Below are 46,601 nucleotides of genomic sequence, written 5' to 3' on the forward strand. Positions count from 1 at the left end.
GGCGAGGGCGGAAGCGCTGCGCGACGCGCTGAACGCGCGGCTGGGCACGAAGCCGAGCGGCACGATCCCGACCAAGCTGGTGTGGACCGCCGAGGGGCGCCGCGTCGAGCTCAGCCCGATGGGCAAGGCAACCGATCCGAGCGGCGTGAAGATCGAAGTGACGGCGGTGGCGCCGTGAATCGTCGCTTTGCCAGGGCGTTCGCGTTCGCCGCGCTCGCCGCTGCCGTGCCCACGCCGGCGCTCGCCCAGCACGGCGCGCTGTGGGTCGACGACTATGGCCGGATGATGACGATCGAGTTCGCAGGCGTCGACGATGCGCTGCCCGCGCCGGCGGATCGCGCACCCGCCGAAATGGCGGCGACGTTCAAGCGGCTCTGCGTCGAGACCGGTGCCGAGCTGGCGGCGATCGATTCCGCGGCAAGCGCCGCGGGGCTCGAGGCCGTGCCGGTCCAGGTGCCGGCCGCCAAGAAGGCGCCCGCGGCGACGCTGGGCGTCTGGCGCGCATCGGGCCTGGTCGTCTCGCAGACCGGGGGCGGCACCGTCCCCCAGCCGAAGCAGTGCAATGCCGCCTTCTACGTCGCCTCGCTGCCCGATCGGCCGGCGGTCGACGAAGCGATGACCGCGGCGTTCGGCCCGCCGGCCAATGCGGCCGAGGCAGTCAGGAAGGGCAAGCCCAACCGAAACTACAAGCCCGGCTGGACCGTGACCGGCGCCGACGGGTCCCCATGGACCATCGCGGCGTTCGTCGTGGCCGACAGCCGCTACACGCCCGGCAACCGGGTCCAGATCTCCATTCGCGCCGCCAAGAAGAAGGCCAACTGACTCATGAGCATCCTCGTCGACAAGAACACCAAGGTCATCACCCAGGGCATGACCGGTGAGACCGGCACCTTCCACACCCAGCAGGCGCTGGCCTACGGCACCCAGATGGTCGGCGGCGTCACGCCGGGCAAGGGCGGCACCGAGCACATCGGCCTGCCGGTGTTCGACACCGTCGCCGAGGCGGTGAGCAAGACCGGCGCCACCGCCAGCGTGATCTACGTGCCGCCGCCCTTCGCCGCGGACTCGATCCTCGAGGCGATCGACGCCGAAGTGCCGCTGATCGTGACGATCACCGAAGGCATTCCCGTGCTCGACATGGTCAAGGTCAAGCGCGCGCTCTCGGGCTCCAAGTCGCGCCTCATCGGCCCGAACTGCCCCGGCGTGCTGACGCCCAACGAGTGCAAGATCGGCATCATGCCGGGCTCGATCTTCTCGCAGGGGAGCGTCGGCGTCGTGTCGCGCTCGGGCACGCTCACCTATGAGGCCGTGTTCCAGACCACCAACGCCGGACTCGGGCAGACCACGGCGGTCGGCATCGGCGGCGATCCGGTCAACGGCACCAACTTCATCGACGTGCTCGAGCTGTTCCTCGCCGACGATGCGACCCAGTCGATCATCATGATCGGCGAGATCGGCGGCTCGGCCGAGGAAGAAGCCGCGCAGTTCCTCAAGGACGAGGCGAAGCGCGGCCGCAAGAAGCCGATGGTCGGCTTCATCGCCGGCCGCACTGCGCCTCCGGGCCGCCGCATGGGCCATGCCGGCGCGATCGTCTCGGGCGGCCAGGGCGGCGCCGAGGACAAGATCGCCGCGATGGAATCGGCGGGCATCCGCGTCAGCCCCTCGCCCAGCCTGCTCGGCGAGACGCTCGTCGAGGTGCTCAAGGGCTGATCGTTTCGCCGGGGGGATAAATTGTAACGTTCGCGCTCCTATATTGCCGAAGAATGTGAGCGCTAACATCGGATTGGAACTGACCATGGGCTATGAGGGCCTGGATTTCGACCAGCTCGCCGGCGGCGTGAGCCCCGCGTTCGTCGAGACGCTGTACCGCAAGTATCGCAGCGACCCGGGCTCGGTCGAAGCCGGCTGGCGCGGCTGGTTCGAGGGCCTCGAGGACACCGCCACCGGCCCGAGCTGGGCGCGTCCCAACTGGCCGCCGGCCGAGACCGACGCGCTGACCGCGGCGCTCGACCCGACCCAGATGGAGCCCGCGGCCAAGCCCGCCAAGGCAGCGGCCGCCCCCGCCGCCGCCGCCGCGCCGGCCCCGTCCACCGACGCCATCGCCAGGGCCGCGGGCGATTCGATCCGCGCGATGCTGCTGATCCGCACCTATCGCGTGCGCGGGCACCTCGCCGCCAACCTCGATCCGCTGGGCCTCGCCCGCCAGGAAGTCCCCGCCGACCTCTCGCCCGAATACCACGGCTTCACCGCCGCCGACCTCGACCGCCCGATCTACCTCGGCGGCACGCTGGGTCTGCAATATGCCACGGTGAACGAGATCGTCGCGATCCTGCGCGCCAACTACTGCGGCAACGTCGGCCTCGAGTACATGCACATCTCGGACGTCGAGGAGCGGCGCTTCCTCCAGGACCGGATGGAGGGCAAGGACAAGGCAATCGACTTCACGCCCAACGGCAAGAAGGCGATCCTCTCCAAGGTGATCGAAGCCGAGCAGTGGGAGAAATTCTGCGGCAAGAAATACGTCGGCACCAAGCGCTTCGGCCTCGACGGCGGCGAAGCGATGATCCCGGCGATGGAAGCGATCATCAAGTACGGCGGCGCGATGGGCGTCCGCGAGATCGTGTACGGAATGGCGCACCGCGGGCGGCTCAACATGCTCGCCAATGTGCTCGCCAAGCCGTTCCGCGTGATCTTCCACGAGTTCGCCGGCGGCTCGTCCAACCCCGATGACATCGGCGGTTCGGGCGACGTGAAATACCACCTCGGCACCTCGACCGACCGCGAGTTCGACGGAATCAGCGTCCACATGTCGCTGGTCGCCAATCCCTCGCACCTCGAGGCCGCCGATCCGGTGGTGCTCGGCAAGGTCCGCGCGCAGCAGACCTTCCGCGGCGACCTGGAGAAGCACGAGCAGGTGCTCCCCGTGCTGATCCACGGCGACGCGGCGTTCGCGGGCCAGGGCATCGTCTGGGAATGCCTCGGCTTCTCGGGCATCCGCGGCTACAACACCGGCGGCTGCATCCACTTCGTCATCAACAACCAGATCGGCTTCACGACGAGCCCGCAGTTCGCGCGCTCCTCGCCCTATCCGTCGGACGTCGCCAAGGGCGTCCAGGCGCCGATCCTCCACGTCAACGGCGACGATCCCGAAGCGGTGACCTTCGCCTGCAAGGTAGCGATCGAGTTCCGCCAGAAGTTCCGCCGCGACGTGGTGATCGACATGTGGTGCTATCGCCGCTTCGGCCATAACGAAGGCGACGAGCCCAGCTTCACCCAGCCGCTGATGTACGCCAAGATCCGCCAGCATCCGCCGGTGAGCGAAGTCTATGCAACCAAGCTGATCGGCCAGGGCGTGATCGACCAGGGCTTCGTCGACGGCCATGTCACCGAGTTCACCAACCTGCTCGAAGGCGAGTTCACCGCCGGCGCCACCTACCTCCCCAACAAGGCGGACTGGTTCGGCGGCCGCTGGTCGGGGCTCGGCGCGCCCGCCGACGCCGAGAGCGCGCGGCGCAACATGGAAACCGGGATCGAGCCCAAGCTGTTCGACGGGCTCGGCCGCACGCTGACCACGGTTCCCGAAGGCCTGACGATCCACAAGACGCTCGGCCGCGTGATCGACGCCAAGAAGGCGATGTTCGCGAGCGGCGAGAATTTCGACTGGGCGACCGGCGAAGCGCTGGCGTTCGGCTCCTTGCTCTCCGAAGGCTATGGCGTGCGCCTCTCGGGCCAGGATTCGGGCCGCGGCACCTTCAGCCAGCGCCATGCGGTGTGGGTCGACCAGACCGACGAGCACAAATATGTGCCGCTCTCGACCGTGCCGCACGGCCGCTTCGAAGTGCTCGACAGCCCGCTCTCCGAATATGGCGTGCTCGGCTTCGAATATGGCTATGCGCTCGCGGACCCCAAGACGCTGGTGATCTGGGAAGCGCAGTTCGGCGACTTCGCCAATGGCGCGCAGATCATGATCGACCAGTTCATCGCCGCGGGCGAGGCCAAGTGGCTGCGCGCCAACGGCCTCGTGCTGATGCTGCCGCACGGCTATGAGGGCCAGGGCCCCGAGCACAGCTCGGCGCGCCCCGAGCGCTTCCTCCAGCTCTGCGCGCAGGACAATATGCAGGTGGCGAACGTCACCACCCCGGCGAACCTGTTCCACCTGCTGCGCCGCCAGATGCACCGGAATTTCCGCAAGCCGCTGGTGATCATGACGCCCAAGTCGCTGCTGCGGCACAAGCTGGCGGTCTCGAAGACGGCGGACTTCCTCGGCACCAGCCACTTCAAGCGCATCCTCTCGGACACCAATGCGCCGGCGGACCAGGACGTGAAGCGGCTGGTGCTCTGCACCGGCAAGGTCGCCTACGACCTGATCGAAGCGCGCGACGCGGCCGGGGACGGGAACACCTCGATCGTCCGCATCGAGCAGCTCTATCCCTTCCCGGGCGAGCCGCTGGCCGAGCGGATCAAGCGGATGCCAAACCTTGAGACAATTGTGTGGGCTCAGGAAGAGCCCAAGAACAACGGCTATTGGTTCTTCGTCGAGCCGCTGATCGAGGAAGCGCTCAAGGCTGCGGGGTCGAAGCCGCAGCGTGCGCGCTACGCCGGCCGTGCCGCGGCCGCCTCGCCGGCGACCGGCCTGATGAAGCGCCACAACATGGAGCAGGCCGCGCTCGTCGCCGACGCGCTCGGCCACAGCGTCCGCGACGAAATCCGGCGTACCCGGAAGTAATCCGACCCGAACGGCAGGAAGAGAAAAATGGCAGAAGTCAAAGTCCCCGTGCTGGGCGAATCGATCACCGAGGCGACCGTCGGCGAATGGCTCAAGAAGCCCGGCGAGCCGGTGAAGGCCGACGAGCCCATCGCCAGCCTCGAGACCGACAAGGTGTCGGTCGAAGTGCCCAGCCCGATCGCGGGCGTGATGGGCCAGCAGCTCGTCGCAGTGGGCGACACCGTGCTCGTCGGCGCGGTGATCGCGACCGTCGAGGAAGGCGGCGCCGCGGCTGCCGCGCCCGCGCCCGCCGTTGCAGCGCCTGCTCCGGCCGCCGCGCCCGTGCCGGCCCCTGCGGCTGCGCCCGCGAGCGACGTCGACGCCGCCGCGCTCTCGCCGTCGGTGCGCCGCGCGATCCTCGAGCATCACGTCGATCCCTCGACCGTGCAGGGCACCGGCAAGGACGGCCGCCTGACCAAGGACGACGTCGTCGCCGCCGCGCAGGTCAAGGCCCCCGCCGCGCCCGCTCCGGCCGCGCCTGCCGCTGCGGTTCCAGCCGCGCCGCGCGTCGCCGGCGAGCGCAAGGAAGAGCGCGTCCGCATGACGCGCCTGCGCCAGACCGTCGCCAAGCGCCTCAAGGAGGCACAGAACACCGCGGCGATGCTCACGACGTTCAACGACGTCGACATGACCGAGGTCATGGCCGCGCGCGCCAAGTACAAGGATTTGTTCGAGAAGAAGCACGGCGTGCGGCTGGGCTTCATGGGCTTCTTCGTGAAGGCCGCCTGCCAGGCGCTGAAGGACATCCCGGCGGTCAACGCCTCGATCGACGGCGACGACATCGTCTACCACGACTATGCCGACATCTCGGTCGCGGTCTCGGCGCCGCAGGGGCTGGTGGTGCCGGTGATCCGCGATGCGCAGGACCTGTCGGTCGCGGCGATCGAGCGCACGATCGGCGACTTCGGCAAGCGCGCCAAGGACGGCACGCTCAAGATGGACGAGATGAAGGGCGGCACCTTCACCATCTCGAACGGCGGCGTGTTCGGCTCGCTGATGTCGACGCCGATCATCAACCCGCCGCAGTCGGCGGTGCTGGGCCTCCACCGCATCGAGGACCGCCCGGTGGTCCGCGACGGCCAGATCGTCGTCCGCCCGATGATGTACCTCGCGCTGAGCTACGACCATCGCCTGATCGACGGCCGCGAGGCGGTGACCTTCCTCGTCGCGCTCAAGAACGCGATCGAGGACCCGACCCGGCTGCTGATCGACCTTTGAGGCGCACCGCCGCAATTATGTCTTGGGCTACCCTTATCTCCTGCGATTCGGTGCAGGGGTCCGACCGGGGGGTCTGGGATGGCATTATGGCGGCGCTTCCCCATCTTTGGGGTGAGACGGCCGGGGGCGACTCCAACGGAGCCTACGCCCCCGGAACCGGCATCCCTGTCCAAAGTGGAACCTGCAATGGCTGAAGAATTCGACGTCATCGTGATCGGCTCGGGCCCCGGCGGCTATGTCGCGGCGATCCGGGCGGCGCAGCTGGGGCTCAAGACCGCCTGCGTCGAGAGCCGCGCGACGCTGGGCGGCACGTGCCTCAACGTCGGCTGCATCCCCTCCAAGGCGATGCTCCACGCCTCCGAATATTATGACGCGGCGGCGAGCGGCGCGATGGCCAAGCTCGGCGTCAAGGTAACGCCCGAGCTCGATCTCGACGCGATGCACGCCCAGCGCATCGATGCGGTGAAGGGCCTCACCGGCGGCATCGAGTTCCTGTTCAAGAAGAACAAGGTCACCTGGCTCAAGGGCCTCGGCAGCTTCGTCGATGCCAAGACCGTCAAGGTCGGCGACGAGACCTACACCGCGAAGAACATCGTCATCGCCACCGGCTCGTCGGTGACGCCGCTCCCCGGCGTGACGATCGACCAGCAGGTGGTGGTCGATTCGACCGGCGCGCTCGAGCTGCCCAAGGTGCCGGGCAAGATGGTCGTCATCGGCGGCGGCGTGATCGGGCTCGAACTCGGCAGCGTCTGGCGCCGCCTCGGCGCCGAAGTGACCGTCGTCGAGTTCCTCGACCAGATCCTGCCGGGCATGGACGGCGACGTCCGCAAGGAAGCCAACAAGATCCTCAAGAAGCAGGGGATGGCGTTCAGGCTCTCGACCAAGGTCACCGGCGTGACCGTGAACGGCGGCAAGGCGACGCTGACGCTCGAGCCCGCCGCGGGCGGCGCCGCCGAGACGATCGAGGCCGATACCGTGCTCGTCTCGATCGGCCGCCGGCCCAACACCGATGGGCTGAACCTCGCCGCGACCGGGCTCTCGACCAACCCGCGCGGCCAGATCGAGACCGACCATCGCTTCCAGACCGCCGTCCCCGGCATCTGGGCGATCGGCGACGTCATTCCCGGCCCGATGCTCGCGCACAAGGCCGAGGACGAAGGCATCGCCGTGGCCGAGAACATCGCCGGCCTTACCGGCATCGTGAACCACGACGTGATCCCCAGCGTGGTCTACACTTGGCCCGAGATCGCCGGCGTGGGCCTCACCGAGGAACAGGCGAAGGAACGCGGCGAGGTCAAGGTCGGCAAGTTCCCGATGCTCGGCAACAGCCGCGCCAAGACCAACCACGAGCCCGACGGCTTCGTGAAGGTGATCGCCGACGCCAAGTCGGACCGGGTGCTCGGCGTGTGGATCATTGCCAGCGTTGCGGGCACGATGATCGCCCAGGCCGCGCAGGCGATGGAGTTCGGCGCGACGAGCGAGGACATCGCCTATACCTGCCACGCGCATCCCACGCATTCGGAAGCGATCAAGGAAGCGGCGATGGCGGTGACGGGCAAGCCGATCCACGTCTGATCCTGCCCCGGAGGCACTTTCGAAAGCGCATCCCGGCTACCGCCGGGGTGCGCTTTCGTGCATCATGGGCGCTCGGCAAGGGGGATGGAATCATGCGGAATTGGTTGGCAGCAGCGGCACTCGCCCTGGCCGCGGCGATGGCGCCGGGCGCGGCGCACGCCCAGGTCGAGGACCGCGTGGTCAACGTCTCCGCGCAGGACAAGGCGATGAACGACGCGATCGCCCATGGCCGCGCGACGGTCGGCGAGTTCTTCGCGCACTACGGTTCGCCCGCGAAGGACGAGAGCGATTTCGTCGTCAAGTTCGACCTGCTGCCCGAGTCCGACAGGGCCGAGTTCATCTGGGCGAAGGTGCTCGAGCGCACCCCGCGCGGCGCGCGCGTCCAGCTGATCAACGAACCCGCCGACACGCGCTTCCAGCTGGGCCAGGAGCTCACGCTCGCCGACGGCCAGATCGTCGACTGGGGCTATTTCAAGGGCCCGGTGATGCAGGGCGGCTTCACCACGCGGGTGCTCCTCGACCATGTCGCGCCCGAGGAAGCCGCGGCGATCCGCAAGGCTTACGGCTGGTAGGCGGTCCACGGCCCGCTGTGGCGGGCGACGCGCGCGATCAGCAGCGTGAGCGCAGCCGAAGCGGCGGCGGCGAACCACAAGGCGTTCCAGCCGACCGAGAGCTGCGCCCCGGCGCCGAGCACCACGCCCGCGACGAAGCCCAGCCACAGCGCCAGGTAGCGCACCCAGCCCCAGCGATCGCCGTCGCCCATCAGCGCGGCGGCGAGCCTTTGGCCCATGCGCACCAGCGTGCCGGTCATGTAGGTGAGCCCGATCGAGACTTCGCCGTCGCGGTTGAACACGCCGTTCTCGCAGCCCATCGCCGCGGCGAGCAGCAGTGGCGCGCCCGGCCCCGGCGCGATCGCCGCGACCAGCGCCGCAAGCGCGAGCAGAACGGTCACCGCCGCCATCACCGCGGGCTTGTGCGCGTGCGGGCGGGCGCGGGCGATCACCGCGGAGAGGATCACCCCGCTCACGAAGCTCAGCACCAGCGCCGCGCCAGTCATCGCATCGCCGAGCCGGCCGCTTGCGAGCCCCACGCCGATCCGCGTCGAATTGCCGCTCATGAACGAGGCGAAGAAGCCGCCGAGCGCGGTATAGGCGAGTGCGTCGACGAACCCGGCGAGCGCGGCAAGGCAGACGGCGACGGCGACGAGCTGGGACGGATAGCGTTGCATCCTAGCGATCTAGCGGCTGACCCGTCCGGTTTGAAGGCGTCCGCGCGCTATTCGTCCAGGCGATCGGGATGCGCGCGGAAGCCCGTGTACGGCCCGCAGTCCTCCGGGCGCTTGCGGCATGCCTTGTCGTGCGCGGCGCGCTCGCGGGCCTCGCGTTCCTCGGCGTGGCGCATCCTGCGGCCGTAGTTGCGGTCGGCCTCTTCCTGGCTCGTCGTCGCGAGGTCGACCGCCTTGGCGCCCGCCTTCACCGGCAGCGTCGCGACGTCCCACGCCGCCCTGGCGACGCAGCCGCCGCTCAAGAGCGGCAGCGCGAGGAGGAGCAGGGACGGGGCACGACGCATGGCACAGCCTTCAACGCACGGGCGCCGAGTTGGTCTCCCGCGCCGCGACTCCGATTGCAGGATAGTCGGTGAAGAAGCCGTCGACGCCAAGTCCGATGAAATAGCGGATCTCGGCCTCGAGCTCACCATGCGCCTTGGGATCGGCGCCGGTGCGATAGCGCGGCATCAGGAAGAAATTCTCGGCGCGGAAGGTCCAGGGATGGAGCCTGAGCCCCGCGGCGTGCGCGTCGACGATCAGGTCGGTCGGATCGCCGGTCCACGGCGCGATCATCGTCAGCTCGGGGCCGATCCCATAGGCATAGGTCGCGACCTGCTTCAGCCCCTCGGGCGTCGCCATCGCCGCGTAGCTCGGCTGGGCGTGGTCCGCCGGGCCGCCGTCCTTGCTCATCAGCTGGATGAGGCGGATGTGCGTCATCGTCTTCAGCTTCTTGAGGTTGTCGACCTCGAACGACTGGATGAACACCGGCGCATCGGCGCGGTCCCAGCCCGCTGCCTTGAGCGTGTCGACGAGGCGCTGCTCGAGCGGCAGGCCGATCGAGGCGAAATAGCTGGGGTGCTTGGTCTCGGGATAGATGCCGATCGTGCGGCCGAGCGCCTTCGAGCGGCGCTTGGCGAGCGCGATCACTTCGTCGAGCGTCGGAATCTCGGCCTGGCCGTCATAGGCGGTGTTGCCCGGACGCAGCTGCGGCAGCCGCTCCTTGGCACGCAAGGTCTTGAGCTCGGCCAGCGTGAAGTCCTCGGTGAACCAGCCGGTCATCGTCTCGCCGTCGATCGTCTTGGTCGTGCGGCGGCTCGCGAACTCGGGGTGCGACGCGACGTCGGTGGTCTCGGTGATGTTGTTCTCGTGCCGCGCCACCAGCACGCCGTCCTTGGTGGGGACGAGGTCGGGCTCGATGAAGTCGGCGCCCTGCTCGATCGCCAGCTCGTAGGAGAGCAGGGTGTGCTCGGGGCGCAGCCCGCTCGCGCCGCGGTGCGCGATGACGATGACCTTCGGCTCGGCCTTAGGGTCGGCCCCAGGCTCAGAATGTCCGCTCATCGGCGCGCTCTGCACCGGGGCGGCGCCCAGCGCCAGCAGCAACAGACACGAAAGCAGCGATCTCGCCATCACGATCTCCTTTCGCTAGCAGCTAGACGCGAGATGTGACGGAGCCGAGGCATGACGGACAACGAGAGCGTCTTCGCCGCCGCGCGCGACTGGGCCGGCGCGCGGATGGCGCTGGCGACCGTCGTCTCGACCTGGGGCTCGGCGCCGCGGCCGCGCGGCAGCCATATGCTCGTCCATGCGGATGGGCGGTTCGAAGGCTCGGTGTCGGGCGGCTGCGTCGAAGGCGACGTGCTTGCCGTCGCGGCGGAGGTGATCGCCGGCGCGCCTGCGGTGCTCAGGGCCTATGGCGTCGCCGATGCCGCGGCCTGGGAGGTCGGGCTGCCGTGCGGCGGACAGATCGACGTGCTGATCCAGCCGGTGTCCGACGCCGGCTTCCCGCCTGCGCTGTTCGATGCGGTCGAAGCGGCGCGTCGCGAGGGTCAGGCGATTGAAATCGCGACAAATCTCGACACCGGCCGAAGCGGCGGAGCCGGAACGTTCGTCAATCGTTATGAGCCTCCACGCCGGCTGCTCATCGTCGGCGCCGTCCAGATCGCGCAGGCGCTTGCCGCGCTTGCGCACACCTTGGGGGTGAAGACCATCGTGATCGACCCGCGCGCCCGTTTCCTCACGCCCGAGCGCTTCCCGGGCGTGGCGCTCGACGACCGCTGGCCCGACGAGGCGGTGGCGGCGCTCCGCCCCGATCCGGTGACCGCGGTGGTGACGCTGAGCCACGATCCCAAGATCGACGACCCCGGCCTCATCGCCGCGCTCGCGTCACCCGCCGGCTATGTCGCCGCGCTCGGCTCACGCAGGAGCCATGCCGCGCGGCTCGAGCGGCTCGCGGCCGCGGGCGTCGCGCCCGCCGATCTCGCGCGGATCGAGGGCCCCGCCGGGCTCGACCTCGGCGCGATCGGCCCCTCCGAAATCGCGCTGTCGGTCGCCGCGTCGATGGTGAGGGCCTTCCATGCTCGCGCCTGAGGAGACGGCGCTGGTCCTGCTCGCCGCGGGCCGCTCGCGCCGGTTCGACGACGGCGACAAGCTCGCCGAGCGCTTCCTCGACAAGCCGCTGGCCTATCATGTCGTGACCGCGCTCGAGGATATGCCCTTCGCCGCGCGGATCGCGGTGGTGTCCGAGACGCAGCTCGACTTCGCAGCGCTCGGCTACGAGGTCGTCGAGAACCCCGACCCCACGCTGGGCCAGGCGCGTTCGCTCTGCTTCGGAGTCGAGGCGGCGGAGAAGGCGGGGGTGCGCGCGGTGCTTGTCGCGCTCGCCGACATGCCGCGCGTCACCGCGACGCACGTCTACCGGCTGTTCGACGCCTCGCACGGCGACGACACGATCGTCGCGTCGAGCGACGGCGTGCAGCCCAAGCCGCCCGCGCTGTTCGGCCGCGGCCACTTCGCCGAGCTCCAGTCGCTCGACGGCGACCAGGGCGGCCGTGCGTTGATCCGGCGCGGACGGCATGTCATCACCCGTCCGGCGGAGCTCGCCGACGTCGACACGCAGGAAGACCTCGCCGAGCTGCGGCGGCTCTACGGGTTGCCGACCGACGGCTGACGTGGCGAGGGGGGTGGTTTTGCCTCACGGGACAATCGAACACAGCGCCGTCGTCACCGGCGCTTCGACCGGGATCGGCTGGGCGGCGTGCAAGGTGCTGGCCGACAACGGCTGGCGGGTGTTCGGCAGCGTGCGCAAACAGGCCGATGCCGATCGGCTCGCGGTCGAGTTGGGCGAGCGCTTCACCCCGCTGGTGTTCGACGTGACCGACGAGGCGGCGGTCCGCGCCGGCGCCGCACAGGTCGCCGAGGCGTTGGCCGGGCGCAGGCTCGGGGCGCTGGTCAACAATGCGGGGATCGCCGTCGCAGGCCCGCTGATCCACCTGCCGGTCGACGACTTCCGGCTGCAGCTGGAAGTCAACCTCACCGGCGTGGTGATCGCGACGCAGGCCTTCGCGCCGCTGCTCGGCGCCGACCCGTCGCGCGCGGGGCCGCCGGGGCGGATCCTCAACATCAGCTCGGTCGGCGGCAAGACCGCCTTTCCGTTCATGGCGCCGTACAACGCCTCGAAGTTCGGGCTCGAGGGGCTGTCGGAGGCGCTGCGGCGCGAGCTGCTGCCGTTCGGGATCGACGTGATCGTGCTCGGTCCCGCGGGCGTGCGCACGCCGATCTGGGACAAGGCCGACGCGCTCGACATCGCGCCCTATGCCGGCACGATCTACGCCGAGCCGCTCGAGCGCGTCCGCACCTTCATGGCAGAGACCGGCCGCGCGGGCCTCACCGCCGAGCAGCTCGGCAAGACGATCCACCGCATCCTCACCGCGCGGAAGCCGCGGGTACGCTATGCCGCGGCGCGCAACATGCTCGAGGCACGGATCGTCCCGTGGATCCCCAAGCGGCTGTTCGACCGGATCATCGGCAAGCAATTGGGGCTGCTGCCCTGAGCTATTCGTGCCGCAGCGCGTCGATCGGGTTGAGCCCGGCCGCGCGGCGCGCCGGGAAATAGCCGAAGACCACGCCGATCGCCGCCGAGATCGCGAAGGCGATCATGTTGATCTGTGGGTCGAACATCCAGTCGACCTGCATCACCGGCGCGAGCCCCAGCACCACCAGCTGCGCGAGCAATAGCCCGATCAGCCCGCCCAGGCACGAGAGCACCACTGCCTCGACCAGGAACTGCATCAGCACTTCGGCCGCCACCGCGCCGATCGCCAGGCGGATACCGATCTCGCGCGTGCGCTCGGTCACCGAGACGAGCATGATGTTCATGATCCCGATCCCGCCGACCACCAGGCTGATCCCCGCCACCGCCGCGACGATGCCGGTGAGCAGCGTCGTCGTGCCGGTCAGCGTCGCGCTGATCTGCGCGGTGTCGAAGATGTTGAAATCGTCCTGCTTGCCGCCGGTGATGCTCCGCCGCTCGCGCAGCAGCGTCGAGATCGAATCCTGGATCTGCCCGCTGTCATAGGCGGGATCGACGCCGACCATCATCAGCTTGATGTTGCGGTCGCCGGTGAAGCGGCGCTGGACCTGCTTGATCGGCATCACCACCACATCGTCCTGGTCGCCGCCGAAGCCGGCCTGGCCGCGCGTCGAGAGCAGCCCGATGACGTCGCACGAGATGCCGTTGACGCGCAGCCGCTGGCCGACCGGATCGGCGTTTCGGAAGAGGTTGGTCTTCACCGTATTGCCGATGATGCACACGCCCTTGCCGGCCTGTTCCTCGGCGCGCGTCCACGTCCGCCCCGAGACGAGCGGCCAGGGCTGGACGACGAAGATGTCGTTGGTGGTGCCGTTTAGCGTCGTCGACCAGTTGGCGCCGTTGTAGATCGCGGTGACGCTGGTGCTGACCTGCGGCGCGACCGCCGTGACGCCGGCGATCTGCTCGCGCAGCGCGGCGACGTCCTCGGGCGTGAAGTCGGGCGGGCGCGGGCCGCCGCCGCCGCGGCCGAAGCCCTGGCCGGGGCGGATCTGCAACACGTTGGTGCCGAGCGCCGAGATCTGCTTCTGCACCGCCGCGGTGGTCGCCTTGCCCAGCGTCACCATCGCCACCACCGCCGCCACGCCGATGATGATGCCGAGCGTGGTGAGGAACGAGCGGAGCTTGTGCCGCGAGATCGATCGGATCGCGAGGATGAAGGTGGTGCCGAACATCAGGCCGGAACTCCCACGCCCTTGCCCTGGTCGACTCGCTCGACCATCCCGTCCTTGAAGTGGACGATGGTGTGCGCGAACGCCGCCATGTCGGGCTCGTGCGTGACCATCAGCACGGTGATGCCGCTGGTGCGGTTGAGTTCGGTGAGCAGCTGCATGATTTCGATCGAGCGCTCCGAATCGAGGTTGCCGGTCGGCTCGTCGGCCAGCAGCACCGCGGGACTGGTGACGATCGCGCGCGCGATCGCGACGCGCTGCTGCTGGCCGCCGGAGAGCTCGGCGGGCGTATGGTCCCACCAGTCCTTGAGCCCCACCTTGTCGAGCGCCGCCAGCGCCGCCGCGCGCCGCTCGGCGCGGGGATCGCCGCGGTAGAGGAGGGGCAGCTCGACATTCTCGAGCGCCGAGGTGCGCGCGAGCAGGTTGAAGCCCTGGAAGACGAAACCGAGGTATTTCCGCCGCAGCAGCGCGCGCTGGTCGCGGTCGAGCCGCTCGACATGGACGCCCTTGAACAGGAACTCGCCGCCGGTCGGCACGTCCAGGCAGCCGAGGATGTTCATCGTCGTCGACTTGCCCGAGCCCGAGGGTCCCATCACCGCGACGAAATCGCCTTGCCGGATGTCGAGGTCGATGCCCTTCAGCGCCTGGAACGCGGTCGGCCCCTCGCCATAGGTCTTGGTGACGCCCTTCAGCCGGATCAGCGGCAGGTCACTGGCTCCCGCCACGCTGGCCTCCCCCGCCCTGGCCGCCGGCACCGCCCGAGCGTCGCTGGCCGCCGCCGCTGCCGCCGCTGCGCTTCGAGCTGTCGCCCGCGAGCTGGCCGGTGATCACCTTCATCCCGGGCTGGAGCCCACCACCGGTGACTTCGGTCATCGTGCCGTTGGTGACGCCGGTGGTGATGTCGATCTTCTGCGGCTTGCCGTCGTCGCCGAGCACATAGACGGTCTGGCCGGTGCTCCGCCCGCCCGCCGCCTTCTCCGCGCCGCCGCCGCGCCGCCGCGACGGCACCAGCGCACCGGCGATGCCGCCCTGGCCGGTGCTCGCCGCCTGCGGCGTCGCCGGCGTGAAGCGTAGCGCGGCATTGGGCACGAGCAGCACATTGGGCCGCTGGGTGGTGGTGATCTCGGCGGTCGCGGTCATGCCGGGACGCAGCTTGAGGTCGGGATTCTGGACCGACAGCGTTGCGGCATAGGAGACCACCTGGGTGCTCGTCGTCGACGTGGAGGCGGAGGACGAGCTCGCCGTCGCCGACAGGTTCGAGCCCAGGTCGACGCGAGTGATCCGTGCCGGGAAGGTCTGGCCCGGGAAGGCGTCGACGGTGAAGGTCGCCTGCTGCCCTTCCTTGACTTCGCCGACGTCGGCCTCGTCGATCGCGACCTGCAGCTCCATCGCGCTGAGGTCCTCGGCGATCACGAACAGCGTCGGGGTGTTGAACGAGGCGGCGACGGTCTGGCCCGCGTCGATCTGGCGCGCGAGCACCACGCCGTTCACCGGCGAGCGGATCACCGCCTTGTAGCGCTGCGTCTGGTTCGAAGAGAGGTCGGCCTGGGCGGAGACGACATTCGCCTGCGCCGCGTGCACCGTCGCGACGTCGCGCGCGACGGCCGCCTGCGCCTGCTCCATCTCGGTCTTCGCCGGCACGCGCCCGCCCGAGAGCTTGCTGACTTCCTGGAGCCGCGAGAGCTGCGCGCGGTCCTGCTGGAGCGTCGCCTGCTGCTGCGCGACGTTCGCCCGCGCCGAGGCGAGCGCCGCCTCGCTCTGGCGGATGGCGTCGTCCAGCCGCGAGGTGTCGAGCACCGCGAGCGGCTGGCCCTTGGTCACGCGGTCGTTGACGTCGACCATCACGCTCTCGACCAGGCCCGAAAGCTCGGAGCCGACCTGCACCTGGTTGGTCGGCGCGAGCTTGCCCGTCGCCGAGACCGTGACGCTGAGGTTCCCGCGCTGGACGTCGGCGGTGGCATATTCGGTCTTGCTGCTCGTTCCGAAGAACGACCAGGCGATGAGCACGAGCACCACGACGCCTGCGGCGACCGCCACCCATTTGAGGTAGCGGCGCCACCACGCCTGCCTGGGCGTGCCGAGGAACTCGTTGAGGTCGGTGGTGTCATTGGCCATTCGCGGTCGCCTCGGGAGTGGAGTTCAGGTCCCAGCCGCCGCCGAGCGCGAGGTAGAGCGCGATCAGCGCGGTCGCCTCGTCGGACTTGGCCTGGGAGAGCCCGTTCCTCGCCGAGAGCAATGCGCTTTCGGCCTGGTTGAGCGTAGTAAAGTCGGTGAGCCCCGAGCGATATTGCATCCGCGCGAGGATCGCCTGGTTGTTCGAAGCCTCGAGCGCGACGGCGTATTGCGCCGCGCGGTCCTGCGCTGCCTTGAGCGCCACGATCGCATTCTCGCTGTCCTCGAGCGCGGAGAGGACGCTCGACTTATAGGCGAGGAACGAGCCCTCGGCCGCGGCTTCGGCCGAGCGGACCTGGCTCTTCAAGCGGCCGCCGTCGAAGATCGTCTGCGCGATGTTGGCGAAAAGGCGCCCGGTGATCACGTCGAACAGCGAGCCCACCGTGCCGCCGCCCGAGCCGAGGCTCCCTCCGATCGAGAGCTGCGGATAGAGCTGCGCCTCGGCGACCCCGATCCGCGCGCTGGCGGCGGCGAGGTTGCGCTCGGCCGAGCGGACGTCGGGGCGCTGGCGGAGCGTATCGGCGGGGATGCCCGCGGCGACGCTCGACGGTCCGGCCGGGATCGGCTTCACCGCTTCGAGCTGGCCCTTGAGCGCGCCCGGCGCCTGGCCGGTCAGCACGCCGATCCGCGAGACATAGCCGTTGTACGCCGATTCGAGGCTGGGGATGCTCGCGGCGGTCTGCGCCCGCTGCGCGCGTGCCGTCTCGGCGTCGATCGACGAGACGAGGCCTGCCTGGACGCGCCACTGCGCGATCTGGAGATTGTCGTCCTGGATGCCCAGGCTGTCGCGTGCATTGGCGAGCTGCGCCTGGGCAAGCCGGGCGAGCACATAGTTGCGCGCGATCTCGGCCTCGACCGAGATCAGCACCGCGGCGACGTCGTAGCTCGCCGCTTCCGCCGCCGCGCCCGCCGCCTCGGTGTTGCGGCGATTGCCGCCGAACAGGTCGACCTGGTAGCTGGCGTCGGCGCCGATCGAGAAGCTGCTGTTGTCCGCGAAGCCGCCGGTGCCGGTAACTCCCTGGTTGCGCGAAACCCCGCCCGAGGCGGTCACCGCCGGCAGCAGCGCGGCGCGCGCCTGGACGAGCGATTCGCGTGCCTGGCGCAGCCGCGCGACCGCCTGGCCGACGTCGAGGTTCGCCGCGCGCCCCTGCTCGACCAATTGGCCGAGCAGGGGATCGTCGAATTTCTTCCACCACTCGGCCAGGTCCTCGCGGCTGCTGTCGGCGGGCACCGAATAGGCCTCGGGCACGCCGAGCTCGCTGGCGGGCTTCGGATGATAGTCCGGGCCGACGGCACAGCCTGCCAGCGGCAGTGCCGCAGCGGCGAGAATCAGGGCGAGGGGGCGTTTGGCCATGGCGTCCTAGATGGTTGTCCCGGCGAACAGTTCCACCGAAATATTGTCGCAATTTGTCTCGAACCCCGCGCGCGATGCGGGTCGAAGCGCAAACGGAACGGTTTCGAAGTCGTTCCCGCGGCGCGCGTGCGAGGGTGCGGTTTCCCCGTCGAAGCTGCCATGCGCGAGCGCTCGCGTCGGCTAACCTGGAAAACAAGTCGCAGGATTTCTGCGCTTGCCTCGGCGCGCTCGGCTTCGCATGGGGAAGCCGAAAAGCAGGAGCGGAGCGCCATGAGCGAGACCATCTACCCCGTCCCCGAAACCTGGGCGCGCCGCGCCCGCGTCGATGCGGAAGGGTATGAGACGCTCCATGGCCGCAGCCTCGCCGATCCGGGCAGCTTCTGGCTCGAGCAGGCGAAGCGGCTCGACTGGATCAAGCGCCCCGAGCTCGCCGGCGACTGGTCGTTCGACGAGGCCGACTTCCACATCCGCTGGTTCGCCGACGGCAAGCTCAACGTCGCGGCCAATTGCATCGATCGCCACCTCGCCAGCCGCGGCCGCGACACCGCGATCATCTGGGAGCCCGACGTTCCCAGCGAGCCCTCGCGCCACATCAGCTATCTCGAGCTCTACGAAGCGGTCTGCCGCTTCGCCAACGTGCTGCGCGACCAGGGCGTCAAGAAGGGCGACCGCGTCACCGTCTACATGCCGATGATCCCCGAGGCGGCGTTCGCGATCCTCGCCTGCGCGCGGATCGGCGCGATCCATTCGGTGGTGTTCGGCGGCTTCTCGCCCGAAGCGCTCGCCGGGCGGATCACCGATTGCGATTCGACCGTGGTGGTCACCGCCGACGAGGGCCGGCGCGGCGGCAAGCATGTGCCCCTGAAGGCCAATGTCGACGCAGCGGCGGCGCACACTCCCTGCCTCGAGAAGGTGATCGTGGTGAAGGCGACCGGCGGCGCGGTGGCGATGCAGCCCGGCCGCGACGTCTGGTACCACGAGGCTGTCGCGCGCGTGCCCGCCGATTGCCCCCCCGAGCCGATGGGCGCCGAGGACCCGCTGTTCATCCTCTACACCTCGGGATCGACCGGCAAGCCCAAGGGCGTGCTCCACAGCTCGGGCGGCTACCTCCTCTGGGCGAGCTACACCCACGAGCTGGTCTTCGACTATCGCCCCGGCCAGGTCTATTGGTGCGCGGCGGACATCGGCTGGGTCACCGGGCACAGCTACATCGTCTACGGCCCGCTCGCGAACGGCGCGACGACGCTGATGTTCGAAGGCGTGCCCAACTGGCCCGACGCCAGCCGCATCTGGCAGGTCGTCGACCGCCACCAGGTCGAGATCCTCTACACCGCCCCCACCGCGCTGCGCGCGCTGATGCGCGAGGGCGACGGGTTCGTGCAGGCCACGTCGCGCAAGACGCTCAAGCTGCTCGGCACGGTCGGCGAGCCGATCAACCCCGAGGCATGGCGCTGGTACCATGACGTGGTCGGCGAGGGCCGCTGCCCGATCGTCGACACCTGGTGGCAGACCGAGACCGGCGGCGCGATGATCGCCCCGCTCCCCGGCGCGACGGCGCTCAAGCCCGGCAGCGCGACCCGGCCGCTTCCCGGCATCGACCCCCAGATCGTCGACGCCGAGGGCGAGGTGCTGCACGGCGCGACCGAGGGCAACCTCTGCATCACCCGCAGCTGGCCCGGCCAGATGCGCACCGTCTGGGGCGACCATGCGCGCTTCTTCCAGACCTATTTCACCACCTACAAGGGCAAGTATTTCACCGGCGACGGCTGCCGCCGCGACGAGGACGGCTATTATTGGATCACCGGCCGGGTGGACGACGTGATCAACGTCTCGGGCCATCGCATGGGTACTGCCGAGGTCGAGAGCGCGCTGGTGCTCCACCCCAAGGTGGCCGAGGCCGCGGTGGTCGGCATGCCGCACGAGATCAAGGGCCAGGGCATCTACGCCTATGTGACGCTCAACGCGAACTGTTCGCCAAGCGAGGAACTGCGCATCGAGCTGGTGAAATGGGTCCGCACCGAGATCGGCCCGATCGCCTCGCCCGACGCGATCCAGTTCGCGCCGGGGCTGCCCAAGACGCGCTCGGGCAAGATCATGCGTCGCATCCTCCGCAAGATCGCCGAGGGCGACGTCTCGAGCCTGGGCGACACCAGCACGCTCGCCGATCCCGCAGTGGTCGACGATCTCGTCGCCAATCGCGTGGTCCATGGCTGACCGGGCACGCATCCGCGCCATCCAGGTGGACATCACCACGCTGGCGGTGGATGCGATCGTCAATGCCGCCAATTCCTCGCTGCTCGGCGGCGGCGGCGTGGACGGCGCGATCCACCGCGCGGCGGGGCCCGAGCTGGTCCATGAATGCCGGCTGCTCGGCGGTTGCAAGCCGGGGCAGGCCAAGGTGACCAGGGGCTATCGCCTGCCCGCGCGTCACGTGATCCACACCGTCGGCCCGGTCTGGCAGGGCGGCGACAAGGACGAGCCCGAGACGCTGGCGAGCTGCTATCGCCAAAGCCTCGCCATCGCCGCCGAGCGCGGGTTCGAGACGATCGCCTTCCCCGCGATCAGCACGGGCATCTACCGCTACCCGGCCGAACCCGCCGCGCGGATCGCGATCGACGAGGTCCGCGCGGCACTCGCCGAGAATCCGCAGTTCGAATGCGTGACCTTCGCGCTGTTCGGTGCCGAGATGCTCGCGCTCTACGAGGCGCTGCTCGCCGAATGAGGCGACACCTACCCGCCAGCTCTCCACTTCGTCCTCACCCGCGCGCCAGTCGTCCCAATGGCGGTGATTCCGCGTTGCCTGCACGTCTTGCGAGCAATAGGCTTTCGCCATTCAGCGATTCCATGGGGCAAATAGCATGAAGATCAACAACTTGGTTCGCCTGACGGCGGGCGTCGCGCTGCTCGCGGTCGCGATGCCGGTGCTCAGCCAGTCGACCGGCCACAAGGCGCGCTACGGCGCCTTCGGCATCGACCTCACCTCGCAGGACATGAGCGTCAAGCCGGGCGACGACTTCTGGACCTTCGCCAACGGGGGCTGGGCCGCCAAGACCCAGATCGCCGCCGACCGCGCCTCGGCCGGCTATGGCGTCAAGCTCACCGAGGAAGCCGAAGTCAACGTCCGCGGCATCCTCGACGAAATGGCCAAGGACCCTGCGCACTATGGCGCGAAGGGCCAGCAGATCGGCGACCTCTACGCCAGCTGGATGGACGAGGCCGGGATCGAGGCGCGCGGCACTGCGCCGCTCAAGCCCTATCTCGACCGCATCGCCGCGGCGAACGACAAGGCGGCGATCCAGGTGCTGTTCGCGACCGTCGGCTATGCCGCGCCGGTCAACCTCGGCATCATCCCCAACCTCGCCGATCCGACGCACTACACCGCCGCCGCCAGCCAGGGCGGCCTCGGCATGGCGCGCGACAACTACCTGCTCGAAGGCGAGAAATACGACAATTTCCGCAAGGCCTATCGCGCCTATGTCCAGCACATGCTCGAGCTCGGCGGCGTCGCCGATGCGTCGGCCAAGGCCGATGCGATCTTCGCGCTCGAGACCGCGCTCGCCAAGGTGCAATGGTCGCCGGCGGAGAGCCGCAACCTGATGGCGATGAACGATCCCGAGACGGTCGAGGGCCTCGAGGCCAAGGCGCCGGACTGGGATTGGGCGCTGATGCTCAAGACCGCGGGGCTCGAGTCGTCGCCCAAGGTGCTGATGGCGAACAACACCGCGCTCGCTGCGATGGGCAAGATCTTCACCGACACGCCGGTGTCGACCTGGCAGGCCTATCTGACCTTCCACTTCATCAGCGGCAATGCGCCGATGCTGCCCAAGGCGTTCGACGACGCGAGCTTCGACTTCTATTCGAAGACGCTCTCGGGCGTACAGGTCAAGCGCGAGCGCTGGAAGCGCGGCGTGCAGATGGTCAACGGCGCGATGGGCGAAGCGGTCGGCGAGATCTATGTCGCCAAATATTTCCCGCCCGCCGCCGAGAAGCAGATGGCCGAGCTGATCGAGAACCTGCGCGGCTCCTACCAGGCGCGCATCTCGGGCTCGACCTGGATGGACGAGAAGACCAAGACCGCCGCGCTCGCCAAGCTCGCCGCCTTCGAGCCGCGCGTCGGCCATCCGGTCAAGTATATCGACTATTCGACGCTCAAGATCGACCGCAATGACCTGCTCGGCAATGCGATGCGCAGCGCCGAATTCGACCATGACCTCGAACTTCAGCGCTTCGCCAAGCCGGTCGACCGCACGCTGTGGACGATGACGCCGCAGACGGTGAACGCCTATTACAACCCGCTGGCCAACCAGATCACCTTCCCGGCCGCGATCCTCCAGCCGCCCTATTTCGACCCCAGCGCCGATCCGGCGGTCAACTATGGCGCGATCGGCGCGATCATCGGCCATGAGATGGGCCATGGCTTCGACGACCAGGGCAGCATGTTCGGCCCGACCGGCAAGTTCGAGAACTGGTGGACGCCCGAAGCCAAGAAGGCGTTCGGCGAGCGCACCAAGGCGCTGTCGGACCAGTATGACGCCTATGAGCCGATCCCCGGCACGCACATCCAGGGCAAGCTGACGCTCGGCGAGAACATCGGCGACCTCGGCGGCGTCGAGGCGGCGTATGGCGCGTTCCAGCGCTACCAGGCCAAGCACGGCAAGGCGAAGGTGATCGGCGGGCTGACCGGCGACCAGCGCTTCTTCCTCGCCTATGCCCAGGCCTGGCAGGCCAAGGTGCGCGAGGACGCCCAGCGCCAGGCGCTGCTCACCGATCCGCACAGCCCGGCCAAGTTCCGCGTCAACGGCATCGTCCGCAACGTCGACGCCTGGTACAAGGCGTTCAACATCCAGCCGGGCGACAAGCTGTACCTCGCGCCCGAGAAGCGCGTGCATATCTGGTGACGCCTACCCCTCTCCCCTTTGGGGGAGAGGGACACCCGACGCCGAAGGCGGCGGGAGGGAGAGGGCTAGGTGCGACGGTTATCGTCTGGCACCTAGCCCTCTCCCCTCGACGCTTCGCGTCTCGACCCTCTCCCCCGGCGGGGAGAGGGTTTTGTTTTGCGCTTGACTCACCCGTAAGTACTAACTAACCGTTAGTTATGGCTAACGCATCCGCCGCGCGTGCCCTCGACGCGCTCGCCGACCCCACAAGGCGCGCCGTCTTCGAGCGCGTCGCGGAGAACCCTGCCGCGGTGGTCGACATCGCGCGCGACATGCCCGTCTCGCGGCCGGCGGTGTCGCAACATCTCAAGGTGCTCAAGGACGCCGGGCTCGTCACCGAGACCGCGCAGGGCACGCGGCGCATCTACAGCCTCGATCCGCGCGGGATCGGCGCGATGCGCGACTGGCTGGACCGCTTCTGGGTCCGGCAGCTCGACAGCTTCAAGGCCTATGCCGACGCGGTCGGCGAAGAGGAGGGCAAATGACGATCGCACCCGTTGTCCGTTCGGTCGAAGTGAAGGTGCCGCCGGCGCGCGCCTTCGAGCTGTTCGCCGGCCATATGAGCCGCTGGTGGCACGAGGGCCACCATATCGCCCCCACGCCTTTCCAGGACATCGTCGTCGAGCCGCGCGAGGGCGGCCGCTGGTTCGAGCGCGACGCGGAAGGGAATGAGTGCGAATGGGGCAAGGTACTCGAATGGGATCCGCCGCGCCGCCTCGTCCTCGGCTGGCAGCTGGGCGCCGACTTCAAATACGATCCCGACTTTCTGAACGAAGTCGAGCTCGCCTTCACGCCCGCCGGCAGCGGCACGCTGGTGACGCTCACGCATCACAACCTCCAGCGCTTCGGCGATGCGGCGGACAAGCTTGCGCCGTCGCTGGGCGAAGGCTGGGCGATGCTGCTCGGCCTTTATCGCGACTTCAGCACCGAGGAGACCGCAGCATGAGCAAGTTCATCGTCCATGGCATTCCGGGCAGCCCCTATGTGCGCTCGCCGCTGCTGGTCCTCAAGGAGAAGGGGCTCGACTGGGAACTCGCCGCCTTCGGCTTCGGCGGCCAGCGCGCGCCCGAGCATCTCGAGCGCCAGCCCTTCGCCAAGATGCCCGCGTTCGAGCATGACGGGTTCAGGCTCTACGAGGTCCAGGCGATCCTGCGCTATATCGACCGGATCGCGCCCGAACCGGCGATGACGCCCGCCGATCCGCGCCAGGCCGCGCGGATGGACCAGCTGCTCAACATCGCCGACTGCTATCTCGCGCCGCGCATCACCGGCGCGATCGCCTTCCAGCGGCTGGTGGCGCCGCGCTTCGGCATGCCGTGCGACGAAGCGAAGATCGCCGGCGCGATGCCCGATGCGGGCGTCGCGGTGGGCGAAGTCGCGCGGCTGATGGGCGAGGGGCCGTATCTCGTCGGCGACCAGCCCACGCTCGCCGACTTCCACCTGATCGCCCAGCTCTCGTTCCTGCCGCAATGCGCCGAGGGCCGGGTGCTGCTCGCGCCCTATCCCCAGCTCGCCGCCTGGATCGCACGGATGGCGGAACGGCCGAGCATGGCGCGAACCGAATGGGAAAGGCTCGCCGGAGAGGCCGACATGCCCGTGCCGCCGATGCCCGCGGAGACGGTCGCGGCCTGACCGGCGACGAGGCCGCCTCCCCGAGGGGTCGGGGAGGCGGCCGTTACGCCGGGATCACTTGACGCCGTGCATCCATTTCTTGAGCGGGAACGACAGCAGGAACAGCACGCCGCCCGCGATGATCGCCACGATCGCGATATTGGTGAACACGCCGACATAGGTGTGCAGGCTGACCTCGAGGTTGGTCACCTGCCCGCCCACCGTCTCGACGCTGGCGAACTGCGCGACCACGCCCGCGACGTACTGCGCGCAGCTGATCGAGAGGAACCACACGCCCATCATCATGCCCACGATCCGCGCGATCGAGAGCTTGGTGATCATGCTCAAGCCCACCGGCGAGATGCAGAGCTCGGCGATCGAATGGATCAGATAGAGGCCGGCGAGCCACCAGATGCCGACCTGAAAGCTCGAATCGGCGTAGTTCGAGCCCCAGACGAGCAGCAGGAAGCCGAGCCCGACCCCGACGAGCGCGAAGGAGAACTTCACCGGAATCGTCGGCTCGAGACCCTTGGACGCGAGCCAGGTCCACATCACGCTCATGATCGGGGCGAGCACGACGATGAAGAAGGCATTGAAGAACTGCGTCTGCCCCGGCGTGATCGAGAACCAGCCGAACACCGAAAGGTTGGTGTTGCGGTCGGCGAACAGCGTCAGCGAGGAGCCGGCCTGCTCGAACAGCGTCCAGAAGGCGACGTTGAACACGATCAGCACCATCGCCGCGAGCATCATCTGCAGCTCGGTCCTGGTGCCGACGCGCCACGACCAGACCAGGATCGCGGGGATGCCGATCAGGAAGGTGCCGAACAGCAGCTTGCCCATCAGCGGCAGCGCGATGAGATAGCCGACGAAGCCCGACCCTTCGACCGGCTCGGGCGCGTTCATCAGGTTGGTGAAGAGAAACAGGATCACCGGCACCGCGACGAGCGCGCAGATGTAGATGATCATCGAACGGTCGGGGCCGTCCTTGGGGGGCTCGCCATAGCCGTCGAGCCGGCCGCCGTCGAACTGGATGAGCGACCAGGAGAAGAGCATGCCCAGCGCGGCGAGGCCGAAGCCCGCCCACCAGCCGACATGTTCCTGAAGCCACGGGCAGAGCAGCTGCGAGAACAGCGAGCCCAGGTTGATGCCCATGTAGAAGATGGTGAAGCCCGCGTCGCGTCGCCGGTCGCCCTGTTCGTAGAGCTCGCCGACCATCGTCGAGATGTTGGGCTTGAAGAAGCCGTTGCCCATGGTGATCAGCGAAAGGCCCGCGAGCAGCACCATCGTGAACAGGAAGCTGCGGTCGCCGCCGGGCTCGAACCCGCCCTTGGGAATTGCCTTGGCGACATGGCCGTCGGTGGCGACGAGGTCGACGCTGCCGTCTTCCTTGCCCTTGATCGCGAGCTTGTCGCCGGCAAGCGTGACATATTGCTGGGCCTGCTTGCCGCTGCCCTCGACGGTGACTTCGTAGCGCGTGCCGTCGATCACCGCATAGGGCGTCGCCTGCTGGCCGAGCCCGGCGCCGAGGCTGAGGGTGAAATAGCCGAGCGACATGATGATCGCGCCGAACTTCACCGATCGCTTCGAGCCGAGGTAGCGGTCGGCGAGCAGTCCGCCGACGAGCGGGGTCAGGTACACCAGCGCCGTGAAGCCGCCGTAGAGCCCGTTGGTGGTGCGGTCCGAGAAGAGGAAGTAGTTGGCGAGGTACAGCGTGAGCAGCGCGCGCATGCCGTAATAGCCGAAGCGTTCCCACATCTCGGTGGTGAACAGCCGGGCGAGCTGGCGCGGGTGGCCGAACCAGGCCTTCTGGGCCGCGGGGTTGACGTGGGTGATGTCCGGCTCTGCAGGCGAGTCGGCAGTCGGGGTGTCCACCATCTGTGTGGGCTCTCCATGAACGGTTTTCCGGGCGGGCGCCCGGCGCATGGGCGGCGAGACTAGCCGGAACGGGGCGGGTGTAAAGCTTTGGGGGACCGGCGACCCTTCTCCTTCAGCCGTCATCCCCGCGAAAGCCGGGATCCAGAGCCAAGCAAGGCATCGCTCGTGGCCCTGGGTCCCGGCTTTCGCCGGGATGACGGGGAATGAGGGCGACGAAAGTTGAATGGGTCGCGGATGAGGATGAGGTTGGCGTTCCCGCCCGCCACGCCTAGATGCCCGCCATGTTCAACGACACCAGCACCCCGCTCAGCCTGCTCGCTACACGCCGCTCGGGCAAGCCGCGCGATCTGGTCGCGCCTGGCCCCAGCGTCGAGCAGCTGCGCGAGATGGTCGGACTCGCCTCGCGCACCCCCGACCATGGCAAGCTCTTTCCCTGGCGCTTCGTGATCGTCGCCGACGAAGCGCGCGATACTCTCGCCGCAACTATGGGCGCGATCCTCGCGAGCGAGAAGGACGACTGCGGCCCGCGCGACGTCGCCGCCGCCGAGGAATTCGCCCGCCAGGCGCCCGCGCTGGTGGTTGTGCTCTCGGCGCCGGTCCAGGGGCACAAGATCCCGGTGTGGGAGCAGGAACTCTCGGCCGGGGCCGCATGCATGAACCTGCTCCACGCCGCCGCGGCGATGGGCTTCGCAGGCGGCTGGCTCAGCGGCTGGGCGGCCTATTCGGACGAGGTCCGCGACCTGTTCGGCAGCGAGGGCCAGCGCATCGCCGGCTTCATCTTCATCGGCACGCCGGGCCGCGAGCTGGAGGAGCGGCCTCGCCCGGAGCTCGACCAGATACTCACGATCTGGAACGGTTGAAGGTTGGTTTGGAAAACGCGCGGAAGAACGCGTTTTCGGCGGCACCGGCCCGGTCCCCCTCCCGGCTACCCACAAGATACTGCCGATGGGTGGCCGGGAGGGGGAGCGGGCCGGTGCCGCCATGCGCCGTGAGGCGCATCAAACGACAAGCAACCGCACTGATTCCACTATGGACCGATAGTGAAATTAGTGTATTAAGGCACCATGACAGCGCTCGAGCACGAAGACAGCCCGGTATACCTCAAGCTGCGCGCGATCATCGCCGCCGCGATCCTGCGAGGCCAGTACCGTGCCGGGGACCAGCTCCCGTCGGTCCGCGCGCTTGCCGCCGAGCATAATGCCAACCCGCTGACCGTCGCCAAGGCGTACCAGTCGTTCCAGGACGACGGCTATGTCGAGGTGCGCCGCGGCGTCGGCATGTTCGTGCTGCCGGGCGCAGTCGAGCGGCTGCGCGTCGCCGAGCGCGACCGTTTCCTCACCAGCTATTGGCCGCGGGTGCGCGACCATATCCAGCTTCTCGGGCTCGACGCCGCGGACCTGCTCCGGCACGAGCTCGCCTGACCCTTTTCACGCGAGGGCTCCGATGAGCGAGAAACCGAACCCCGGCTGGCGCCGCACGATCGCCGGCTGGACCCTGTTCCTGGGCGGCCTCTTCGCCTTCCAGACAGTCGCGGCCAAGCCCTTCTACATCCCCTCGGCCTCGATGATGCCCAATTTGCTCACGGGCGACCGGCTCATCGTCAGCAAATATCCCTATGGCTGGTCCTATGCCTCGCCGACGATCCACGGCAACGGCTTCGTGCCCGGCCGCATCCTCGGCAAGCTGCCCGAGCGCGGCGACATCGTCACGGTCGCGCGGCTGAGCGACGGTGCCGACCTGATCAAGCGCGTGATCGGCCTGCCGGGCGATACGGTCGAGGTGCGCCACAGCCGGCTCTGGCTCAACGGCCGCCAGGTCCCGCGCGTCTATGCGGGCGAAGCGAACCTCCGCGTCGACGCCAACGTTCCGTGCGACGGCATGCTCGCGCGCTTCCAGAAGGCGGACGACAAGGGCGTGCTCTGGTGTCGCCTGCCGGTCTATCGCGAGACGCTGCCGAACGGCGTCAGCTACGACACGATCGACCTGGGCGACTATGATCTCGGCGGCGGCTATGTGAGCCCGGGCGACGACTATGCGCCGGTCACCGTGCCCGCCGGCCATGTCTTCCTGATGGGCGACAATCGCGACCAGTCGGCCGACAGCCGCTTCGCGCTCGCCGAACAGGGGCTGGGCGGGCCGGTGCCGTTCGAATCGATCAGCGGCCGCGCCGAGTTCGTGACGCATTCGTACAGCGGCAACGGCTCGTGGCTGAACCCGCTCGCCTATCTCACCGCGCTGCGCGGCGACCGCGCCTTCACCTCGCTCCGCCCGAAGAAGGACGCGCCCGCCAAGTGACCGCGTGGCTGCCCTGGCTGGCGGCGGTCGTGATCCTCGTCTCGCTCCCCGCGCTGATCCGCTGGGGGATGCGCCGCGCGCGTGGCAGCACGGGCGGCGTCGCGATGATGCTCGGGCTCGCCTTCGGCCATCGCTTCGATCCCGCGCGAGCGCAAGCCACCGAGACGTTGCTCAAACGCCGCGAGCAGGGCAAGCATGAGGCCGCCGCCGGCGAGGGGCGGCGGGGGGAATAGCATGTTCTTCATCGTCGGCAGCTTCCGCGTGCCGCCCGAAGCCATGGACGCAGCGCGCCCGGCGATGGCGAAGATGATCGCCGCGTCGCGCGCCGAGCCGGGCTGCGCGCAATATGGCTATGCCGAGGACGTGCTCGAGCCCGGCCTCTTCCACGTCACCGAGCGCTGGCGCGACCGCGACTCGCTCTCCGGGCATTTCACCGCTCCTCATCTCGTCGAGTGGCGGGCGGAATGGCGCCGGCTGGGCTTCACCGAACGCCAGCTGACGCTCTACGAAACCGATGGGGGCGAGCCGATCTGAGATCCGCCCTTCCGCTCCAACCGTCGCCCCGGCTTTCGCCGGGGTGACGGTCGATTTGATTGAAATCGACCCGGCTCAGGCCGCGAACGCCTCCGCATCGACGGCATAGAGCACCTCCGCCGAAGCCGTGGCCGCCGCCTTGAGCCCCATCGCCTCGGGCACGACCTGCGCGACGTAGAAGCGCGCCGCCGCGGCCTTCATCCCCAGGAACGCCGGGTCGCCTTCGCTCGCCGCAGCGATCCGCCCCTGCGCTTCCATCAGCCAGCCGCATACCGCGACCGAGAGCATCGTCAGGAAGGGATAGCTCGCGGCCAGCCGATCATCGACATCGGACGCGAGCAACTGCCGCGTCACGTCGTCGCAGGCGTCGATCAGCGCCACCAGCCCGGCATCCTCGGCTTGCCCGCGCATCTGGCCGAGCAGCGCGAACACGGTGCCGCCATTATCCATCGAGAGCTTGCGCCCGACGAGGTCGGCGGCCTGAATACCGTTGGTGCCTTCGTAGATCGGCGTGATCCGCGCGTCGCGGAAATGCTGGGCGGCGCCGGTCTCCTCGATATAGCCCATGCCGCCGTGGACCTGCACGCCGAGCGACGCGACTTCGTTGCCGAGATCGGTGCCATGCGCCTTGGCGAGCGGGGTGAGCAGCTCGACGCGCTTCTCCGCCTCGGCATCGCCCGCGCGCGCGCGGTCGAGCTGGGCGAAGGCGTAATAGACGAGCGCGCGCGCCGCCTGCGTCTGCGCCTTCATCCGCATCAGCATGCGGCGCACGTCGGGATGCTCGACGATCGCGACCGACTCGCGGCTGGGCGAGCCCGCGCGCGCCGACTGGATTCGCTCGCGCGCATAGGCGACCGCGCGCTGCGTGGCGCGTTCGGCGACCTGCACGCCCTGGAGGCCGACGTTCAATCGCGCATTGTTCATCATCGTGAACATCGCGCGCATCCCGCCCAGCTCGGGGCCGACGAGCTCGCCGATGCAGTCGCCGTGATCGCCGAAGCTGAGCACGCAGGTCGGCGAGGCGTGCAGCCCCATCTTGTGCTCGATCGAGACGACGCGGACGTCGTTGAAGTCGCCGGGCGTGCCGTCGTCCTTGAGCCGGTACTTCGGCACCAGGAACAGCGAGATGCCCCTGGTCCCCGGCGGCGCATCGGGGGTGCGCGCGAGCACGAGGTGGACGATGTTGTCGGCCATGTCGTGGTCGCCGAACGAGATGAAGATCTTGGTGCCGCGGATCGACCATGTGCCGTCGGCGCGCGGCGTCGCGGTGCTGCGGAGCGCGCCGACGTCCGAGCCGGCCTGCGGCTCGGTGAGGTTCATCGTGCCGGTCCAGGCGCCGCTCGCGAGGTGGGGGAGGTAGGCCGCCTTTTGCTCGGGCGTGCCATGGTGCATCAGCGCCTCGATCGCGCCGACGGTGAGGATGGGCGCGAGCGCGAAGCCCATGTTGGCGCTGCCCAGCGTCTCGAGCACCGCGGCCGAGAGGCTCACCGGCAGCCCCTGGCCGCCGAACTCGGGCGGCGAGCCGATCGTGCCCCAGCCGCCGTCGACATAGGCCTTGTACGCGGCGGCGAAGCCTTCGGGCATCTTCACGCCCTCGGCGGTGAGCCTGGGGCCGACTTCGTCGCCCGACCGCTCGAGCGGCGACCATTCGCCCGCCGCGAAGGCGCCGGCGCCTTCGAGAACGGCCTCGACCATGTCCGGCGTCGCGTCCTCCGAAAGCTCGGCGATGCGCACGACATGATCGAGCACGAAGCGCTGTTCGGCGGTGGCGGGCGTGAACATCGGGACCCCTCTCTTGTGCTGTTGTCGGCCGCGCTATAGCGCCGGCTTCGTGAGCGAACCAAGCCCGCGCATCTTCCCCTACGGCACGGCCGCGATCGCCGAAGCCGCGCGGCTGATTCGAGCCGGCGAATGCGTCGCGGTGCCGACCGAAACGGTCTACGGCCTCGCCGCCGACGCGACCGAGTCGCGCGCGGTGGCTGGGATCTACGCGGCCAAGGGGCGGCCGAGCTTCAACCCGCTGATCGTCCATGTCCCCGATCTCGCCGCCGCCGAGCGGATCGCGGTGTTCGACGAGGCGGCGCGGGCGCTGGCCGAGCGCTTCTGGCCGGGCCCGCTGACGCTGGTGCTGCCGCTGCGCCCCGAGGCGGGGATCGCGTCGCTGGTGACCGCGGGGCTCGACACGATTGCCGTGCGCGTGCCGGCGCACCGTGCGATGCAGGCGCTGCTCGCCGCTTGCGCCAAGCCGCTCGCCGCGCCCTCGGCCAACGCCAGCGGCGCGATCAGCCCGACCCGCGCCGAACATGTCGCCGCGAGCCTCGCCGGGCGCATCCCGCTGGTGATCGACGACGGCGCGACGCCCGCGGGGCTCGAATCGACGATCGTCAAGGACAGCGCGATCCTGCGCCCCGGCCCGCTCTCGGCGGAGGAGCTGGGACTGGCGCTCGCCGCGCCTTCGGGGGCGATCAGCGCGCCCGGCCAGCTCGCGAGCCATTATGCCCCGGGCAAGCCGGTGCGGCTCGACACGCGCGAGGCGGCGGCGGACGAATGGCTGATCGGCTTCGGCGAGGTGGCGGGGGACGAGAACCTGTCGGCGTCGGGCGACCCGGTCGAGGCGGCCGCCAACCTCTTCGACGCGCTCCACCGAGCCGATGCGGCGCCGCAGCCCAGGATCGCGGTCGCGCCGGTCCCCGAGCGCGGCATCGGCGTCGCGATCAACGACCGCCTGCGCCGCGCGGCACATCCTCGTTAAGCTTGCCGCCTCAAGCCGTCATCCCGGCGAAAGCCGGGACCCAGGGTTACGAAGGACGTCGCTCGCGACTCCTGGGTCCCGGCTTTCGCCGGGATGACGGTTTAGGGATAGGCGTATCTATTCGGGCCGCGGGAAGTACAGCTGGTTGCCGTCGGGGTCGGTCACGATTACCAGCGGGCTGCCCCACCAGCCTTCGCCCGTCTCTATGCCTTTCGCCGCAAGCTCGGCGACGAAGCCCTCGAATTCCCCGGCCCCCAGCGCCGCGTACAGGATCCCGCTGCCCACCTTCTCGGGCCATTGGCAGGTCAGCAGCAGCCCACTGCCCTCGCCGCGGCTCACCCCGGCGACGAGCGCCCGCCCGCCCTCCTCGTGGCGCATGCCGAGCATGAAGCCGAGGCGATCGACGTAGAAGCCGATCGCCGCGTCGACGTCACGCACGAAGACGAGCGTGCTGGAGACCCAGCTCACCTCAGGCAGCCGCGCCTTCCTTCGCGCGATTGGCGAAGCTCTTGCGCAGCTTCCGGAGCTTGGGCGGGATCACCGCGAGGCAATAGGGATTCCGCTGCCCCTCGCCCTGCCAATATTCCTGGTGATAGTCCTCGGCGGGCCACCAGGTGCCGAGCGGCTCGATCGTCGTGACGATCGGCGCCGGCCAGTCGCCGGCAGCGCGCTCGATCGCCGCCCTGGCCTCGGCTTCCTGTTCGGGCGAGTGGGGGAAGATCGCCGAGCGGTACTGCGTGCCGATGTCGTTGCCCTGGCGGTTGAGCTGGGTCGGGTCGTGCGTGCCGAGGAAGATGTCGAGGATGTCGCCATAGCTCACGACATCGGTGTCGAAGGTCACGCGGATCGCCTCGGCGTGGCCGGTCGTACCGGTGCACACCTGCTTGTAGGTCGGGCTGTCGACCGCGCCGCCGATATAGCCGCTCGCCACCGACTGGACGCCGATCACGTCGTTGAACACTGCCTCGGTGCACCAGAAACAGCCACCTGCGAGCGTTGCGGTCTCGATCGTCATGCTGAACTCCTTGCCTGAGACGCAAAGATAGGGTTGTGACGACGGGCGACAATAGCACGATGGGGTAGCGCGGGTGCACGAAGGCAGTGTGATGGTGACCGGCGGCGCGGGCTATATCGGCAGCCACGCCGTGCTGGCGCTGCTCGATGCGGGCTGGCGCGTGGTGGTGGTCGACAACCTCACCACCGGCTTCGACTGGGCGGTCGACGGCCGCGCGACCCTGGTCCGCGCCAATATCGAGGACGACGCAGCGGTCCGCGGCGCGATGCGCGAGCACGGCGTCGTCGCGGTGATGCACTTCGCCGGCTCGATCGTCGTGCCCGAATCGGTCACCGATCCGCTCAAATATTACCGCAACAACACCGTCGCCAGCCGCGCGCTGATCGAGAGCGCCGTCGCCTGCGGCGTGAAGCACTTCATCTTCTCCTCGACCGCCGCGCTCTACGGCATGGCCGAGCATTCTCCGGTCGCCGAGGACATGCCGACCGTGCCGATCAACCCCTATGGCACGTCGAAGCTGATGACCGAGATGATGCTCCGCGACGTAAGCATCGCGCATCCGCTCAACTATTGCGCGCTCCGCTACTTCAACGTCGCTGGCGCCGATCCGCAGGGCCGCGCGGGCCAGTCGACCGCGGGCGCGACGCATCTCATCAAGATCGCGGTCGAGGCGGCGACGGGCAAGCGCGACCATGTCACCGTCTTCGGCACCGACTATGCGACGCGCGACGGGACGGGGGTGCGCGACTATATCCACGTCACCGATCTCGCCGCCGCGCATGTCGCCGCGCTGGACAAGCTGATCGAAGCCCCGACCGAAAGCCACACGATGAACTGCGGCTATGGCCGCGGCTATTCGGTGCTCGAAGTGCTCGACGCGGTCGACCGGGTGACCAACCTCACGATCGAGCGCCGCTTCGCCGAGCGCCGGCTGGGCGACGCGGGCGAACTCGTCGCGGACAACGGCCGCATCCTCGCGACGCTGCCGTGGCGCCCGGCGCACGCCGACCTGGAGGGCATCGTCAAGGACGCGCTCGCCTGGGAGCGCAAGCTGCGCGAGATTCGCGGATAGCGCAGCCGTCCTCCCGGCCTTCTTCGGCGGTCGGCGGGGGATCGCAGGCTTAAGAAGGATTCCCCGCGGGCTTCACCTGAGCCTGCGGCTTGCGGTTGAGCTCGGACGTCGCCTGGGCGAGGTGCCAGGCGACGCCGGCGTTGCCCGGCGCGAGCAGCGCGGCCTTGCGGAGGAGCTCGGCGGCGCCGTCGAGGTCGCCCGCCTGGTAGAGCGTCCAGCCATAGGCGTCGGCCGCGGCAGCGCTGGCGGGGGCGAGGGCATAGGCGCTTTCGGCATAGCTTCGCGCGCTGTCGCCGTCGCCGCTGCCGAGATAGGCGAGCGCAAGCAGCGAGCCGATCGCCGCGTCGCGATCGCCGATGCGCGACCGCAGGCCCTCGAGCGTGTCCACTGCGGCGTCATAGGCGCCGCCCGCGACCTGCCACTGCGCCGAGAGCCGCTGCGCGGCGGCGTTCCACGGGTTCTGCTGGACGAAGAGCGCCAGCGCGCTTGCCGCCTCGGCGCGGCGGCCGGCGCGGTCGAAGGCTTCGACCAGGCGGAGCATCACCGGCTCGTCGAAGCGCAGGCTCGCGGCGGCCTTGTAGGCGTTGGCGGCGTCGCTCCAGCGGCCGAGCAGCATCAGCGTGTCGCCGAGCACGAGATGCGCGCCCGGCGCGCCGGGGTTCGACGCGGCGAGCGCCTGCGCGCGCGCGGCGGCGCCTTGGCGATCTCCGGAAGCGGCGAGCGCACGGATATAGGGGATGACGGTGTTCGGGTTGTCCGGGTCGGCGGCGGCAGGACCGCTCAGCACCGACACGCTGTCGCCGGTGGCAAAGGGCGTGCCGTCACCGCCGGTCGCACGCGCGGCGCGGTCGAGCAGCTGGTCCGCCATCACGCGATCGCCGCTGCGTTCGTAGGCGCGCGCGGCGAGGGTGAGCGAATAGGAGTCGGTGAGCGGGGCGAGGACGTCGATCGCGTTCCTCGCCGAATCGCCGCGGAGGTACGCCTGGGCGAGCAGGCGGCGTGCGTCGAAGTTCATCGGCTGCAGGTCGACGAGCTGGCGGAGCTTGCCGATCGCCTGCTCGACGTCGCCCGAATCCAGGTCGAGCGTGCCGCCGAGGAGGAGCATGCCGGGCAGGGCGTCGATCGCGCCGCCGGTCTTCTCGACGAGGCTGCGCGCAAGGTCGTAGTTGCCGGCGCGCGCGGCGAGCACGGCCTGGAGGTAGAGCGCCTGGGGGTTGCCCGGGCGGACCGCGAGCGCGCGGCGGGTGGCGGCGAGCATGTCGTTCGCGCGGCCGGCATCGCCGAGGGTGGCGGCATATTCAATCAGCGCGTCGAAGTCGGCGGGGTCGCGCTGGAGCGCGGCCTCGAACCAGGGCAGCGCGGCGACGAGGCCGAATTGCGTGCGGACCAGCTGGCCGCGCAGCACCAGCGCGTCGCCATCGTTGCGGTCGAGCGCGACCGCCCGCGTCGAAGCCTCGATCGCCCCGGCGACATCACCCGCAGCGACGCGGAAGCGGCCGGCGTCCACCCAGACGTCGGCGTCCCGGGGCGCGATGCGGATCGCTTCGGCGACCGCGGCGTCGGCGCCGGCGAAATCGCCTTGCGCGGTGAGCGCGCGGGCGCGGATACGCAGAGCATAGGCGCGGTTGGGCGCGTCAGTCTTCTCGGCTTCGGCCAGCGCCTGGTCGGGCTTGCCTTCGAGCAGCAGGGCGTGCGCGACGAGGTGGTGGAGCTTGGCCGCGTCGAAGCCCGCGTCGGCGGCGCGGCGGAGCTCGCCTTCGGCCCCGGCACCGTCGCCGAGGAGGAGCTGGGTACGCGCGAGCGCGAGGTGCGCCTCGGCCGAGCCGGGATCGCTGCGCACCGCCGACAGCGCGGCATCGCGCGCGGCGGTGACATTGCCCTGCTCGAGCAGCGCGAGGCTCTGCTGGACCGAGGCGCGCGCCTGGGCGGGATCCTGGCGGAGCGGCGAGAGCGCGAAGAAGGCGTAGACCGCGACCCCGAACGCCGCGGCGCAGCCGATGCCGACGACGAGCCGGCGGACGATCGCCCGGTCGAAGGTCGACCGGCGTCGGCGCGAGCGGTTACGGCTGGAGGTCATAGGCTTTCATCAGGTCGTAGAGCGTGGGACGGCTGATCCCGAGCAGCTTGGCGGTGCTCGAGATGTTGCCCTCGGCGCGGGCGAGCGCGTGGCGGATCGCCTTGCGGTCGGCGCCCTCGCGCGCGGCCTTGAGGTTGATCGGGGCGGCGTCGGCGGTCGCGAGGTCGAGGTCGGCGGCGGCGATCGACTTGCCGTCCGCCATGATCACCGCGCGCTTCACCCGGTTCTCGAGCTCGCGGACGTTGCCCGGCCAGCCCCAGCCGTCGATCGCCGCCAGCGCGTCCGGCGCGAAGCTCCGCGCGGCGCTGTGCATCTGCGCGGCGTATTTCTTGAGGAAGTGCCGCGCGAGCAGCCCCGCGTCGCCCGGGCGCTCGGCGAGGCTCGGGATGCGCACGACGATCTCGGCGAGGCGATAATAGAGGTCCTCGCGGAAGCGGCCCTCGGCGACCATCGCGTCGAGGTTCTGGTGCGTCGCGCAGACGATGCGCGTGTCGACCGGGATCGCCTGGCGCCCGCCGATCCGCTCGATCACCCGCTCCTGCAGGAAGCGCAGCAGCTTGACCTGGAGCGGCAGCGGGATGTCGCCGACTTCGTCGAGGAAGAGCGTGCCCTTGTTGGCGAGCTCGATCTTGCCCTCGGTGGTCTTCACCGCGCCGGTGAACGCACCCTTCTCATGCCCGAACAGCTCGGATTCGAGCAGCGTCTCGGGGATGGCGGCGCAGTTGATCGCGACGAAATTGCCCTTGCGCTTCGAGGCATCGTGCAGACCGCGGGCGAGCAGCTCCTTGCCCGTGCCGCTGGCGCCGAGCAGCATCACCGAGACGTCGGCGCCGGCGACGCGCTCGATCGTGCGGGTGACCTTGAGCATCTCCGGCGAGCCGGTGATCATCCCGCCCAGCACCGCGCCGGCCTCGACGCGTTCCGCCAGGCGGCGGTTCTCCGCCTCGAGCGCATGGACGTGGAAGGCGCGGCTCACGATCAGCCCGAGCGCGTCGATGTCGATCGGCTTGCGGTAGAAATCCCACGCGCCCATCTCGATCGCGCGGAGCATCGAGTCGTGCGCGCCGTGGCCCGAGGCGACGATCACCTTGGTGTCCGGGCGGAGCTGGAGGATCGCGGCGAGCGTGGCGAAGCCTTCGGTGGTGCCGTCGGGATCGGGCGGCAGGCCGAGGTCGAGCGTGACCACCGCCGGCTCCTCGGCGCGGACCAGCGCGAGCGCTTCCTCGCGGTCGGCGGCGGCGAAGATCTCATAGCCTTCATAGGCCCAGCGCAATTGCCGCTGGAGCCCGGCATCGTCCTCGACGATCAGCAATTTGGGCATCAGCCGCGTCTTCATCTCGCTCATGCCGCCCTCCCCATTCCCCCGTTCAGTCCGGTATCCGCGGCATGCGCGGGCTTGAGCACCACGCGGAAGCGGCTGCCGTGCCCCTCGCGCGACTTGACCTCGATCCGCCCCTGCATCGCAGTCGCGAGCGCGCGCGCCTCGAACGCGCCGATGCCGAAGCCGCCGTCCTTCGAGGAGACGAAGGGCTTGAACAGCCGGTCGCGGATGAAGCCGGGCGACATGCCGCAGCCCTGGTCGATCACGTCGATCGTCACCTGCGCGCCGTCGGCGGCGACGTGGAGCGTGACCGGCTCGTGCGCGGGGCTTGCATCGATCGCGTTCTGGACGAGGTGGCCGAGCAGCTGCTCGAGCGCGCCGGGGTCGGCGAGCGCGACGGCAGCACGCGCGCCGGTGACCGCAACCGGATGCTGGGCGCGGCGCGCGGCGGCGATCCGGTCGAGCAGCGGCACGACTTCCATCGCCTGGAGCGCCTGCGCGGTGGTGCGCGGGCTCTGCGAGAGGCGGGTCAGCAGTCCGGTCATCTTCTCGGCGGAGGATTTGAGCGTCGCGATCATGTCGGCGCGGAATTCGGGATTGTCGGCATGGCGCTCGGCATTGCGGGCAAGAAGGGTCAGCTGGCTCACGAGGTTCTTGATGTCGTGGATGATGAAGGCGAAGCGGCGGTTGAACTCGTCGAAGCGCTGCGCCTCGGCGAGCGCGGCGTGGGCGCGCGCCTCGGCGAGGTACGACGCGGCCTGGCGCCCGGCGACGCGGAGCAGGTCGAAATCCTCCCAGTCGAGCGCGCGGCTGACCGGCGGGCGCGCGAGCAGGATCACGCCGGCGAGCCCGCCCTGGTGCGGCAGCGGGACCAGCGCCCAGGCGTCCTCGAGGTCGAACATCCATTGCGGGAGCATCGCCGCCTCGGGCGCATCGGCTTCGGCACGGCGCAGCGCGTCGAGCTCGAGGATGCGGCCGCTTGCGGCGAGATGCTCGACGAGGCCCGCGTCGGCGCTGCCGATCACGGTTTCGCGCTCCCAGGTCCAGGTCGCGCCGAGCCCCAGCCCGGCGCCTTCGGGGACGAGCAGCGCGCCGGCGGGCGAATCGGTGAGGTCGGCGATCGCCTTGACGATGCGCGTGTCGAGCGGCGCGGCTTCCTCGGGCGCGCCGAGCGTCGCGGTGAAGCGCATCCATTCGGTGCGATAGTCGTAGCGGTGGCGGAAGAAATGCTTGGCGAGCTTCACCTTGGCCCAGGCGCGCAGCCAGGGCGAGGAGACGAGCGTTAGGATCGCGGCGGTCGAGCCGAAGACGAAGGCGGTCTGGAGCACGCGCGCGTTGCTGCCGCCGACCGTCGCGATCGCCGAGGTGACGATCGCGAGCAGCGCGAAATAGGCGCCGATCGCGACCAGCGACATCGACTGATAGGCGACGGTGCGCGAGACCTGGACGTTCCACTCGTCGCGCCGCTGGAGGCTCGCGCCCATCACCATCGCGACGAGCATCATGCCGAGCCCGCGGATGACGTAGAGCTCGAGCGGCTGGTAGGCGAGCAGATAGGAGGCGGTGAAGACGTTGAAGTCGATGAACCAGAGGCCGGCGAGCGCGACGACCATGCCGCGCTGGGCGGCGCCCGCGCGCTCGGCGATCGCGCCGTGGAGCGCGCGCATCAGCACCAGGGCGGCGACGGCGACGAGCATGCGAAGGAGGAGCGCAGCGGTGGCGACCTGCGGCGCGGCGTCGGGGGTGCTCGCAAAGCCCTGGAGCACGAGCGCGGCGATCGCGACGAGCGCGACCACGCTGTAGACGGTGCCGAGCGCGAGCGGCGGACGGATGTTGCCGTCGCGCCGGTGGAGCACGATCATGAAGGCCAGCCAGGCCAGGTCGCGCAGCGTCTCGGCGAGGCCGGTGCCGAGCTGGTTCGAGCCGATCCCGGCGGCCGCGAGCGCCCAGAGCGCGGTGGCGGCGAGCGCCACGCAGAGCAGCCGGCGCGGCACGCCGGGCTCGCGGCGGCGCCAGGCGACGAGCGCGAGCGCACCGAACAGCAGCGCGGCAAGCGCATGAGTCCAGAGGATGAGCGTGCCCATCAGCGCGCGCCTTCGGGGAACAGGATCACCCTCGCCGTCTGGAGGAGGATCAATATGTCGAGGAAGGGCGAGTAGTTCTTGGCGTAGTAGAGGTCGTATTCGAGCTTGTGCCGGGCATCCTCGATCGACGCCCCATAGGGATAGTTGATCTGCGCCCAGCCGGTGATGCCGGGCTTCACCATGTGGCGCTCGGCATAATAGGGGAGCTGGCCCTCGAGGTCGTCGACGAACTGCGGGCGCTCTGGGCGCGGGCCGACGAAGCTCATCTCGCCCTTGAGCACGCTCCAGCATTGCGGCAGCTCGTCGATGCGCAGCTTGCGGATGATGCGGCCGACGCGCGTGATGCGCGGATCGTCCTTCTCGGCCCACACCGCCTGGCCGCCGACTTCGGCGTCGATCCGCATCGAGCGCAGCTTGATGACGTCGAAGCCGGTGCCGTAGAGGCCGACGCGGCGCTGGCGGTAGAGCGCGGGCCCCTTCGAATCGAGCTTAACCAGCAGCGCGGTCAGCAGGATCAGCGGCCAGGCGAGCGCGAGCAGGGTGAGGCTCGCGGCGATGTCGAACAGCCGCTTGAACGCGCCCGACAGCATCCGCCCCGAGGAGAAGCCGTCGGAGAAGATCAGCCAGCTCGGGTTGACGCTGTCGAGGTCGACGCGGCCGGTCTCGCGCTCGAGGAAGGTCGAGATCTCGTTGACGTGGACGCCGGTGGTCTTGATCCGCAGCAGGTCCTTCAAAGGCAGCGCGTTGCGCCGCTCCTCGAGCGCGAGCACGACTTCGCTGGCGTTGAGGAGCACGACGTGATCGGCGAGGTTGTAGATGGCGTCGCGCGCGATCGCTTCGGGGATCACGCGGTTGCTCTCGCTCATCGCGACATAGCCGACGACGGCGAAGCCCGCGCCGGGCGCCTTGGCGAGCGCCTTCAGCCGAGCCGCGCGCGGGCCCGCGCCGAGCACGACGACGCGGCGCTTGAACGCCTGGCTGCCCAGCGCCTTGCCGAGCAGGATGCGCAGGAAGACCAGCGCGACGATCGACAGCGCCATCGCGTAGATCAGGTTGGTCCGCCAGAAGGCGAGCTGGGGGATCGCGAAATAGACCGCGCTCAGCAGGATCACGCCGAGCGAGATCGCGACGATCAGCCGTGCCGTCGCGTATTTCAGCGACTGGAGCGCATCGGCGCCGTAGACGCCGACCGCCATCATCGCGACTTCGAGCGTGATCGCATAAGTGATCAGCTGCGGGATGCGCGACGCGAAGGTGTCGGGGTCGAGCCCCGCCTGGCTGTTGCGCAACACCCATCCGGCCTCGCCCGCCGCCAGCAGCAGGCAGAGGTCGAGGAAGCCGAGCAGCAGCACGGCATTGGGGACATATTGCCTGAACAGCCGGATCATGCCGGCTCCGGACTAGCGGCCAAGTGTAAACAAAACCGACACAATGGGCGCCGATTGGGGTGTGCGGCGGATTTTGTTTCGGCGCCGCTCTTTCCCGGCGAACCCTTTGTGCTGCACTGCGTTTGACGCGCCGGGGCAAATGCCTAAACCCAAGCGCTTCCAGGAGGCCGCACACCCATGCCGGATTCGACGCCGATCGTCCCTGTCATCCTGTCGGGCGGATCGGGCACGCGCCTCTGGCCGATGTCGCGGCCCGAACGGCCCAAGCAGCTGCTCGCGCTCGTCGCCGAGGAGACGATGCTCCAGCTGACCGCGCGGCGCACGCCCGCGGACCGGGGCTATGCCGCGCCGATCGTCGTCGCCAATGCGAGCCACGCCCAGGACGTCGAGGAGCAGCTCGCGCTCGCCGGCGCCGAGCCGAGTGCGCTGATCCTCGAGCCGATGGGGCGCAACACCGCGCCGGCGATCGCGCTCGCCGCGCTCGCGGCGGGCGGCGGGGCGAGCCCGCTGCTGGTGATGCCTTCGGACCATGTCATCGCCGACGTCCCCGCCTTCCACGCCGCGATCGCCGCGGCGCTGCCCTTGGTCGAGGCCGGCTGGCTCGCGACCTTCGGGATCACGCCCGACCGGCCCGAGACCGGCTATGGCTGGATCAAGGCCGGCGAGCCGATCGGGCCGGGCGTCCACCGGGTCGAGCGCTTCGTCGAGAAGCCGCCGCGCGACAAGGCCGAGGCGATGCTCGAAGCCGGCGGCCATGTCTGGAACGGCGGCATCTTCCTATTCCGTGCGGACGCCTATCTCGAAGCGCTCGCCCAGCATGCGCCGGGCATCCTCACCGCCGCGCGCGAAGCGATGGACAAGGCGGTCCGCGAAGGCGCGCGGGTGCTGCCCGATGCCGCGGCCTTCGCGCTCTGCCCGTCGGAGTCGATCGACTATGCGGTGATGGAGACCTCCGAGCAGGTCGCGGTGGTGCCGGTGACGATGGGCTGGAGCGACGTCGGCAGCTGGGACGCGCTCCACGAGATCAGCGACTGCGACACGCGCGGCAACGTCTGCTCGGACGATGTCATCGCGATCGACACCGAGAATTGCCTGGTCCGCACCGCGAGCGGCCGCCGGGTGGCGCTGGTCGGCGTGAAGGACCTGATCGTCGTGGCCGACGGCGATGACGTGCTGATCCTGCCGCGCGGGCGCAGCCAGGAAGTGAAGCGCATCCTGGAGGCGATGAAGGGGTAAGGCTCAGGGCCCGATCAGATCCCAGCGGTTGCCGTAGAGATCTTCGAACACCGCCACCGTGCCATAGGCCTCCACCGCCGGCTCGCGCACGAAGCGCACGCCCTTGGCGGCGAACGCGCGATGGTCGCGCCAGAAATCGTCGGTCGCGAGGAACAGGAACACGCGCCCGCCCGCCTGGTCGCCGATGGACCGCGCCTGCTCCGCCGTCGCCGCGCGGGCGAGCAGGATCATCATGCCGTCCTCGCCGGCCCCCGGCGGGCGCACCGTCACCCAGCGCTTGCCGCCATGCTGATCGCTACCCAGGTCGCTGTCCTCGACCAGCTCGAAGCCGAGCGTGCCGACGTAGAAGCCGATCGCCTCGTCATAGTCGCGCACCAGCAGCGCGACCTGCGTCAGTCGCTGGCGCATCGTCAGCGCACCGCCACCCAATGGCCGTCGCGGAAGCGGAAGATGTGCGGCGAGATGCAGCGCTGCTGCGCCTTGCAATCGTCGCGCACGGTCTTGGCGAAGTCGTCGAGGTTCGGCCCGTCGGGCAGCAGCCCCACGAACACGAACTGGTCCGACACGGCCGTGACGAACAGGTCCGGTCCGGCGGCGATCGCGATCTTCTCCCACGCCGCGAGGTCGATCAGCAGGCTCGCGAGATATTCCTGGTCCTGATAGGCGGCTGCGGCCTTGGCAAGCTCGCCGCCCTTGGGCAGGTCGGGCAGGATCGCGCGCGTCTGCCTGAGCGCCAGCGCCCAGGCCACCTCGCGGGTCATCTTGAGCTTCTCGAGCGCTCCCGCGCCGGCCACTGCGATCGCATCGGGCGAATCGATCGCGAGGAAGGCATAGAGCCCTCCGCCCAGCGGCTCGTAATAAGCGAGCGGCCCCTTGTCGGTCTTCGCCTGCGCCTCGAGCGTCTTCACATAGTCGAGATATTGCTGGTCGCGGACCATCAGCCGCAGGTCCTCGGCGCGCGCCTCGGGCAGCTTCCTGGTGATCTTCGACAGGAATTCGCGCTTGGCGCCGTCGCAATCCTCGTCGGAGGCGTTGAGGCAATAGGCGTAGATGCGATGGAAGTTCATCAGCCCTTCGCCGTCGGCGTCCCCCGACTCGCGGCGGAAGCCCACTGCAAGCGGATCGTCGGACTTGGGGGTCAGGATCGCCTCGGGCAGGATCGCATGGGCGCGCGCGACCATGTCGTCGCGGAACGCCTCGGGCGACTGGATCTTCTGCGCCTTCTCGACCTTCTGCGCCCGATCGCCTGGTTGTGCCTGCGCCGGCACCGCCGCGAGCAGCGTGGCGAGCATCAGCACCGTCCGGATCATGTCCCCGCTCCCCTTTGCGCCAAGTCTGCGCGATCGCCCGCCGTCCCGCAATGACGCTCGCCTCCGAATCGGCTAGGCACGCGCGATGGCCGCCGCAATTGCCCTCTCCGCGCTGGCGATGACGCTGATCGTCGGCGTTCGCTACCTGCTCGCGAGCGGCGGCTTCGCGCTCGCCACCCGGCTCAGGCACCCCGGTCTCTACCGCGGGCTCGGCCGGCAGATCCGCGCCGAGATCGGCTGGAGCCTCGCCTCCGCCGCGATCTACGGCGTGCCCGCCGGCGTCGTCGCCTGGGGCTGGGCGAATCGCGGCTGGACGCGGATCTACGCCGACGTCGACACCTTTCCGCTCTGGTATCTCCCCGTCTCGGTGCTGCTCTACCTGCTCGCGCACGACGCCTGGTTCTACTGGACGCACCGGCTGATGCATCGCCCGCGCTGGTTCCGCCTCGCGCATGCCGTCCACCACGCCAGCCGCCCGCCCACCGCCTGGGCGGCGATGAGCTTCCACCCGCTCGAGGCGATCACCGGCGCGGTGGTGATCCCGGCGCTGGCGTTCCTCGTGCCCATCCATGTCGCGGCGCTCGGGCTGGTGCTCGCGATCATGACGGTGATGGGCGTCACCAACCACATGGGCTGGGAGGTCTTCCCGCGCTGGCTGGTCGCGGGCCCCGCCGGCGCCTGGCTGATCACCGCAAGCCACCACCAGCGCCACCATGCGCGCTATCGCTGCAACTACGGGCTCTATTTCCGCTTCTGGGACCGCCTGTGCGGAACCGACGGGGGCGTCGGCGGCTTTGAGCCCGGTACGGCTGGAACAAAACTGCCATAATCGCTGTCATCAACCTTTCACATAGCTTGCATGCAGTGACGGGAGCGAATAGCGCGGGCTGGCGTTTCGCATGTGCAACATTGGTTCAGTGGAGTAGCCCATGCCCTTGATTCTGCGCGCCGCCGCGCTCGCTTCGCTTCTCGTCGCCGTGCCGGCCTTCGCCCAGGACGAGCCCGCGCCGGCCGATGCGCCGATCGCCGTCGTCCGCGCCGCGCCCGCGAACAAGGGCATCGACCCACAGGAACTCGACGGCGATTCGCTGATGATCGGCCTCGGCGTCGGCGCGGTGCCGAGCTACGAGGGCTCGAACGACACCGCGATCTCGATCGTCCCGGGCCTGCGCGGCCGCGTCTCGGGGATCAACTTCTCGCTGCGCGGCAATCGCTTCTTCGCCGACATCATCCCGACCAAGGGCGGCCCCGGCTGGGACATTCAGGCCGGCCCGATGATCCAGGCGAACTTCAATCGCCATGTGAACATCATCGACGCGCAGGTGAAGAAGCTCCCCAAGCGCAAGATCGCGGTCGAGGCGGGCGGCTTCGTCGGCCTGGGCAAGCAGGGCGTGTTCACCAGCGACTATGACAAGCTCGCCGTCACCGTCTCCTACGTCCACGACATCGCCGGCGTGCACGACAGCTATGTCATCACCCCGGCGCTCGATTACGGCACGCCGCTCAGCACCGGGGCCTTCTTCGGGCTCAACCTCTCGGCCGATTATGCCGGCAACGGCTATGGCGCGACCTATTTCAGCGTCAACGCCGCCGAGAGCGTGGCGAGCGGCCTTCCCGTCTTCACCGCGGGCAAGGGCTGGAAGGACTGGACGATCGCGCCCTATGCGCTGGTCTCGCTGACCGGCGACCTCACCCACGGGCTCGGCGTGCTCGGCACCGTCTCCTACCGCCGCATGCTCGACGACTTCGCCGCGAGCCCGGTGACGAGCATCGCCGGCTCGCGCAGCCAATGGTCGGGGATGATCGGGCTCGCCTATACATTCTGATCGCGGACGCCTAAGAGTCGCCATCCCCGGGGGACCGCTCATGCGCGGTTGAGAGGGAAGCAGCAGCTTCCGACCCGCTGAACCTGATCCGGTTGAGACCGGCGGAGGGAGGGAAGCGGCGTCCAGCTTGGAATCCGTGGCCTCGCTCCGATCCATAGGAGCGCGCGACACATGGCCGACATCCCCGCCCAAGCCGAGATCGGCGTCACCACCGGCCCGATCCGCGGCTCCAGGAAGATCCATGTCGGCCCCTTGAACGTCGCGATGCGCGAGATCGCGCTCGAGCCGGGCTCGGGCGAGCCGCCCTTGCGCGTCTACGACACCTCGGGGCCCTATACCGACGCGCAGGCGCGCATCGACATCATGGCCGGCCTGCCTCCGCTTCGCCGCGAGTGGATCGTCGGCCGCGGCGACGTCGAACCGGTCGACGCGCGCGAGGTCCGGCCCGAGGACAATGGCCAGCTCGGCCCCGATCGCTCGGGCGGCGTCCAGCCCTTTCCCAATGTCGTCAGGCGGCCGCTGCGCGCGAAGCCGGGCGCCAACGTCAGCCAGATGCACTATGCCCGCCGCGGCATCATCACGCCCGAGATGGAATATGTCGCGGTGCGCGAGAACCTCGGCCGTGAAATGCTCAAGGACCATGTCCGCGACGGCCAGGATTTCGGCGCGGCGATCCCCGATTACGTCACCCCCGAGTTCGTCCGCGACGAAGTCGCTCGGGGTCGCGCGATCATCCCCAACAACATCAACCACCCCGAGAGCGAGCCGATGGCGATCGGCCGCAACTTCCTCGTCAAGATCAACGCCAACATCGGCAACAGCGCGGTCGCCTCGAACGTCGCCAGCGAAGTCGACAAGATGGTCTGGTCGATCCGCTGGGGCGCCGACACGGTGATGGACCTCTCCACCGGGCGCAACATCCACGACACGCGCGAGTGGATCATCCGCAACTCGCCCGTGCCGATCGGCACCGTGCCGATCTACCAGGCGCTCGAGAAGGTCGGCGGCATCGCCGAGGACCTGACCTGGGAGATCTATCGCGACACCCTCATCGAGCAGGCCGAGCAGGGCGTCGACTATTTCACCATCCACGCCGGCGTGCGCCTGCCCTACATCCCGATGACCGCGAAGCGCGTCACCGGCATCGTCTCGCGCGGCGGCTCGATCATGGCGAAATGGTGCCTCGCGCATCACCGCGAGAGCTTCCTCTACACGCGCTTCGAGGAGATCTGCGAGATCATGAAGGCGTATGACATCGCCTTCTCGCTCGGCGACGGCCTGCGCCCCGGCAGCATCGCCGACGCCAATGACGAGGCCCAGTTCGCCGAGCTGGCGACGCTGGGCGAGCTCACCCAGATCGCCTGGAAGCACGACGTCCAGGTGATGATCGAGGGCCCCGGCCATGTGCCGATGCACAAGATCAAGGCGAACATGGACAAGCAGCTCGAGGCGTGCGGCGAGGCGCCCTTCTACACGCTGGGGCCGCTCACCACCGACATCGCGCCGGGCTACGACCACATCACCTCGGCGATCGGCGCGGCGATGATCGGCTGGTTCGGCACGGCGATGCTCTGCTACGTGACGCCGAAGGAGCATCTCGGCCTGCCCGACCGCGACGACGTCAAGGTCGGCGTGGTGACCTACAAGCTCGCCGCGCACGCCGCCGACCTGGCCAAGGGCCACCCGGCGGCGAAGCTTCGCGACGACGCGCTCTCTCGCGCGCGCTTCGAGTTCCGCTGGCGCGACCAGTTCAACCTGTCGCTCGATCCCGATACGGCCGAGCAATACCACGACCAGACCCTGCCCGCGGAGGGGGCGAAGACCGCGCATTTCTGCTCGATGTGCGGCCCGAAATTCTGCTCGATGAAGATCACGCAGGA

The 46,601-nt window shown here is 69.3% G+C and carries 44 protein-coding genes and 1 riboswitch (1 of these 45 only partly in view); of the genes, 27 read left to right on the top strand and 17 right to left on the bottom strand.

Annotation, left to right across the window (positions count from 1 at the left end):
* From J7495_RS14055 to J7495_RS14085, 7 genes are all read left to right on the top strand, one after another.
* Positions 1–178, top strand: the final stretch of a protein-coding gene (locus J7495_RS14055) for a hypothetical protein (RefSeq protein ID WP_294057251.1). It extends 290 nt beyond the left edge of the window; 178 of the gene's 468 nt are visible here — the last part of the coding sequence; the start codon falls outside the window, past its left edge; its stop codon occupies positions 176–178.
* Complete coding sequence (locus J7495_RS14060) at positions 175–822, top strand: hypothetical protein (protein ID WP_294057253.1); 648 nt, start codon at positions 175–177, stop codon at positions 820–822. Before J7495_RS14055 ends, J7495_RS14060 begins: the two co-directional genes overlap by 4 nt.
* Before the next feature lie 3 nt (positions 823–825).
* On the top strand, positions 826–1,710 hold the full coding sequence (gene sucD / locus J7495_RS14065) for a succinate--CoA ligase subunit alpha (protein ID WP_294057254.1): 885 nt from the start codon (positions 826–828) through the stop codon (positions 1,708–1,710).
* An 85-nt stretch (positions 1,711–1,795) separates the two neighbouring features.
* Positions 1,796–4,726 (top strand): 2-oxoglutarate dehydrogenase E1 component, encoded by a 2,931-nt coding sequence (locus tag J7495_RS14070; RefSeq protein ID WP_294057256.1) that lies wholly within the window; start codon positions 1,796–1,798, stop codon positions 4,724–4,726.
* Between the two features lie 27 nt (positions 4,727–4,753).
* Positions 4,754–5,983: a 2-oxoglutarate dehydrogenase complex dihydrolipoyllysine-residue succinyltransferase gene (gene odhB, locus J7495_RS14075; protein ID WP_294057257.1), complete on the top strand. Its 1,230-nt coding sequence runs from the start codon at positions 4,754–4,756 to the stop codon at positions 5,981–5,983.
* A gap of 186 nt (positions 5,984–6,169) precedes the next feature.
* On the top strand, positions 6,170–7,558 hold the full coding sequence (gene lpdA / locus J7495_RS14080; RefSeq protein ID WP_294057258.1) for a dihydrolipoyl dehydrogenase: 1,389 nt from the start codon (positions 6,170–6,172) through the stop codon (positions 7,556–7,558).
* 92 nt (positions 7,559–7,650) lie between these two features.
* A complete protein-coding gene (locus tag J7495_RS14085; RefSeq protein WP_294057260.1) occupies positions 7,651–8,130 on the top strand; it encodes a DUF2314 domain-containing protein in 480 nt (159 codons plus the stop codon).
* Here J7495_RS14085 and J7495_RS14090 read toward each other — a convergent pair.
* From J7495_RS14090 to J7495_RS14100, 3 genes are read right to left on the bottom strand one after another with little or no spacing between them, the layout of a single operon-like run.
* Complete coding sequence (locus J7495_RS14090; RefSeq protein WP_294057262.1) at positions 8,118–8,786, bottom strand: YoaK family protein; 669 nt, start codon at positions 8,784–8,786, stop codon at positions 8,118–8,120. The two genes, J7495_RS14085 and J7495_RS14090, sit on opposite strands and share 13 nt — an antisense overlap.
* A gap of 47 nt (positions 8,787–8,833) precedes the next feature.
* Entirely contained in the window at positions 8,834–9,127 is a 294-nt protein-coding gene (locus tag J7495_RS14095; RefSeq protein WP_294057263.1) for a hypothetical protein, read from the bottom strand.
* A gap of 10 nt (positions 9,128–9,137) precedes the next feature.
* On the bottom strand, positions 9,138–10,163 hold the full coding sequence (locus tag J7495_RS14100) for a glycerophosphodiester phosphodiesterase (protein WP_294057309.1): 1,026 nt from the start codon (positions 10,161–10,163) through the stop codon (positions 9,138–9,140).
* Positions 10,164–10,283: 120 nt separating this feature from the next.
* On the opposite strand from J7495_RS14100, the gene J7495_RS14105 reads away from it, so the two are divergent.
* The 3 genes from J7495_RS14105 to J7495_RS14115 are packed head-to-tail and all read left to right on the top strand — an operon-like array spanning position 10,284 to position 12,655.
* Positions 10,284–11,192: an XdhC family protein gene (locus tag J7495_RS14105; protein WP_294057264.1), complete on the top strand. Its 909-nt coding sequence runs from the start codon at positions 10,284–10,286 to the stop codon at positions 11,190–11,192.
* Positions 11,179–11,772 carry a nucleotidyltransferase family protein gene (locus J7495_RS14110; protein WP_294057266.1) on the top strand — a complete coding sequence of 198 codons (594 nt, stop codon included), beginning with the start codon at positions 11,179–11,181 and terminating at the stop codon, positions 11,770–11,772. The genes J7495_RS14105 and J7495_RS14110 overlap by 14 nt, the downstream gene beginning before the upstream one ends.
* Positions 11,773–11,791: 19 nt before the next feature.
* The gene (locus tag J7495_RS14115) at positions 11,792–12,655 is read left to right on the top strand and encodes an SDR family NAD(P)-dependent oxidoreductase (protein WP_294057267.1); all 864 of its coding nucleotides are present in this window, start codon (positions 11,792–11,794) and stop codon (positions 12,653–12,655) included.
* A gap of 1 nt (position 12,656) precedes the next feature.
* Here the strand turns inward: J7495_RS14115 and J7495_RS14120 are convergent, their stop codons facing one another.
* Genes J7495_RS14120 through J7495_RS14135 form a run of 4 tightly spaced genes read right to left on the bottom strand, consistent with a single transcriptional unit; the run spans position 12,657 to position 17,388 of the window.
* A complete protein-coding gene (locus J7495_RS14120; protein WP_294057269.1) occupies positions 12,657–13,865 on the bottom strand; it encodes an ABC transporter permease in 1,209 nt (402 codons plus the stop codon).
* Positions 13,865–14,587, bottom strand: coding sequence for an ABC transporter ATP-binding protein (locus J7495_RS14125; RefSeq protein ID WP_294057270.1), 723 nt, complete (start codon positions 14,585–14,587; stop codon positions 13,865–13,867). The genes J7495_RS14120 and J7495_RS14125 overlap by 1 nt, the downstream gene beginning before the upstream one ends.
* Positions 14,571–15,977, bottom strand: coding sequence for an efflux RND transporter periplasmic adaptor subunit (locus J7495_RS14130; RefSeq protein WP_294057271.1), 1,407 nt, complete (start codon positions 15,975–15,977; stop codon positions 14,571–14,573). The genes J7495_RS14125 and J7495_RS14130 overlap by 17 nt, the downstream gene beginning before the upstream one ends.
* Positions 15,967–17,388, bottom strand: coding sequence for an efflux transporter outer membrane subunit (locus tag J7495_RS14135; protein ID WP_294057272.1), 1,422 nt, complete (start codon positions 17,386–17,388; stop codon positions 15,967–15,969). The genes J7495_RS14130 and J7495_RS14135 overlap by 11 nt, the downstream gene beginning before the upstream one ends.
* Positions 17,389–17,658: 270 nt before the next feature.
* On the opposite strand from J7495_RS14135, the gene acs reads away from it, so the two are divergent.
* The 6 genes from acs to J7495_RS14165 all read left to right on the top strand — a co-directional run bounded on the left by acs (position 17,659) and on the right by J7495_RS14165 (position 23,957).
* On the top strand, positions 17,659–19,602 hold the full coding sequence (gene acs / locus J7495_RS14140; protein WP_294057273.1) for an acetate--CoA ligase: 1,944 nt from the start codon (positions 17,659–17,661) through the stop codon (positions 19,600–19,602).
* The gene (locus J7495_RS14145; RefSeq protein WP_294057274.1) at positions 19,595–20,110 is read left to right on the top strand and encodes an O-acetyl-ADP-ribose deacetylase; all 516 of its coding nucleotides are present in this window, start codon (positions 19,595–19,597) and stop codon (positions 20,108–20,110) included. The genes acs and J7495_RS14145 overlap by 8 nt, the downstream gene beginning before the upstream one ends.
* Positions 20,111–20,246: 136 nt before the next feature.
* A complete protein-coding gene (locus J7495_RS14150) occupies positions 20,247–22,286 on the top strand; it encodes a M13 family metallopeptidase (protein ID WP_294057275.1) in 2,040 nt (679 codons plus the stop codon).
* A 197-nt stretch (positions 22,287–22,483) separates the two neighbouring features.
* Positions 22,484–22,810: a metalloregulator ArsR/SmtB family transcription factor gene (locus J7495_RS14155; protein ID WP_294057276.1), complete on the top strand. Its 327-nt coding sequence runs from the start codon at positions 22,484–22,486 to the stop codon at positions 22,808–22,810.
* Complete coding sequence (locus J7495_RS14160) at positions 22,807–23,271, top strand: SRPBCC family protein (RefSeq protein WP_294057277.1); 465 nt, start codon at positions 22,807–22,809, stop codon at positions 23,269–23,271. The genes J7495_RS14155 and J7495_RS14160 overlap by 4 nt, the downstream gene beginning before the upstream one ends.
* Positions 23,268–23,957, top strand: coding sequence for a glutathione S-transferase family protein (locus J7495_RS14165; RefSeq protein WP_294057278.1), 690 nt, complete (start codon positions 23,268–23,270; stop codon positions 23,955–23,957). The genes J7495_RS14160 and J7495_RS14165 overlap by 4 nt, the downstream gene beginning before the upstream one ends.
* Positions 23,958–24,011: 54 nt before the next feature.
* Here J7495_RS14165 and J7495_RS14170 read toward each other — a convergent pair whose 3' ends face one another.
* Complete coding sequence (locus J7495_RS14170; protein WP_294057279.1) at positions 24,012–25,811, bottom strand: peptide MFS transporter; 1,800 nt, start codon at positions 25,809–25,811, stop codon at positions 24,012–24,014.
* Positions 25,812–26,092: 281 nt separating this feature from the next.
* Between J7495_RS14170 and J7495_RS14175 the strand changes: the two genes are divergently transcribed.
* The 5 genes from J7495_RS14175 to J7495_RS14195 all read left to right on the top strand — a co-directional run bounded on the left by J7495_RS14175 (position 26,093) and on the right by J7495_RS14195 (position 28,640).
* Positions 26,093–26,671, top strand: a complete 579-nt coding sequence (locus J7495_RS14175) for a nitroreductase (RefSeq protein ID WP_294057310.1) — start codon at positions 26,093–26,095, stop codon at positions 26,669–26,671.
* A gap of 204 nt (positions 26,672–26,875) precedes the next feature.
* A complete protein-coding gene (locus tag J7495_RS14180; RefSeq protein ID WP_294057281.1) occupies positions 26,876–27,232 on the top strand; it encodes a GntR family transcriptional regulator in 357 nt (118 codons plus the stop codon).
* A gap of 22 nt (positions 27,233–27,254) precedes the next feature.
* Entirely contained in the window at positions 27,255–28,106 is an 852-nt protein-coding gene (gene lepB / locus J7495_RS14185) for a signal peptidase I (RefSeq protein ID WP_294057282.1), read from the top strand.
* Entirely contained in the window at positions 28,103–28,339 is a 237-nt protein-coding gene (locus J7495_RS14190; protein ID WP_294057283.1) for a hypothetical protein, read from the top strand. The genes lepB and J7495_RS14190 overlap by 4 nt, the downstream gene beginning before the upstream one ends.
* Position 28,340: 1 nt before the next feature.
* Complete coding sequence (locus tag J7495_RS14195; protein ID WP_294057284.1) at positions 28,341–28,640, top strand: putative quinol monooxygenase; 300 nt, start codon at positions 28,341–28,343, stop codon at positions 28,638–28,640.
* Between the two features lie 75 nt (positions 28,641–28,715).
* On the opposite strand, the gene J7495_RS14200 is transcribed toward J7495_RS14195, so the two are convergent.
* Complete coding sequence (locus J7495_RS14200; RefSeq protein ID WP_294057285.1) at positions 28,716–30,422, bottom strand: acyl-CoA dehydrogenase; 1,707 nt, start codon at positions 30,420–30,422, stop codon at positions 28,716–28,718.
* A gap of 49 nt (positions 30,423–30,471) precedes the next feature.
* Between J7495_RS14200 and J7495_RS14205 the strand changes: the two genes are divergently transcribed.
* Positions 30,472–31,392 carry an L-threonylcarbamoyladenylate synthase gene (locus J7495_RS14205; RefSeq protein ID WP_294057286.1) on the top strand — a complete coding sequence of 307 codons (921 nt, stop codon included), beginning with the start codon at positions 30,472–30,474 and terminating at the stop codon, positions 31,390–31,392.
* Positions 31,393–31,509: 117 nt separating this feature from the next.
* Here J7495_RS14205 and J7495_RS14210 read toward each other — a convergent pair whose 3' ends face one another.
* A complete protein-coding gene (locus tag J7495_RS14210) occupies positions 31,510–31,860 on the bottom strand; it encodes a VOC family protein (RefSeq protein ID WP_294057287.1) in 351 nt (116 codons plus the stop codon).
* Between the two features lies 1 nt (position 31,861).
* Entirely contained in the window at positions 31,862–32,407 is a 546-nt protein-coding gene (gene msrA / locus J7495_RS14215; RefSeq protein ID WP_294057288.1) for a peptide-methionine (S)-S-oxide reductase MsrA, read from the bottom strand.
* 73 nt (positions 32,408–32,480) lie between these two features.
* Between msrA and galE the strand changes: the two genes are divergently transcribed.
* Entirely contained in the window at positions 32,481–33,479 is a 999-nt protein-coding gene (gene galE, locus J7495_RS14220; protein WP_294057289.1) for a UDP-glucose 4-epimerase GalE, read from the top strand.
* A 49-nt stretch (positions 33,480–33,528) separates the two neighbouring features.
* On the opposite strand, the gene J7495_RS14225 is transcribed toward galE, so the two are convergent.
* Genes J7495_RS14225 through J7495_RS14240 form a run of 4 tightly spaced genes read right to left on the bottom strand, consistent with a single transcriptional unit; the run spans position 33,529 to position 40,349 of the window.
* Positions 33,529–35,556 carry a tetratricopeptide repeat protein gene (locus J7495_RS14225; RefSeq protein WP_294057290.1) on the bottom strand — a complete coding sequence of 676 codons (2,028 nt, stop codon included), beginning with the start codon at positions 35,554–35,556 and terminating at the stop codon, positions 33,529–33,531.
* A complete protein-coding gene (gene prsR, locus J7495_RS14230) occupies positions 35,540–36,901 on the bottom strand; it encodes a PEP-CTERM-box response regulator transcription factor (RefSeq protein ID WP_294057292.1) in 1,362 nt (453 codons plus the stop codon). The genes J7495_RS14225 and prsR overlap by 17 nt, the downstream gene beginning before the upstream one ends.
* The gene (gene prsK / locus J7495_RS14235) at positions 36,898–38,961 is read right to left on the bottom strand and encodes an XrtA/PEP-CTERM system histidine kinase PrsK (RefSeq protein ID WP_294057294.1); all 2,064 of its coding nucleotides are present in this window, start codon (positions 38,959–38,961) and stop codon (positions 36,898–36,900) included. The genes prsR and prsK overlap by 4 nt, the downstream gene beginning before the upstream one ends.
* The gene (locus tag J7495_RS14240) at positions 38,961–40,349 is read right to left on the bottom strand and encodes a TIGR03013 family XrtA/PEP-CTERM system glycosyltransferase (RefSeq protein WP_294057296.1); all 1,389 of its coding nucleotides are present in this window, start codon (positions 40,347–40,349) and stop codon (positions 38,961–38,963) included. The genes prsK and J7495_RS14240 overlap by 1 nt, the downstream gene beginning before the upstream one ends.
* A 177-nt stretch (positions 40,350–40,526) precedes the next feature.
* Here J7495_RS14240 and J7495_RS14245 point away from each other — a divergent pair, with 177 nt between their 5' ends.
* Positions 40,527–41,585 (top strand): mannose-1-phosphate guanylyltransferase/mannose-6-phosphate isomerase, encoded by a 1,059-nt coding sequence (locus tag J7495_RS14245; RefSeq protein WP_294057297.1) that lies wholly within the window; start codon positions 40,527–40,529, stop codon positions 41,583–41,585.
* A gap of 3 nt (positions 41,586–41,588) precedes the next feature.
* Here the strand turns inward: J7495_RS14245 and J7495_RS14250 are convergent, their stop codons facing one another.
* Together J7495_RS14250 and J7495_RS14255 are read right to left on the bottom strand one after the other, a co-directional pair.
* Positions 41,589–41,993, bottom strand: a complete 405-nt coding sequence (locus J7495_RS14250; RefSeq protein ID WP_294057298.1) for a VOC family protein — start codon at positions 41,991–41,993, stop codon at positions 41,589–41,591.
* Between the two features lie 2 nt (positions 41,994–41,995).
* Complete coding sequence (locus tag J7495_RS14255; protein ID WP_294057299.1) at positions 41,996–42,895, bottom strand: hypothetical protein; 900 nt, start codon at positions 42,893–42,895, stop codon at positions 41,996–41,998.
* 85 nt (positions 42,896–42,980) lie between these two features.
* On the opposite strand from J7495_RS14255, the gene J7495_RS14260 reads away from it, so the two are divergent.
* From J7495_RS14260 to thiC, 3 genes are all read left to right on the top strand, one after another.
* Positions 42,981–43,724 (top strand): sterol desaturase family protein, encoded by a 744-nt coding sequence (locus tag J7495_RS14260; protein ID WP_294057300.1) that lies wholly within the window; start codon positions 42,981–42,983, stop codon positions 43,722–43,724.
* A gap of 100 nt (positions 43,725–43,824) precedes the next feature.
* Positions 43,825–44,721: a MipA/OmpV family protein gene (locus J7495_RS14265; RefSeq protein ID WP_294057301.1), complete on the top strand. Its 897-nt coding sequence runs from the start codon at positions 43,825–43,827 to the stop codon at positions 44,719–44,721.
* A gap of 17 nt (positions 44,722–44,738) precedes the next feature.
* Positions 44,739–44,848, top strand: a riboswitch (TPP riboswitch).
* A 44-nt stretch (positions 44,849–44,892) separates the two neighbouring features.
* On the top strand, positions 44,893–46,601 hold a 1,709-nt coding region (thiC, locus tag J7495_RS14270; protein WP_294057302.1), incomplete at its 3' end, for a phosphomethylpyrimidine synthase ThiC.

Source organism: Sphingomonas sp. (assembly GCF_017745215.1).
Classification (GTDB): domain Bacteria; phylum Pseudomonadota; class Alphaproteobacteria; order Sphingomonadales; family Sphingomonadaceae; genus Sphingomonas.

Bases quoted from the DNA above. Each gene is read 5' to 3' on its own strand.
- sucD (WP_294057254.1), top strand. From the start codon at position 826: ATGAGCATCCTCGTCGACAAGAACACCAAGGTCATCACCCAGGGCATG.
- J7495_RS14070 (WP_294057256.1), top strand. From the start codon at position 1,796: ATGGGCTATGAGGGCCTGGATTTCGACCAGCTCGCCGGCGGCGTGAGC.
- odhB (WP_294057257.1), top strand. From the start codon at position 4,754: ATGGCAGAAGTCAAAGTCCCCGTGCTGGGCGAATCGATCACCGAGGCG.
- lpdA (WP_294057258.1), top strand. From the start codon at position 6,170: ATGGCTGAAGAATTCGACGTCATCGTGATCGGCTCGGGCCCCGGCGGC.
- J7495_RS14085 (WP_294057260.1), top strand. From the start codon at position 7,651: ATGCGGAATTGGTTGGCAGCAGCGGCACTCGCCCTGGCCGCGGCGATG.
- J7495_RS14090 (WP_294057262.1), bottom strand. From the start codon at position 8,786: ATGCAACGCTATCCGTCCCAGCTCGTCGCCGTCGCCGTCTGCCTTGCC.
- J7495_RS14095 (WP_294057263.1), bottom strand. From the start codon at position 9,127: ATGCGTCGTGCCCCGTCCCTGCTCCTCCTCGCGCTGCCGCTCTTGAGC.
- J7495_RS14100 (WP_294057309.1), bottom strand. From the start codon at position 10,163: ATGAGCGGACATTCTGAGCCTGGGGCCGACCCTAAGGCCGAGCCGAAG.
- J7495_RS14105 (WP_294057264.1), top strand. From the start codon at position 10,284: ATGACGGACAACGAGAGCGTCTTCGCCGCCGCGCGCGACTGGGCCGGC.
- J7495_RS14110 (WP_294057266.1), top strand. From the start codon at position 11,179: ATGCTCGCGCCTGAGGAGACGGCGCTGGTCCTGCTCGCCGCGGGCCGC.
- J7495_RS14120 (WP_294057269.1), bottom strand. From the start codon at position 13,865: ATGTTCGGCACCACCTTCATCCTCGCGATCCGATCGATCTCGCGGCAC.
- J7495_RS14130 (WP_294057271.1), bottom strand. From the start codon at position 15,977: ATGGCCAATGACACCACCGACCTCAACGAGTTCCTCGGCACGCCCAGG.
- J7495_RS14135 (WP_294057272.1), bottom strand. From the start codon at position 17,388: ATGGCCAAACGCCCCCTCGCCCTGATTCTCGCCGCTGCGGCACTGCCG.
- acs (WP_294057273.1), top strand. From the start codon at position 17,659: ATGAGCGAGACCATCTACCCCGTCCCCGAAACCTGGGCGCGCCGCGCC.
- J7495_RS14145 (WP_294057274.1), top strand. From the start codon at position 19,595: ATGGCTGACCGGGCACGCATCCGCGCCATCCAGGTGGACATCACCACG.
- J7495_RS14150 (WP_294057275.1), top strand. From the start codon at position 20,247: ATGAAGATCAACAACTTGGTTCGCCTGACGGCGGGCGTCGCGCTGCTC.
- J7495_RS14155 (WP_294057276.1), top strand. From the start codon at position 22,484: ATGGCTAACGCATCCGCCGCGCGTGCCCTCGACGCGCTCGCCGACCCC.
- J7495_RS14160 (WP_294057277.1), top strand. From the start codon at position 22,807: ATGACGATCGCACCCGTTGTCCGTTCGGTCGAAGTGAAGGTGCCGCCG.
- J7495_RS14165 (WP_294057278.1), top strand. From the start codon at position 23,268: ATGAGCAAGTTCATCGTCCATGGCATTCCGGGCAGCCCCTATGTGCGC.
- J7495_RS14170 (WP_294057279.1), bottom strand. From the start codon at position 25,811: ATGGTGGACACCCCGACTGCCGACTCGCCTGCAGAGCCGGACATCACC.
- J7495_RS14175 (WP_294057310.1), top strand. From the start codon at position 26,093: ATGTTCAACGACACCAGCACCCCGCTCAGCCTGCTCGCTACACGCCGC.
- J7495_RS14180 (WP_294057281.1), top strand. From the start codon at position 26,876: ATGACAGCGCTCGAGCACGAAGACAGCCCGGTATACCTCAAGCTGCGC.
- lepB (WP_294057282.1), top strand. From the start codon at position 27,255: ATGAGCGAGAAACCGAACCCCGGCTGGCGCCGCACGATCGCCGGCTGG.
- J7495_RS14195 (WP_294057284.1), top strand. From the start codon at position 28,341: ATGTTCTTCATCGTCGGCAGCTTCCGCGTGCCGCCCGAAGCCATGGAC.
- J7495_RS14200 (WP_294057285.1), bottom strand. From the start codon at position 30,422: ATGTTCACGCCCGCCACCGCCGAACAGCGCTTCGTGCTCGATCATGTC.
- msrA (WP_294057288.1), bottom strand. From the start codon at position 32,407: ATGACGATCGAGACCGCAACGCTCGCAGGTGGCTGTTTCTGGTGCACC.
- J7495_RS14225 (WP_294057290.1), bottom strand. From the start codon at position 35,556: ATGACCTCCAGCCGTAACCGCTCGCGCCGACGCCGGTCGACCTTCGAC.
- prsR (WP_294057292.1), bottom strand. From the start codon at position 36,901: ATGAGCGAGATGAAGACGCGGCTGATGCCCAAATTGCTGATCGTCGAG.
- prsK (WP_294057294.1), bottom strand. From the start codon at position 38,961: ATGGGCACGCTCATCCTCTGGACTCATGCGCTTGCCGCGCTGCTGTTC.
- J7495_RS14240 (WP_294057296.1), bottom strand. From the start codon at position 40,349: ATGATCCGGCTGTTCAGGCAATATGTCCCCAATGCCGTGCTGCTGCTC.
- J7495_RS14245 (WP_294057297.1), top strand. From the start codon at position 40,527: ATGCCGGATTCGACGCCGATCGTCCCTGTCATCCTGTCGGGCGGATCG.
- J7495_RS14250 (WP_294057298.1), bottom strand. From the start codon at position 41,993: ATGCGCCAGCGACTGACGCAGGTCGCGCTGCTGGTGCGCGACTATGAC.
- J7495_RS14255 (WP_294057299.1), bottom strand. From the start codon at position 42,895: ATGATCCGGACGGTGCTGATGCTCGCCACGCTGCTCGCGGCGGTGCCG.
- J7495_RS14260 (WP_294057300.1), top strand. From the start codon at position 42,981: ATGGCCGCCGCAATTGCCCTCTCCGCGCTGGCGATGACGCTGATCGTC.
- J7495_RS14265 (WP_294057301.1), top strand. From the start codon at position 43,825: ATGCCCTTGATTCTGCGCGCCGCCGCGCTCGCTTCGCTTCTCGTCGCC.